This is a genomic window from Chitinophaga niastensis, assembly GCF_003014755.1.
Classification (GTDB): Bacteria; Bacteroidota; Bacteroidia; order Chitinophagales; family Chitinophagaceae; genus Chitinophaga; species Chitinophaga niastensis.
The window spans coordinates 57,672-115,342 of record NZ_PYAW01000006.1; the positions used below are offsets into that span (position 1 = coordinate 57,672).

Consider the following 57,671-nt stretch of genomic DNA (forward strand, 5'->3'; position numbering starts at 1 on the left):
GAACAGGAAATGCTCACCGGTAGTAGCGGGTTGCTTCCTATACAGCAGTGGTATTTTGAAACAGGTGCATTAATCGACACACCATTTAACCAGAGTGTATTATTATCTGTTAATAAAAGCGTACAGCCGGAAGCGTTAGTGAATGCCATTACGCAGCTAACGCGTTATCACGATGCTTTACGCTTCGAATATGCTTATGCGTCTGTGGAGCACAGCTGGGAGCAATCTTATGGCGGGTATGAAGGAGCGTTGGAAACGGTGGACCTTACCACCGTTTCGCCGGATATGTTGGGAGATGCGCTTAATACCTATGGGGATTATTATCAGCATAGCCTTCATATAACAAAAGGTATACTGGTCCGTGCAGTTTTGTTGCTAACACCAGCAGATGATGCATATAACAGATTATTGCTGGTAATCCATCATCTGGCAATAGATGGTGTATCATGGCGCATACTGTTAGACGATCTGCAGCAGCTATTGCAGCATGGAAATAATTTATCTGTTGGTAAAGGTACTTCTTACCGGCAGTGGTATGATGTATTGGCTGCCTATAGTCAACGCCGGCGCCTTTTGGCTCAGCAGCCGTACTGGCAGCGGATAATTGATAATTATGTTCCACTGAGGGCAGATACTCCTTTTGAAGGCGCCCTTATCATGTCAGAAAAAAAACATGTTGAAGTACGACTGGATGCTGCACTAACCCGTAGCCTTTTACAGGAAGCTCCGGTGGCCTATCATACAGAGATCAATGATCTGTTGTTATGTGCGTTGCTGCTAACGTTGGCTGACTGGAACCAGACTTCCGGCATTGTAATCGGCCTGGAGGGACATGGACGTGAAGATCTTGCACCTGGTATAGATACAAGCCATACAGTAGGCTGGTTTACCAGTATTTTTCCTGTATGGCTGCAATTGCCTGCTGGCAAAGACTTAGGAGAAATACTTATTTCGGTGAAAGAACAACTGCGTCAAGTGCCGGATAAAGGCATAGGCTTTGGTGTGCTTAAATATATAAACAAAGCAGCGCAGTTACAGGGCAAAATGCCCTGGGATATCGTCTTTAATTATCTGGGACAATCTGATCATATTGTCAGTGAAGAGGGGCTTTTCCATTTTGCAGTGGAATCCGCCGGAAATCCTGTGGGGGAAGGATTTCCGCTTAGCGATAAATTGTCTGTCAGCAGTATCGTACAGCATAGTGAGCTGGTAATGCGATGGGACTACAGCAGCAGGCATTACCAGGCAGAAAGTATTGCAACATTGGCAGCTGCTTATTTTTCACATTTACAGGCGCTCATAATACATTGTGTTACGCAGCAGGCACCCTTATTTACGCCATCCGATTATCGTATAGGCGATGAAGTTAGTACAGCAGAATTGCACGCCTTTTTTGCTGTGGAGGAAAATGGTATTAAGAGAAGTGCAGCAATTGAAGATTTGTATCCATTGAGTGGCTTGCAGGCAGGGATGCTGTTTCACGGGCTATATGAAACACAGCAGGGCCTTTATATGGAGCAGTTTTGTTGCGAACTTAAAAATGTGATCGCGCCTGCGTTGGAAGAGAGCTGGAATGAGTTGTTACGGCGGCATAGTATTTTGCGTAGTGCTTTTTATAATGATGCCTTCAGCATTCCGGTACAATGTGTGTATCGGGAAGCCCGGATACCTTTTATGGTACTGGATTACCGGCATCTCTCTGAAGAAGAACAGGTTGTTGCCTGGCAGGAATATGAACAGGCCGACCGGAAAAAGGGCTGCTGTTTTACAGCGCCCTGCCTGATGCGTATCACGCTGGTACAGTTGTCTGATGAGCGTTACAGGATGCTGTGGAGCTTTCATCATATTCTTTTTGACGGATGGTCAGTAGCGGTGCTGGAAGAAGAGCTGATGTTGGTATATGAAGCCATTGTATTGCGACAACCGCTGCCGGTGGTGGGGGAAGATCGGTATGGAGATTATATCCGCTATCAGCATCTCCGGGATAAAGAAGCGGAAGAAGACTATTGGCGCGGTTATCTGGGAAATATGGAGGAAGGAAGTTTACTACCTTTTATCCCTGTTGGGAGTGAGCGGAATAAAGGTATCGGTGTTTACCAAAATCAGTTATTGCACCTGGATACAGCCACTTCCCAACAGATAATACTGTTGGCGCAGCGGCATCATATTACGCTGAATACGTTGATGCAGGGAGTATGGGCTTACCTGCTGTCCTGTTATACCGGCCGAAGTGAAGTAACTTACGGGGTTACAGTATCCGGCCGGCCGGAAGAACTTACCGGCATTGAACAGCGGGTGGGATTATTCATTAATACCATCCCACTACACACAAAAGTGGATAGTGCTAACCTTATATCCGACTGGCTGCATCAGCTGCAGGAAAATCAGTTGCAGAGCCGGGAGTATCAATACACTTCTCTGGCTGCTATTCAGCGGTGGAGCGGGGTTTCGGAAGAACTGTTTGATAGTCTGCTGGTGTTTGAAAACTATCCCGCAAGTAAAATAGATGCTTCACAGTCATGGCAACTGCAGATAGAAAAAGTAGTGGTGCGTGAACAAACCAACTACCCTTTAACAATCATTATAGCCGCAAGAGAAGATATTTATATTGACTTTGCTTATAACAGCGATCTGTTACCTGCTGCTGTAGTACCTGCTATTGCTGGTCATTTTGAACAGGTATTGCATCAGCTGGTAACACATGAATACGGAAAGCTGGAAGATATTACCTGTATAACACCGGAAGAACAACAGCTGTTAACCACAGTATTTAATAACACTGCTGTAAATTATCCTGGTGATAAAACACTGACCGGGCTGTTTGCAACGCAGGTATTGCGCACGCCAAATGCACCGGCACTGGTATTTGAAGGAAAGGTCCTTACCTATGATGCACTGGACAAGCGTTCCAGTCAACTGGCCAATTATCTGCGTCATAAAGGAGTAACCACTGAAACGCTGGTGCCGGTATGCATAGCGCGTTCGTTGGATATGATAGTGGCTATGCTGGCCATTCTGAAGGCCGGTGGCGCTTACGTTCCTATTGATCCGGAATATCCTTCCAGCCGCATCAGCTATATACTTTCAGATACCCGCGCTACCCTGGTCATAAGCAGTAATGCATGCATGGCTAAATTACTAGCAGCAACTGCGATTGATATTATTGCGCTGGATGACGATGCTGATATTATCCGGACTTACCCATCTGCCATTCCCGTATTTGTACAGACTGCCAGTCAGCTGGCATATGTGATCTATACCTCCGGCTCTACCGGATTGCCTAAGGGAGTAATGATTGAACATAAAGGAATATCGAACCTGGTCAACTGGCATATAGCTGCCTATGAAGTGAATAGTGCCAGCAAAGCTACGTCTATGGCAGGTATGGGTTTTGATGCTTTTGGATGGGAGATATGGCCTTATCTCTGTGCCGGTGCCGTTGTTAATATACTCAGTGATGACCAGCGTCTTTCGCCTGCGGCTATTGTCGATGTGTATTTCCGCGAAGCGATAACACATGGATTTTTATCTACTGCACTGATACATGAATTCATCCGGGAAGCGGGCCATCAGCTTACTACATTAAAATATTTGCTTACCGGTGGTGATAAATTAGGTGCTACAGCTGTTAGCGGGCTTTCTTATAAAGTGATCAATAATTACGGACCTACGGAAAACAGTGTGGTTACTACCTGGTATCCATTATCAGAGAAAGACAGTCACGCTGCACCATTGATTGGTGCACCTGTCAGCAATACCTGCGTTTATGTATTGGATAAGCATCTACAGCTATGTCCGGTGGGCGTGCCGGGAGAAATCTGCATCGCCGGTACAGGTTTATCCCGTGGCTATCTGCATCAGCCTGCATTAACAACAGAAAAATTCATCACACATCCTTTGAGTGAAAGGCTTTACAGAACAGGAGATTTGGGCAGATGGCAGCCGGATGGAACATTAGCATATATCGGGCGAATAGATGACCAGGTAAAGATCCGGGGCTACAGGATTGAGTTAGGAGAGATTGAAAGTGTATTGCAGCAATGTGAGGCAGTAAGCCAGGCGGTGGTGTTGGCGAAAGCAGATCAGCAGGGGCATAAGCGGTTGATAGGTTATGTGGTGCCGCATGAAAATTTTAAGAAAGAAGCAATACTTGCTTATCTGAAGAACAGATTACCGGAATACATGGTGCCGGCGCTGCTGGTGGAATTAGCACAGCTGCCCTTAACCAGCAATGGTAAGATTGACCGTAAATCGCTGCCGGATATTGATACGGATGTATTACTCACCAATGCGTATATCCCTGCCCGTAATCAAACGGAACAGGACCTCGTCAATATCTGGCAGGACCTGTTGGGTATATCACGTATAGGCATACACGATAATTTCTTTGAGTTGGGTGGTGATTCAATTGTCACTATTCAGGCGGTAAGCAGGGCTAAACGTAGCGGATATGAGCTGCAGCCCCGTGACCTCTTTACCTGTCAGACGATTGAGCGGTTAGCAGCCCTGCTGGAGGCAAAACGTGGGCACGCCATATCCGGGGAACAGGAATTACTCAGCGGCAAGAGTGGGCTGTTACCTATTCAACAGGCATATTTTGAGGGCGGTGGTTCTGCAGCGAACTTTTTTAATCAGAGCATTTTATTGACTGTAAATAAAAATATTACTGCATCAGCATTAAGTGAAGCGATTACTCAGTTGCTCCGTTATCATGATGCCTTACGTTTTGTATATACCGGGGTTGATAATGCCTGGGAACAAGCTTATGGTGCTTATGAAGGGAAGCTGGATATAGTGGACCTGCAGTCTGTTGCCTCGTACAAATTAGCTGATCAGATTACAGCAGCTGCCAACAGTTATCAGGAGAGTTTGGACATAGTAGCTGGTATCCTGATGCGCGCAGTTTTGATGTTAACGCCTGCTGCTGAAACACATAACAGGCTATTGCTGGTGATTCATCACCTGGCGGTAGATGGTGTGTCCTGGCGTATCCTGTTGGATGATTTGCAACTGTTATTAAATGGCGGTCATTTATCTGTGCAAAAAGGTACCTCTTACCGGCAATGGTATGAAGTGCTGTCGGCTTATAGTCTTCGTCAAAGGTTGTTAAAGCAGGCGCCTTATTGGCAACAGCTTAGTGCCCGCTATATTCCTCTGCGGACAGATACAGCTTATGAAGGTGCCATTACTGCTTCTGATATGAGATCTTATGAAGTACACCTGAATACCCTGCTAACAAAGCAATTACTACAGGATACTGCTGCCGCCTATCACACCGGCATCAATGATCTTTTACTTTGTGCATTGGCGTTGACATTATCTGCCTGGAATCATACACCGGATATAGTGATAGGATTGGAAGGACACGGGCGGGAAGAGTTAACACCGGGCATTGATCTTAGTCGTACTGTTGGCTGGTTTACCAGCCTCTATCCGGTGTTACTGCATGTTGCTGCAAGTAGCAGCATCGGTGATCAGCTGGTAGAAGTAAAAGAGCAACTGCGGCGGGTGCCGGATAAAGGTATTGGTTATGGTGTGCTTAGATACATTAACAAAACAGCTGCTTTACAAGGTAAAGTTCCATGGGATATTGTATTCAATTATCTGGGACAGTTGGATCATGTAGTGAATGACGATGCGCATTTCCATTTTGCTACTGAATCTTCGGGAGCTGGTACCGGCACTGATTTTCCTGTAAGGGACCGGCTGGTAGTGAATGGTATTGTTCAGGATGGGGAACTGGTGCTGGGATGGACGTATAGCAGCCGGCATTATCAGCCGGAGCGTATAGTCCGGCTGGCAACAGATTATCTTTCACATTTGGAGGAACTCATCACACACTGCGTTTCGCAAACGATGGAAGTGCATACGCCATCTGATTATGGGGTAGGAGAAGAAATAAGTATGTCAGAGCTGAACACGTTCTTATCAGTTACAGATAAGCATGGCCTACGCGCAGCGCAGATAGCTGGTTTGTATCGTTTGAGCGGTTTACAGGCAGGCATGTTGTTTCATGGATTATATGCAACGGAGTCAGGTGTTTACATGGAGCAGCTTACCTGCGAACTTAAAAATGTTTCTGTAGCTGCTTTCCGCGACAGCTGGAGCCGGTTATTGAATCAGCACAGCATATTGCGCAGCGCATTTTACCATGATGCATTCAGTATCCCGGTGCAATGTGTATACAAAGAAGTTACGCTGCCTTTCACTATCCTGGACTATCGTCATCTGAATGCGGAAGAACAAACAACCGCTTTAGCGGCATTTGAACTGGCTGATCGCCGGCAGGGATTTGATTTTACATCACCATGTCTTATGCGGGTTAGTTTGTTACAGCTGGAGGATGATCGTTATCAGCTGCTGTGGAGCTTCCATCATATTTTGTTTGATGGCTGGTCAATGCCGGTCCTGATGGAAGAATTACTGGGTATCTATGAAAAAATTGTGCAGGGGCAGCCACTGCCGCCAGTAGCAGCGGATCATTATGAAGATTATATCCGTTATCTTGAACAGCAGGATAAGGAGGCTGCAACCCTTTACTGGCAGCGCTATCTGGCAGATGTGACGGCAGGAAGCCTCTTGCCTTTTGTTGTCACTTCCGATGATCGGAATAAAGGCATCGGGGTGTATTATACATTATCCATTTATCTCTCTTCAGACATATCTCAACAGCTGACGCAGTATGCGCAACGTCACCGCATCACATTAAATACGGTGATGCAGGGCGCGTGGGCTTACCTGTTATCATGTTATACCGGCCGGGAAGATGTTACCTATGGTACTATTGTTTCCGGTAGGCCGGACGATCTGCCCGGCATTGAAAAACGTGTAGGATTATATATCAATACACTGCCGCTGCATACCAGGGTAACAGCAGAAAGCCGTATAGGGGAATGGTTAGAGCAATTACAAACAGAACAGCTGCAAAGCAGGGAATACCAATATACACCACTGGCGGCTATCCGTCGCTGGAGCAGTGTAACAGAAGAGCTGTTCGACAGTTTGCTGATGTTTGAAAATTATCCGGTGAGCAAAGTACTTGCCTCGCAATCATGGCAACTGCAGGTAGATAAAGTGGTGACGCATGAACAGGCCAATTATCCGCTGACCATCCTCATTGTGGAAGGAGAGGAGATAAATATCCGTTTTGATTACAACAGCGGACTATTGCCTGTTACGACTGTGCAGGCCATTGCTGCACATTTTGAGCAGGTGTTATTACAGTTGTTGACACACGAATCCGGATGTTTGGCCGACCTTTCTGTTTTAACGATAGCAGAGCGGCATCAGTTGCTCCATTCTTTTAATGATACTGAAAGCGACTATCCGGCAGATAAAACGATCATAGATCTTTTTAAAGCACAAGTACTTCGTACACCCGATACCGTAGCTGTGGTATACGAAGACCAGTCTTTAACCTATAAGGAACTGGATGAGCGTTCCTCACAGCTGGCGCACTACCTGCGTAGCCAGGGAGTTCATACTGAAACACTGGTACCCGTTTGTCTGGAACGTTCACTGGAAATGATGACCGGTATTCTTGGCATCCTGAAAGCAGGAGGTGCCTATGTTCCCATAGATCCGGAATATCCGGCAGATCGTATCAGCTATATCCTGGCAGACATTGGTGCGGATATTATGCTCGCCGGTGCCGGTTGCCCGCCGCTGTCGGATCAGTATAATATTATCAGGTTAGAGGAGGATCAGCATATCATCACAACATACCCGGTAACATCTCCTGACATTGATCTTTGTGCATCACAGCTGGCATATGTTATTTATACCTCCGGCTCTACAGGTAAGCCTAAAGGCGTGATGAATGAACATGGCGGGGTGGTGAACCGTTTGCTGTGGGCGCAGGATTATTTTCAGCTCAATGCAGCTGATGCTGTGTTACAGAAGACTACCTTCTGCTTCGATGTGTCGGTATGGGAATTGTTTTGGCCGCTGATAGCAGGTGCGCGCGTGGTATTTGCAGCTCCCGGTGGGCAGAAAGATGCTGATTACCTCAAACGGATGATTGCTGCCCATGGCATTACCACTATTCATTTTGTACCATCTATGTTATCTGCTTTTCTGGAAGAAGTGTTAACAGGAGATGCGGCCCCGTTAAAGCGGCTGCTCTGCAGCGGAGAGGCATTGAAGTTGCAGCAGGTAAAAGATGTAAAAGAAAAATTGCCACATGTAACATTATTTAATCTCTATGGCCCAACGGAAGCTGCTGTGGATGTTACCTGCTGGCAGGCGCCGGCAGATATAAGCGGGCTTCATACGGTGCCTATTGGTACGCCGGTTGCCAATACACAGTTGTATATATTGGATAAACGAGGTAACCCTGTACCGGTGGGAGTTACAGGAGAATTGTATATAGGAGGTATTCAGGTGGCACGTGGATATCTGAATCGTTCCGAATTAACGGCAGAAAAATTTGTACATCATTCCTTTGATAATAAAACAACAAGACTTTATCGGACAGGAGATCTGGCCCGCTGGTTACCCGATGGAACAATTATTTATCTGGGCAGGATAGATGACCAGGTAAAGATCCGTGGTTACCGGATAGAGCTGGGAGAAATAGAACATAGCCTGCAACAAAGCGAATATGTGAGTCAGGCAGTGGTGGTAGCACAGGCAGACCATCAGGGGCAACAGCGCCTGATAGGATATATGGTGCCGCGTGGGAATTTTGATAAGCAGGAAATACTGGCATATCTGAAAACTATTTTGCCGGAATATATGGTGCCGGGCATATTAATAGCGCTGGCAGAAATTCCGTTAACCATCAATGGTAAAGTTGACCGGAAATCTTTACCAGATCCGGACGCAGCGAGCCTGCTTTCAAATACGTATATGCCTCCCCGTAATGAAACCGAAAAAGCATTGGTTAGCATATGGCAGGAGTTGTTAGGTTTACCACGGGTAGGGATACACGATAATTTCTTCGAGCTGGGTGGAGATTCTATTATCACCATTCAGGCGGTAAGCCGGGCTAAACGTAGCGGATACGAATTGCAGCCACGCGATCTCTTTACACATCAAACCATTGCCGGTTTAGCAGCCATACTGGATTTGAAAAAGGTACAAGCCATATCGGGAGAGCAACATTTGCTTACAGGCAAGAGCGGGCTACTGCCTTTACAGCAGTCTTTTTTTGAAACAAGTACAGCAGCAATCAATCATTTTAATCAGGGTATTTTAATGGTGGTTGATAAAAACGTAGATGCGTTAGCGTTATCAGCTGCTGTAACGCAGTTGATGCAATATCATGACGCTTTACGTTTTATATATACCCGGGTAGACAATGCCTGGGAACAAGCCTATGGTACTTATGAAGGGAAGCTGGAGACAGTGGATCTACAGGCTGTTGCTTCATACGAATTAGCAGATCAGATCACAGCCGCTGCCAGCCGCTATCAGGAGAGCCTGGACATAGAATCCGGTATCCTGCTGCGTGCCGCGCTGATGTTGACACCTGCTGCTGAAACGCATAACAGGCTGTTGCTGGTGATTCATCACCTGGCGGTAGATGGTGTGTCCTGGCGCATCCTGCTGGATGATCTGCAACTATTACTGGATGGCGCTAATTTATCTGCACGGAAAGGAACATCTTATCGCCAATGGTATGAAGTGCTGCTGACTTATAGTCTTCGTCAACGGTTGTTAAGCCAGGAACCTTACTGGAAGCGGGTAGTGGATCACTATATTCCTTTGCGCACAGACATCGTTTATGAAGATACCGTTACCGCAGCAGACATGCAATATTATGCAGTAAGACTGAATGCGTTTCAGACAAAACAACTACTTCAGGATACATCTGCTGCTTATCATACCGGCATAAACGATCTTTTGTTGTGTGCTTTGGCGCTGACATTATCTGCCTGGAATAATGTTTCAGCTGTAGTGATCGGAGTGGAAGGACATGGCCGGGAAGATATGGGCTCCGGTATAGATCTCACCCGCACCGTTGGATGGTTTACCAGTCTTTACCCAGTGTTGTTGCAGCTTCCTGCAGGTAGTAGCATCAGTGATTTGCTGGTGACTGTGAAAGAGCAACTGCGGCAGGTGCCGGATAAAGGTATTGGCTATGGGGTGCTTAAATATATTAACAAGTCGGCCGCCTTATCGGGCAAAGCTCCATGGGATATTCTTTTCAATTATCTGGGTCAGCTGGATCATATGGTCAGTGACGACGGGCATTTCCATTTTGCAACAGAATCTTCCGGAGCAACAGCTGGTGCTGACTTTCCTGTCAAGGACCTGATTTCAGTCAATACTATTATCCGGGATGGGGAGTTGGTAGTGGGATGGACCTACAGCAGCCGGCATTATCAACCGGAAAGCATTGTTACAATGGCTACGGATTATCTCTCTCATTTGCAGGAGCTGATCACACATTGTATTTCGCAGTCTGCGTCTTTGTTTACACCTGCCGACTATGGGGTGGGAAAAGAAATAAGTATGCAGGAGCTTAACACATTCCTGTCTGTTGCAGATGAGCGGGGTGTGCGGGCAGACCAGGTAACAGGTTTATACCGGTTAAGCGGTTTGCAGGAAGGCATGTTATTCCATGGATTATATGCAGAACAATCCGGTGTTTACATGGAGCAGATTGTTTGTGAACTTAAAAATTTATCAGTAGCTGTTTTCCGCGATAGCTGGAATGAGTTAGTACGGAGACATAGTATTTTACGTACTGCATTTTATGCCAATGTATTCAGTATCCCGGTACAATGCGTATATAAAGAAGTAACGCTCCCTTTTACTGTATTGGATTACCGGCATATGAGCGAAGCCGAGCAGACAGCTGTCCTGCATGCTTTTGAATTGGCAGACCGCCGCCAGGGCTTTGATTTCACAGCTTCCTGTCTTATGCGCATCAGCCTTTTACAACTCAGCGATGATCGGTATCAGTTGTTATGGAGCTTCCATCATATATTGTTTGATGGCTGGTCGATGCCTGTTCTGATGGGAGCGTTGCTGGGTATTTATGAAGTATTAATGCTTGGTTTGCCTTTAACGTCAGTGAAAGAGGATTGTTATGAAGATTATATACGTTGCCTGGAACGTCAGGACAAAGAGGCTGCAACGCTTTACTGGCAGCGTTATCTGGCGGATGTAACGCAAGGAAGCCTCTTGCCTTTTATTACGGCAGATAACGAACGCAACAAAGGTATTGGCCGTTTTCAACATGAATTATTACATCTGAATGCAGCTGTGTCGGAACAGTTGACACAATATGCACAACGCCAGCGCATCACTTTGAATACAATAATGCAGGGAGCCTGGGCTTATCTATTATCGCATTATACGGCCAGGGAGGAAGTTACGTACGGTGTGATTGTTTCCGGCCGCCCGGATGATCTGGCGAATGTAGAGCAGCGGGTAGGTTTATACATCAATACATTGCCTTTACATACCAGGGTAACCCGCGAAACCCTTATTGTGGAATGGTTACAACAGCTGCAAACAGCGCAGTTGCAGAGCCGGGAATACCAATATACTCAGCTGGCCACCATACGTCAATGGAGCGGTGTAACGGAAGAATTATTCGACAGCCTGCTGGTATTTGAAAATTATCCGGTGAGTAAAGTGCTTGCTTCAAAAGTATGGCAGTTGCAGGTAGATAAAATGGTGACACATGAACAAACCAATTATCCGCTGACAATTGTAGTAGTAGATGGGCAGGAGGTCTATATCCGTTTTGATTATAACAGTACTTTATTATCTGCCACCGCAGTACAGGCTATTGCAGGGCATTTTGAACAGGTATTGTTGCAGCTGATGGCGCACGGCCGGCTGGCTGATATTTCGTTTTTAACAGCTGCTGAGCGGCATCAACTAATCAATACTTTCAATGATACAACAAAAGCATATCCCGAAAATAAAACAGTGATATCGCTGTTTGCGGAACAGGTATTTCGTATACCCGGCACCGTGGCAGTTGTAAGTAGCACATTATCGCTATCTTATCAGGAGCTGGATGCCCGGTCCAATCAAATGGCACAGTACCTGCGTAGCAAAGGGGTGACTACGGGTGCGCTGGTACCTGTCTGTATAGAGCGTTCCCCGGAGATGATGATAGGCATTTTAGGCATCCTGAAGGCAGGAGCTGCCTATATTCCCATAGATCCGGAATATCCTGCAGAAAGGATCAGTTTTATGCTGAAGGATACCGCAGCGAAGATCATCGTTAGCAGCCGTGGCTGCCAGTCAGTATTACCCGCTGCTGTTGCCGTACATATTGTATTGGTTGATACAGCGGAGATGAGTGGCTGTGCTGAATTACCATTACCGGCTGTCGCTTCACCAGGTGATCCTGCCTATATTATCTATACTTCCGGTAGCACCGGCAAGCCTAAAGGAGTAATAATTTCGCACGGTAGCCTGGTTAATTATCTGTTGAACAGCAAAGCGGAATATATAACTGAAACGGATACACGATCCGGCAGTTTTATGCATTTCTCCTATTCCTTCGATGCTTCCCTTACAGCGATGTTCATGCCGTTGTTGAACGGCAGGTCTGTTGTGATCTCCGGCGGACAACAGGCAGCTATTTTTGACGATCCTTTACTGTGGAAATATGCTCCTTATGATTTTATCAAACTAACACCCGCCCACCTGCCGTTACTGGAGGAAGCAATGCGTAAAGTACCCGGAGGATACCTGACTAAGAAGCTGGTATTGGGAGGTGAAGCATTGCGCGTCAGTCATATACAGTTTTTATATGACCAGGGTATTGAGATGGATATTATAAACGAATATGGCCCTACAGAAGCCACTGTTGGCTGCAGCACCTGGTGGTTCAATACCAGGGAGCCTGCACCTCCGTCAGGAAAAAGTATTCCGGTTGGCAGGCCCCTATCAAATGTGCAAATGTATATCATAGATGTTGATGGTCATCCCGCACCTGTTGGGGTGATGGGAGAAATATGCATAGCGGGAGCGGGGCTGGCCCTGGGTTATCTGAACCGTTATGAGCTGACAGCGGAAAAATTCATTGCCAATCTTTTCAGTGGGGAGGCAGGGGCCCGCATGTACCGGACCGGAGACCTTGGCAGATGGTTGCCGGATGGAGTTATTGAATATGCAGGCAGGATAGATGATCAGGTAAAGATCCGGGGTTACCGGATAGAGCTGGGAGAGATAGAAAATGTTTTACAGGAGTGTGAAGGAGTAAGTCAGGGTGTGGTGCTGGCTCCTGTTGGTCCGCTGGGAGATAAGCGGCTGGTGGCATATGTGGTACCTGATGGTCATTTCGATAGTGCGAATATTCAAATGTATCTTAAAGAGCGATTACCGGAATATATGGTGCCTTCCTTACTGGTGGCGTTGGAACAATTGCCCTTGACCACCAATGGTAAAGTTGACCGGAAATCCTTGCTGGAGATGGATAACAGTATGTTTGAAAGAACGGCGTATATCCCTCCCCGTAATGAAACAGAAGAAATGTTGGCAGAGATCTGGCAGGAATTACTGGAGGTAGATCGTGTAGGCGTACACGATAGCTTTTTTGAATTAGGAGGCCATTCCCTGCTGGCAATGCGGTTGATTTCATTGTTGCGTAAGCGTTTGCACAAAGAGGTTTCATTAGACGCTATATTTGTTCACGTCAGGCTTGCTGATCTGGCATTATATATACGGCAGGAGGCTCCGGCTGTATCATTGCCGGCAATAACAGCAGGGGTGCGTCCACCGCGTATTCCGCTTTCGTATAGCCAGGAACGTTTGTGGTTTATAGATCAGCTGGGAGGCAGTGTGGCGTATCATATACCGGCGATATTAAAGTTAAAGGGTGAACTTAACGTGGCCGCTTTAATATATGCGTTCAAAAATATAGTAGCCCGTCATGAAGTGTTGCGTACGGTTATCGTGCAGGAAGATGGTATTGCTTACCAGCAGGTGAAGGATGGAGAACAATGGATATTGAACGAGGTAGCAGCTGCCGACTGGAAAGATGATGCAGCTGCATTACGATCACAAATCCAGTTATTGATCGACGCCCCGTTTGATTTATCAGCAGATATGCTGCTACGCGCGCATCTGATCAGGCTTGAAGATACAGCACATATACTGTTGGTAAACATGCACCATATTGTATCCGACGGCTGGTCCACAGGTATTATTGTGCGGGAGTTTTTCGAATTGTATAACAGCTATATGGCTGGTGGGGAGCCACAGCTACCGGTTTTACCCATCCAATATGCGGATTATGCCATCTGGCAGCGGTCTTATTTATCAGGCAAAGTACTGTCTGCTCATCTGGATTACTGGTCAGATAAATTATCGGGCGTAGGTGCGTTACAGTTACCTGTGGATGATCCCCGGCCTGCAGTGCAAAGTGTACATGGTGCTGCCTGTCATTTTCAGATAAAAAAGGAGCTGTATACAGGCTTACAGGAGCTGAGCCAGCAGCAGGGCGCTACCTTGTTTATGACTTTACTGGCGGTATTCAAGGTGCTGTTATACCGCTATAGCGGTCAGGAAGATATCTGTGTAGGAAGCCCGTTGGCAGGGCGTATGCACCAGGAAACAGAAGGACTTATCGGTTTCTTTATCAATACGGTCGCCTTACGTAGTGATCTGCGTAATAATCCCACTTTTACTGTTTTGCTGGCGCAGGTAAAAGACACTACATTAAGTGCATGGGAACATCAGGGAGTGTCTTTTGAAAAAGTAGTGGATGCGGTAGTAAAAGAACGTGACATGAGCCGGCATCCATTGTTTCAGGTAATGTTTGATTTACAGCAGACGCTGAAGATGGAAGCACAGGAACTGAAGGGACTGGAGCTGCATCCCGAAGCGCCGGAATTATCCCACGCTAAATTTGATTTAACATTTTCCATACAGGAACAAAGGGAGGGCCTGGCAGTAAGTGTGGTATACTGTACCGATCTTTATCAGGAAACTACCATTGCACGTATGTTCAGTAATTACGAACAATTGCTGGCAGCAGTAGTAAAAAATCCTGCTGAGCAGATCCGTTCATTGCAACTGCTTGATAAAACAGCGGAAGAACAGTTGCTGACCACGTTTAATGATACTGTTGCTGCTTATCCAAAAGATAAAACGATTATCGCGCTGTTTGCAGAACAGGTATTTCGTACCCCCGATGCCGCAGCCCTGGTGTCAGAAGGACAATCATTAACTTACCGGGAGCTGGATGCCCGTTCCGGCCAATTGGCACATTATCTGCGCAGCAAGGGTATTGCGGGGGAAATATTGGTGCCTGTTTTTATGGAGCGTTCCATTGAAATGATGCTGGCTATATTGGGTATCCTGAAAGCTGGTGGTGCCTATGTACCTGTTGATCCCGGGTATCCTGCGGAACGTATCAGCTTTATGCTGTCTGACTGTAACAGCCCGTTGGTAATTACTACTGCGATGTATGCAGATCAACTATCGGCAGCCGGGTCGCAGGTAAAGTTGATCTGCCTGGATGATCTTCCTGTTTTATTGTCCGAACTGCCTGTAACGCCACTGGACAATGCATTGTCAACGGATAACCTGGCATATGTGATGTATACTTCCGGCTCTACGGGGCAGCCAAAAGGAGTGATGGTCACACATGGAAATGTGGTGAGCCTGGTGCGGGGCGTGCATTATGTTGCTTTCAGTGAAACAGATATTTTGTTGTCTACGGGTTCTCCTTCTTTTGACGCCACTACTTTTGAATATTGGGGAATGTTGCTGAATGGCGGGCAGCTGATACTATGTGAAGAACATAATTTGTTGGACCCTGTTTTCCTGAAAAAAGAAATACAGGAACGGCGTGTAAATAAGATGTGGTTTACGGCAGGATGGTTCAATCAGCTGGTAGATACTGATATCACTGTTTTTGAAAGCTTGTCAACAATACTGACAGGAGGGGAGAAATTGTCGGAAGGACATGTTCTTAAATTACGGCAGCAATATCCATCTATTGTAATTATTAACGGATACGGGCCTACGGAGAATACTACCTTTTCGTTGACTTACCAGATTCCGGCGAAATATTTTAATGATAATATCCCGATTGGCTGTCCTTTAAGTAACCGTTATGCTTATATATTGGATGAGCAGCAGCAATTAGTGCCGGTAGGAGTAGCAGGAGAAATTTATGTTGGTGGCGCTGGCCTGTCACGTGGTTATCTGAACCGACCGGAATTAACAGCAGAAAAATTTGTAGCACATCCTTTTAGTTCCCAGCCGTATGAAAGGCTTTACAGGACAGGTGATCTGGGTAAATGGCTGCCTGATGGAACGATTGCATATATAGGAAGGGAAGATGATCAGGTAAAGATCCGGGGACACCGCATAGAACCAGGGGAAATAGAAAGTGTGTTGCGGCAATATGATGCAGTGAGCCAGGCAGTGGTATTGGTGTCTGAAGTGCATAAAGGGGAAAAACGATTGATAGCTTATGTAGTACCCGGTATGCATTTTAACAGAACGGAACTGATAGCTCATCTGCAGCAACAGCTACCAGAGTATATGATACCCGCTCTGTTGGTAGAATTAGCGCAGTTGCCATTAACCGCTAATGGTAAAATTGACAGAAAATCTTTGCCCGATCCTGATGCAGGTACCGCTTTCATAAATACGTATATGCCTCCCCGTAATGAAGTTGAGCAGGTATTAGCCAGCTTGTGGCAAGAAATGCTGGAGGTAGAGCGGGTGGGTATTCATGATAATTTCTTTTCTCTGGGAGGGCATTCCTTAAAAGCTATAGCGGTGATGGCAAAAATCAATCAACTGCTTCATGTAAAGATCACTGTACTTGATTTGTTCAGACATCCGGTGTTGGCAGATCTGGCTGCACTATTGCAGGCATCCAACCTGGACTTGCAGCACCAGCATTTTGACTTGCTGAATGGAGAAAAAGATAAAAATATAATCCTATTTCCTCCCGGAACAGGACAGGGACTGGTGTACAGGCCGTTGGCAGCAATGATTTCATCACATGCCATGTACAGCTTTAATTATATTGAAACGGATGACAGGTTGGATACTTATATAGCATTGATAGAAAAAGTGCAGCAGGAGGGTCCTTATATTCTTTTTGGGTATTCTTCCGGTGGTAATCTGGCATTTGAAGTGGCGAAGGCATTGATTGGTAAAGGACACCAGGTATCTGATATCATCATGCTCGATGCAAAGAGAAAAGCAGCTAAGCTGGATGTGAAGGGAAGTGATAAAGGAGAACTTAGATGGGGCATTGAAAATCTGTTGTTGAATCAGTATGAAGCCACAGCGGTGAATGAAGCATTGATTGATAAACTGGCAGATGATGCAGCTGCCTATTTTAAATACTATGCAGCAACAATTAACGATGGTACTATATCCGCTAATATCCATGTAATCAAAAATGGGGAGGATAACACCTTACATGACTGGGAGCATTCCACTACAGGAAGCTGTATAACGTATAATGGTAAAGGGCCTCATATTGATATGCTTTTACCAGGTGAAAACCTGACGTATAATGCGGCTATTATTATGAAAATACTGGAAGATATATCCGATTAATAATACCTGTCAACGTAAAGAGAACAGGTAGTACTTTCTGTACCACAGGGATCACATCAAAGAAACAAGCACTTTAAAGCCGCATAGATCGTACGATCTATGCGGCTTTAAAGTGCTTGTGGCATTAAGTCAGATCAACTTAAACCAAATATCTAGTTGAATTTAAAGACCGCTAAAATAATAATCACAAAGAATATCCCCATCTGCACCAGGTAAAATGTTTTAAGATGCAGTATTGTTCCCTTTATTTGTTCATGAAGATTTGAGCTGTTTCCATCAATGTTCTTTTTTAGTTTTGATTCCTGTCTGCCCTTTACTAAAAAACCATTCAGAATAAGCATAAGAATGAGCATCAGTTTAATTTTGAACCAAATTTGGTGGGCAAAAACGCCCCCGGTACTGAACATTAAACCTATTCCTGAAACGATCAGGAGTGCCGCGCCGATACCTAAAAGAACGGAGAGTTTTGTCATTAGATCCAATAAGTTCAACGATCCTTCTTTTTCCTGTTCAAACCGTTTTGAAAAAGTTTTGAAGGTAATATAATCTGCAACTGTAGTCCCTGCCATTAAAGTTAATCCTGTCAGGTGTAGGATCAGAAAAATTTGGAATAAAATCAATGTGCTCATATTCAAAGTAGGTTTAATGGTTAATTCCTGAAAAGTAAAAAGCTGGTTATCATCATGTATACCGCGGTTAAGCCGTGGATCAGCAGGTGCTGTATATCTAAAGGGCCATTTGTTGCAAAAACGATCAGGCAATCGGTAGCCGGTATAATGATGGCAGCGGTGAATACCCAGGCAGCAGCTCTCCGCATCTTTAATATTAAAAGCGGTAAAAGTACCAGTCCCGAGAAGATGTCACGTATTCCTTTTATCCTGCCAAAAGCGATATCATTGGTATTGGAGAAGGGGATGCCAAAATCGGTCGCGCCCAAATTGGGGCTGATGAGGAATTTGGCGCCTACAAAAATAATTCCCAGGGCAATCAGCATGGTCATCCAGAAGGATACAGACCGGACACCCCATTGGTTAATCTCTTTAGTTGTTTTCATGTGCTGTTATATTTTAACAGCACAAAAATCTATAATAAATATTTTCTGTTCATGCACCCAGGTTAATAAATGCTTTGATTAAAATAAAAAGGACAAAACGGGTTTATCCCTGTTTTGTCCTTTTTATTTTAATCAAAGCATTTATATATTGATAGCCTTGCCCGCTTGCGATCAGGTAAGCATCCTTTAGCGTCTCCGAATAGGTTGGGTGATGCATACCGGCCCCATCAATCCTGCGGAAAAGGAATGCCGGCTATTTTTTTGTTGGCTGGTAGCAGCGCAGCATCGCCCCTAAGTCGGGCGTTTGGGTTTTAACAAGCTTAAACCCTTTGGTGTGCATTCCCAGCGGTTAACAGGAGCATTGAAGGGAACTATTTTAAAAAATTGCACCTATAAAGCCTTTGTTCTATTGCAATTGTTCAAAATTATCAGCTAAATTTAACCTTTAACATCATTTTAATCTAAATGCTGGATTTTACGGGGTTATTAATTAATCGGTGTGAATAATTAAAATACCACTAAAATACCACTAATTCTGAAAGGAAAATGCGTACGGCTCATCTGATTCTAACTTACACGGACCCTAAACTAACTGAAAGGATGATCAAAAGGTTATCCCACAAAAATTTTGACTTTTATATACATGTAGATAAGAAATGCGATATTGAACCACATTTGTTTTTAAAAGCATTACCCAATGTTTATTTCATCAAAAAGAGGATGGATGTTAAATGGGCCGGATTCAGCACCGTACTTACAACTTTTGAATGCATTAAAGAGATCGTAGCTACCGGAATTCAGTACGACTTTATCAACTTCCTGAGCGGGCAAGATTATCCGATCAAATCAGCTACCTTTATTAATGATTTCCTTTCTATGAATATCGGGAGAGAGTTTTTGAGCTATCGTGATATAAAAAACGATTGGACAGAGGACTTGATAAGAATGGAGAAATATTACTTTTCAGATTATAATTTCATTGGAAAATATTGGCTGCAACACCTGGTCAATAAAATTTTTCCAAAGAGAAACATGCCTTATGGGTTACATCCTTATGGTAAATCAATGTTCTGGATGTTAAGTCCTGAAGCTGCTTTGTACGTAGTTAACAAAGTGAGTCATGACAAAAAACTAAGGCGTTTCTTTTCTTTATGCTGGGCGAGTGACGAATTCGTTTTTCAAACCATTCTGCTAAATTCGGATTATAAAGATAAAGTCATTAATAATAATTACCGCTATATTGATTGGTCGGCGGGTGGGGCTAACCCGAAAGTATTGAATGAGAGCGATGCTGAAAATATTGTAAACTCCAATATGCTTTTTGCAAGAAAATTTGATATGATTAATAGCCCCGGAATACTTGATTTAATTGATGAATACTTACTTGTAAATGGCGAATTTAATCAGCATACAGACGTTTAAAGACACTAGGGGAACACTAACGGTGTTGGATCACGTAGTACCCTTTGAAATCAAAAGGGTATTTTATATCTATTCAGTGGATAATACAGATCGCGGCGGCCACAGGCACCATGAAACCCGTCAGGCTGCTATTTGTATTAAAGGCTCTTGTAAAATAACCAACAACAACAGCAAAGTAACAGAGGTGTTTGATTTAGACAGCCCTGAAAAATGCTTGTTGTTAATGCCTGAGGACTGGCATGTGATGCATGACTTCTCAACGGATGCAATTCTTTTGGTACTGGCGTCTACCGAATTCGATCCCAAAGATTATATATACGAGCCATATGATACCATATGAGAATCTGAAAACACTTAATCATCCTTTTGAAGAACAATTAAAAAATAAGTTTGCCCTTTTCCTGGATAAAGGCTGGTATATCCTGGGAGCAGAGGTTGCTTTATTTGAACGGGAATTTGCGGACTATCACCAGGAGAAATATGTTGTTGGTGTTGCCAACGGCCTTGATGCCCTTATCCTTTCTCTGCAGTGTTGTGGTTTTAAAAGAGGAGACGAGGTGATTGTACCTTCCAATACCTATATCGCAACGATTCTTTCCATTATACACTGTGGTTTGGTGCCTGTTTTGGTTGAACCGGACAGCAGCACCTATAATATAGATCCTAAGGCTATACTACAGTCGCTTACCGAAAAAACGGTGGCCATCATGGTTGTTCATTTATACGGACAATGTTGCGAAATGGATCCTATAATGGAAATCGCCGTTCATCACCAGCTTAAAGTAATTGAAGATTGTGCCCAGGCACATGGCGCAAAATATAAAAACAAACTGGCCGGAACATTTGGTGATTTTGGTGCCTTTAGTTTCTATCCAACAAAAAACCTGGGTGCACTTGGTGATGCCGGCGCAATTATCTGTAAATCAGAAACAGATTATTTGAAGCTGAAACAATTAAGAAATTATGGTTCGGAAAAAAAATATCATAATGGCGTGATCGGGTATAATTCCAGGCTGGATGAGTTACAGGCATCTTTTTTAAGAATTAAGCTGCCTCACCTTGATGAGATCAATCGGCATAAAAGAAAGCTGGCGTCTGTTTATAATGCTTATTTAAACGATTCCTTCATAAAGCCCAGGGAGGACACTGATTTTTATAGTGTTTACCATATTTATAATATCCTGCATCCGGAAAGAGATAAATTGAAACATTATTTATTAGAAAACAATATTGTTACTGAAATTCATTACCCGGTAGCACCACAAGATCAACCGGCACTAAAAGGCTATTTAACCGGCTATGATTATCCAATTTCCGCAAAAATTCATCAGCGCACATTAAGTCTGCCTTGTTCTTTTATTCATACAGAAGATGAAATTTTTCATGTCATAGAGATTTTGAATAAGTTCTGATTATAAAAATCCAATGAATTATGGCAACCGTAGCACTCCGGAGTACCGAAGGCAGATGGATTATAGTTACCGCCATACTGGCTTCTGCTATGGCTTTTATAGATGCTACGGCACTTAATGTTGTATTGCCCTCCCTGCAACGGAATTTAAAAGCCTCGGGGGCGGACCTTTTCTGGGTATTGAATGCCTATTTGCTGATGCTGGCTTCACTCATATTGATAGGGGGTTCCCTTGGCGACAAACTGGGTCGTAAAAAAGTGTTTATGATCGGCATCTTTATTTTTATCCTGGGTTCTGCCACCTGTGGTCTTGCCAGCAGCGCAACACTGCTGATTACCTTCAGGATGATACAGGGAATTGGGGGCGCCTTGATGATACCGGGCAGTCTGTCATTAATTTCTTCTTCAATAAACGAAAATGAAAGAGGTAAGGCCATCGGTACCTGGTCTTCCATTACTACTTTAGTCACCATGGGAGGTCCGGTGCTTGGCGGCGCCCTGGCTGATGCAGGTTTGTGGCGTTATATCTTTTTCATTAATGTGCCTATAGGCATGATTGCACTGTTTTTTTTGTGGCGGAAAGTAGCTGAAAGCCGGGATAAGGATAGTCAAAAAGGCCTGGACTTTCCAGGGGCAATTCTTATTGCAGTTGGGTTGGCTATGCTGACCTTTGGTTTCCTGCGAATGCCATCTTTGGGCTTTAGCGACCCGGAGGTGTACGGTTCAATTACTGCCGGCCTGCTGCTGCTCATTGTCTTTATTGTTGTAGAAAGTAAAAGCAGCCATCCCATGCTGCCTTTAAGTTTATTTGCTAATCTAACCTTTAGCGGTACCAACTTGCTTACGTTTTTTTTATATGCCGGTCTTGGTGCGGGAATGCTGTTCCTTTCGCTGAACATGGTGCAGGTACAGGGTTACAGCCAACTTCAATCCGGGCTTACCTTTCTGCCCTTTACGGTTTTAATGATCACCATTGCACGGTTTGCGGGTAGCCTTGCCGATAAATATGGACCAAGGTTATTCCTGATAGTAGGTCCGTGTTTAGCCGGTACCGGTTTGCTCATGTTGTCTTTTGTAAAACAAACACAGGGGCCTGCTGAATACTGGACTACTTTTTTCCCGGGTTTTTTGGTGTTGGGATTAGGCATGTCTTTCACCGTAGCACCGCTTACAGCCGCAGTAATGGGTGCAGTAAGTGATCATCTGTCCGGTACTGCATCAGGAATCAATAATGCCACTACCCGTATTGCCGGTGTTTTTGCAAATGCAGTCTTTGGATCTTTAGCGGTGCTGTTTTTTTCAGCAGCCGTACAAAAAGAGATTAAGACGTTACCGCTTGATCCGCAACAAAAGCAAGCAGTAATTGCGCAGACGATCAATCTTGGAAATGCGATGGTGCCGGAAAGCATTGATATCATTAATAAAAAAGCCGTCGTAAAGATGTATCACGAAGGCTTTATTGATGCTTACGGAAAAATAATGCGTATGTCGGCAGGCCTCGGCTTCTTAGGAGGACTGATGGCATTGATATTTATTAAATCCAGATCTCCCCAAAAGAAAATTGCATAATCCAACAGACAGACATCTTATTGATTAAGATACAGCACGCGCTGCTTCATCAATTAATGTTACAATTTCTCCGGCATGAGAAGCCATAGAGGCGTGACTGGCATTTAATGTAATTGTTTTTTCAGGGTTCATTCGTGTTGCAAACCATTGTTCTGTTTCCGGTGGTATCATGTGGTCATTAGCAGATATTTGATACCAGCTTGGTTTTATTTTCCATGCCGGAGCGCCGGATTTATCATCGAAACAACGCGCTGCAATAGGTTTTTGTGTTAATGCCATTACCAATGCTTCTTCTTTGCCCAGATCCTGGCAAAAGCTCTGATGAAATTCTTCCCGGGCAATCCAGAGAAAACCATTACTATCAGGGCGAATGCTTGCTGCGCCTGACGGAGGGTCTCTCCGTGCGAAAAGTTGTGCAGGTGTTTCTCCTTCATCCGGAGCGAACGCAGCAACGTACACTAAGCCAACAACATTGGGTTCATGACCGGCACCTGTAATCACCATTCCGCCGTAAGAATGGCCTACTAACAATGTTGGACCATTTTGGGCCGCTACCAGTTTTTTTGTGCGATCGATGTCATCCGGCAATGACGTGAGCGGATTCTGTACAGCGGTTACCCGATAACCCTTCGCATCCAGTTGCGGAATAACATGGCGCCAGTGCGAACCATCACCCCAGGCTCCATGCACCAGCACAATATTCAGTTTCGTTCCCATAGTATTGAATTTAAGAATTGAGAAGTTGTATTTAGGCTTAACGTCCAGTCATACTAAGTAACGTCTTATATGTGATTTTGTTTGCTCCTGCTGTGATATGATGCTGCTTTGTAATAGCCGTCAATTATTTTCTGTTAGGTTTATATATATGGACTTAGAATAGTTACTTTTTTTTAGTAATATTTGTGTTGAAGCCAAAGGCGAATCAGGTGATTGGCCATACCACGGACATTGCTGATTTTGCTGGCAGAAGCAGGCATAACAAAGTAACAATATAATCCGATTGATAATCCGTAACTGATCTACCCGTATGAATAACAAATTTTACTGCCTGTTAGCCCTGCTGTTGGGGAATGTTGCTATCGCGTGGGCGCAAATCATTCCATCTCCCAAAGAGCATTTCGGTTTTAATATAGGAGATGATTATAAACTGGCCAACTATACACAAACGGAAGCTTACTTTAAAAAGCTGGCGGCTTCTGACCGCACACAACTGGTGGATATTGGCATGACGGAAGAAGGGCGGCATCAATATATGCTCATCATTTCTTCTCCTGAAAATATAAAAAATTTAAAACGTTATAAAGAGATTGCTCAGCAACTGGCCCATGCAGAAGGCCTGACAGACCAACAGGCCCGCAGTCTGGCTGCTGAAGGCAAATCGGTGATATGGATCGATGGCGGCCTGCATGCTACAGAAGTAGTAGGTACACACCAACTCATTGAAACCATGTGGCAACTGGTAAGCCGCACCGATCCCGAAACAATGGAGATCCTGCAAAATGATATTATCCTGTTAGCACATGCTAATCCTGACGGACAAGAACTGGTATCTGACTGGTACATGCGGGAGCCAGACCCCAAAAAACGCGCTACCAATATACCACGGCTATACGAAAAATATGTAGGGCATGATAATAACCGTGATTTCTACATGATGAATATGAAAGAGAGTCAGAACATCAGCCGGCAGCTGTTTGTAGAATGGATCCCGCAGATCATGTATAACCATCACCAGCGCGGACCTGCAGGTTCTGTACTGGCGGGTCCTCCGTACCGCGATCCGTTCAATTATGTGTATGATCCGCTGATAGTAACCAGTATTGATGCGGTAGGTGCTGCTATGAACAATCGCCTGAATGCGGAAGGCAAGCCGGGGTATACCCAGCGTACCGGTTCTCAGTACTCTACCTGGTGGAACGGCGGCTTGCGTACTACGCCTTACTTTCATAATATGATAGGACTCCTGACTGAAATAATTGGAGGGCCTGCACCGGAAAAGATACCGCTGGTACCGGAGCGCCTGATTCCTAACGGCGCTACACCTAATCCCGTAGCACCACAGCTGTGGCATTTCCGGCAGTCTGTTGATTATTCTGTTTCACTGAATTACGCGGTGTTGGATTATGCCGCACGTTACCGCAGTGAGTTATTGTTTAATATCTACCGCATGGGTAGTAATGCTATCGCGCGTGCCAGCAAGGATAACTGGACATTCTATCCGCGGTATATTGATACGATAAAAGCAACCCAAAAAAGCGAGCGAAAAGAAGAACCAGGTGCGGAAGGTGAGGGTGGTGGTGAGTTTTCGTTTGGGAAAGAAGATACGATCTCCGTTAAATATTATGATGCAGTATTAAAAGATCCTGCACTGCGGGATGCCCGTGGTTATATTCTCCCGGCAGATCAGGCAGATTTTCCTACGGCAGTGAAATTTATCAATGCGCTGATACAGTCTGGTGTGGCAGTACAAAAAGCTACAGCAGATTTTATGGTAGCAGGGAAAAAATATCCGGCAGGATCTTATATCGTTAAAACAACACAGGCTTTTCGCCCGCATGTAATGGATATGTTTGAACCACAGGATCACCCCAACGATTTTCAATACGAAGGAGGTCCGCCTATCCGTCCTTACGACGCAGCCGGCTGGACATTGGCTTTCCAGATGGGCGTGCAGTTTGATCGTATCCTGGATAACTTCGACGGACCCTTTCAAAAGGTGCCGTACGGTGTGTTGCAGTCGCCACCGGCTAAAAGTATAGCAGCTGCCAAAACGGGCTACCTCATTGATCCGCGGATCAACAATGCTTTTATTGTTGTAAACGATCTGTTGAAAGCAGGCGCAAAAGTGTTCCGTTTACCGGCCGGTGTAAAAGATGCCGGCGCTTTCTATATTCCTGCATCTGCCAAAGCAAAGGCGATACTGGAAAAAGGCGCCGCAGAATCTGGTATAGCCGTTGCCGTTAGTGAGCAGCGTCCGCCAGGCATGAAGGCAGTTACCCCGATGCGCATTGCCATCTGGAATAGCTATGGTGGCTCTATTCCAGCCGGCTGGATAAGCTGGTTAATGGAACAATATCATTTCAACTACGAATTCATTTATACGAAGGCGATTGATGCGGGCGCGTTGCGTAAAAAATACGATATGATCATCTTTGCCACCGGTGCTATTCCTGATACAGGAAAACCTAAAAAGCCACGGAACGATGCTGAAAGCAAACCACCTAAACCGGAAGAGCTGCCGGCACAGTACCGTTCCTGGCTGGGCAAGATCACAGCAGATACTTCTATTCCGCAACTGAAGCAGTTCCTGGAAGATGGCGGACAGATCGTGACTATTGGCAGCAGTACCAACCTGGCATATCACCTCAAACTACCGGTGCAAAATGCATTGATGGAAAAGAACAGCAAGGGTGAATGGAAACCATTGGCCGGTACTAAATATTATATTCCCGGCAGCCTGTTGATGGCGGATCTGGATACTACTGCTGCTGAGAACAGCGGCATGCCTGCAAAAAATGATGTATATTTTGAGCGTAGCCCGGTCTTTAAATTCACAGCAGATACCACCGGCTCGCATATTAAAAAGTTGATGTGGTTTTCTACAGATAAACCTTTGCATAGTGGTTGGGCATGGGGACAAAAATACCTGAAGGATGGTATTGCTGCATTTGTTGCGCCGGTTGGTGCGGGCAAACTGTATGCCTTTGGGCCTGAGATCACGTTCAGAGGGCAGTCGCACAGCACATTCAAGTTGTTGTTTAATCAATTGTATAAATAAACAGTTCCAAACTTTTATAACTTAAGCCCTGCCCATCGGGCAGGGCTTATATTTTCCAGAAATTAAATCTTTATTTTGTAATTCAAAATGCAATCATCCATGAAAATAGACATCAGAAAAGCCACTGAAAGTGATTTCGCCCAAATCTATAAGCTCATTAAAGAATTTGCGATTTTCATAAAAACACCTGAAAAGGTGACTATCACCTTACCCCAAATGATACAGGACAAGGATTATTTTCAATGTCTTGTTGCGGTAGATAATGGCATAATCATTGGCTTTGCTACCTATTTTATGAGCTATTACTCATGGACAGGTAAATCGCTTTACCTCGACGACTTATATGTAATTGAAGAGTATCGCGGACAACAAACCGGCACAAAGCTAATGGATGCCGTATTTGAAATTGCTAAGAAAGAGAACTGTAAAAAAGTCCGCTGGCAAGTCTCCAACTGGAACAAAAAAGCTATTGAGTTTTATAAAAAACGGGGTGCAAATATAGATGAAGTGGAGATAAATTGTGACCTGGTATTTTGACCAAAAAACTTATTGCACGGAACCTTTTATCAGTGAGGATTTTCTCTTTTGTTTAGTATATTTATAGCAACTGATATTAATATAATTACTAAACGCCCTATATGAATAGTGTTCCGAAGCAAAGACTTTTTGATGCAGTTGCCTGTCAGTTAGCCCAATTTCCGAAGCCGGATATGCTGGCAGCTAAGGTGAATGGATCCTGGAAAACCTATAGTACTGCCAATGTCAGCGAAATTGTGAACCGTTTTAGTGCGGGCTTATTGCAACTGGGGGTAGGAGGCAACGACTTTACGCCGGAAGGAGCAGATAAAATTGCTATTATCAGCAATAACCGTCCTGAGTGGATTTTTACAGATCTTGCTGTACAGCAAACCGGCGCTATATTGATACCTGTATATCCCACTACCAATCCTGCTGAGCTACAGTTTATTCTCAAGGATTCGGCTGTGAAATATATCTTCGTCAGCAATAAGGAGCTACTGGATAAAGTGTTGAGCATACAGGAAGGCGTACCTTCTTTGCAGCACGTTTACACCTTTGATGAAATACCCGGTGCTACGCATTGGTCCACTGTAACGGATCTCGCCACCAACGAGTTACTGGCGCATGTGGAAACGTTAAAAGCAAGCATTGATCGTCATCACGTGGCAACTATTATTTATACTTCCGGTACTACCGGCACGCCTAAAGGGGTAATGCTCACGCATAACAACATTGTCACCAACGTTCTTTTTTCCAAAGAAAGTTTTCCTTTTAATGACGCTCCGCAATCCAGGGTACTTAGCTTTTTACCATTGAATCACATTTTTGAAAAATGTGTTACCTATATATACCTGTTCAGCGGCATAGGTATTTATTATGCGGAAAGTATAGATACCATCAGCGCTAACCTGAAAGAGATTAATCCGGACGGATTTACAACTGTACCGCGTTTGCTGGAAAAAGTATTTGAAAAGATTATGGCAACCGGCAACGGGTTAACAGGCGTTAAACGTAAACTATTTTTCTGGGCAGTATCGCTGGCAGCAAAGTATGATAACAATATCAGCGGAGGAAGCTGGTACAACCTGCAACTGTCCATCGCCAATAAGCTGGTATTCAGCAAATGGAGACAGGCCCTGGGCAACAATATCCAATATATTGTAACAGGTGGTGCTGCCTGCCAGGAAAAATTGCTGCGTATTTTTAATGCAGCGCGCATCCCGGTATATGAAGGATACGGCCCCACTGAAAATAGCCCGGTGATTTGTGTGAACCGCAGAACCGCAGGGGGTATGAAGTTTGGCACAGTAGGACCGCCTATTAACGGACTTGAAGTGAGACTGGAAGCAGATGGAGAAATCTCTGTAAAAGGGCCATCAGTGATGAAAGGATATTACAAACGTCCCGACCTTACTGCTGAAACTGTGATTGATGGCTGGTTACACACCGGAGATATAGGAGTATGGGTAGATGATAAATTTTTAAAAATAACTGATCGTAAGAAAGAACTGTTTAAAACCAGCGGTGGAAAATACGTGGCTCCACAGCCCATTGAAAATAAGTTTAAGGAAAGCCCTTTTATTGAACAGCTGATGGTAGTGGGCGCCGGAGAAAAATTTGTAGGCGCTTTAATAGTGCCTGCTTTTACTTACCTGCGATACTGGATGAACCGGCAAAATATTCCTTATACTACTAATGAAGCTGCCATTACAGCACCCAGGGTACTGGAAATGTATCAGCAAGTGGTAAACAGCTATAACCAGTATTTTAATCATGTTGAACAGATCAAAAAATTTGAACTACTGACGGAGGAATGGAGTATTGTAGGTGGGGAAATGACACCCAAGCTTAGCCTGAAACGCAAGGTGGTAATGGAAAAATACAAACATGCAATAGCGGAAATATATAGTTAACTGATGTCTGAATTCGCCACGCTGATCATCTATCTGCATAGCAGCATTTTTTGTGAGATGATTTTTTTATCTGTAGAAGCGTTGGTCAGCGTGAGTGCTTTTTCAAAACAGGATAGGGCCCTGGGGTTGTCAATACCGGTGTATAGTTCGCCCAAAAGTACGTGGTACAGATGGTGATTAGCCAGATTTAGTTTTTGGGCTTCTATGATGGCTTCCCTTTTTCCATTTGCTTTAGAAAGGGCGTATGTTCTGTTTAGTGCGGCAATAGGCGAATATTCCACTTGTAGTAAGTGGTTATATAACTGCAGAATATTCTCCCATTTTTCCTTTGTATCGGCTTTAATGGTATGCCAGTATGCAATGCCGGCTTCCAGATGGTACTTTGAGATGTCATTACCTTGCGAGGCAACATTTAAAAAATATTCACCCTGGGTTATCAGTTCTCCATTCCACAGATTCGTATCCTGATCATCGTACAAAACAGTTTCGCCTTGCTGGTTCATTCTTGCTTCAAACCTTGATGACTGGAAGCTCATTAATGAAAGCAATGCATTTACGGCGGGTATGTTTGTTGCTTCATTTTCAATAAGCAGATAAGTTAATCTCATTGCTTCAAAGCAAAGATCTTTACGAAGAGAGCTATTGTGGCTGGCGGAGTAATAGCCTTCATTAAAGAGCAGATACAGTGTTCTGAGCACAGTTTCCAGGCGTTTGTCTATTTCTATTTCGCCGGGAAATTCTATTTTTATCTGTGCTGCTCTTAGTTTATCTCTGGCCCGCTGTAATCGTTTACTAATCGTTTCTTTATTGGTTAAAAAGGCGTCAGCAATTTCGTTGATGCCAAAGCCACAAAGTATACGAAGTGCTAATCCGATTTGCGCTTCCGCTAAAATGGCAGGATGACAGATAGCAAATATCATTTGTAACTGACTGTCCTTAATATTTTTTACTGACAGATCAATTTCCGGGATTGCTGTATCAGTTGCTGAACGGCTTAATTGCGAGGCAATTTTTTTATTAAAAATGGCCTCGTGCTTCAGGTGATTTTTAGCCTTGTTTTTTGCAACAGTGTAAAGCCATGCCACAGGGTTTTCGGGCAGGCCTTTCAGTCCCCATATTTCAGAGGCCGATAGGAAGGTATCGCTTGCTATATCTTCCGCGATTTCAATATGCTCAAATCCAAAAAGCTTGCATAATACAGCGGTTATCTTGCTGTATTCAGTCCTGAATAAATGCGGTAGCAGTTCATTTTTCTCCATGAGATAAAAGCCTTTGTAATACATGTAATATTACAAAGGCTTTATAGATTTTTAATTAAAAAGAAGTTTTACAATACGCTTATTTCTCTGATTTCCACATTGCCGCCAGTGGCCAGGATAGGGCATCCTTTAGCTAATTCGATCGCCTCTTCCATAGAAGCAGCTTTTACAATTGAATAACCACCGAGCGACTCTTTGATTTCTGTATAAGGCCCATCAGTAATTACATTATTTGCTTTTAGTACTTTGCCGGATGATTCCAGCCGGTTGCCACGATCAGACAATTTGTTCTGGGCTGCTATGCTGCCTATCCAATCCATCCATTTTTTTGTGTTGGCTTGCATTTCTTCAGGTGAACCTTTAGGCACTGCACCGTAATCTGTTCTGTATGCAAATAAGAAATCTTTCATTGGTTTAAATTTTTAATTGTTTTAAAGCCTTATAACAACTCAATATTTGGTCAATGGACAATATTGATGAATCTTTTAATTCATGCTATATAATCATCTTGTAAACCAATGTTTTGTAATTTTATAAGCGTAAATATATCGGCACTGTATGCTTAAAGTATTAAGGTAGTAAATAGTTTGAATTTCCTGGCAGTAGGATGAGGGAAAAGAAAAGATGGCACGATTCAGGGCTATTTCAAAGTATGTTTTAACATCTGGGTACGCAATCGTACCCAGATGTAATGTTTTAGTCCGGGTGTTAATATTAATTAACCCTTATACGGGAGATTTTTCCATCCAGTCCATTGTTGCGGATGAACGTCACCCTTACAAATTCATCTTCGTAAGTTCTTTCGAACGTACCAATGACGTACTCTGGTATTGGTCTTTTCACGTTAACAATACAAAAGTCATCATTCGTAGCGCCATCAGGAGAATCATACACCCTTATTTCGCAACCAGGTCTGACATCATAAATTTTTGCAGATCTGATTTCATCATTTTGAACAGGGCGAAAATCCTGACCAGGATAATCTTCAACAGTTTGAACAATGTTCTGAGTGGCGTTGTTGCCTTCATAAAATGCAATGATACCCATGATAATGTGATTTTGAGGTGAAAAATGAAAGATTTAATAACAAGTTTTATTGTTAAGTGCGTGCAGTTGATGGGGAAATAAAGTGTAAAAACTATCGGAGCAGCTTTTGCTCTTTGATGATTAAAAATTTACCAGAAGAATAGTTTAAAAGGGTTTCAAAATTGAATTACTAGGACAATCTTAGTATCTACATCTTGAGGTTTAGCTTTTCATTAGGATATCGCGATTATTTCGAGTACTGCAGTTATGTAGCAGTTTGTTATGTGAATATAAATAACTTTCAATAAATAACAAAAAACTTTCTGACCATTAAAAAAAGCGGCTTCTCTTTTAAAGAAGCCGCTCTCCGCCATTAGATTGGTGTTGAATTATTTGGTTCTATAACGGATAGTGTGGGTAGTTAAAATTTATCTTACCAGCGATGAAGTAAATCATGTTGATAAAATTCTCCTTTTAATTTGATTAAAAAAGTACATTTACTTTTAAAAACAAATTATTGCCATGAAAAAAGTAACAGGTGTTGGTGGTATTTTTTTTAAAAGTAAGTATCCTGATCAACTGAAAGAATGGTACGCCAAAAACCTCGGCTTTCAAACGGATGCCTATGGTACCATGTTTGAGTGGAGGAAAAGCGACGACCCTGATCAAAAAGGTCTCACCGTTTGGAACCCGTTTCCTGATGATACCACCTACTTCGCGCCTTCAAAGAAGGAGTTTATGGTGAATTACATCGTGGAAAATCTGGAGGAACTGGTGCTGCAACTCAAACAGGATGGCGTTACGATACTTGACGAGATTGCCGTGTCCGACTACGGCAAGTTTGTACACATCCTTGATCCGGAAGGGAACAGCATTGAACTATGGGAACCACCCGTTAACCCGGCGGCAAACGAGTAAAATTATAAAAAAAGATGTCATTCCGATGAGGTACGGGGAGGAATCTTCAGCGTTGAATTGCAGTTCACAAGGGTGAAGAGATTTTTGTTTTACAGATGAATCACGATCAATAACATACTTTGTGTGCTGTTGGCTTCCTGTTATTTTTTATATGCTTCTTTCAGTTTACTGATATCAAGTTTCTTCATTTTAAATACAGCCTGCATAACATTATTTGTTTTTGCAGGTTCCGGATCTCCCAGCATATCACTCAGGATTGTTGGAACAATTTGCCATGATACACCGAATTTATCTTTGAGCCAGCCGCACATCTGTGCTTTTTCATCTCCGCCAGCGGTAAGCTTATCCCAGTAGTAGTCTACCTCTTGCTGGGTTTCGCAATTCACAATAAATGAAATGGCTTCATTAAACTGGAAATGCGGACCACCATTCAGGGCTACAAATTCCTGTCCTTCAATCAAAAATTTTATGGCGAGGACTGTCCCCTCCGGCATTCCATGAATTTCATAACCTTCTTTACCATAATGGGTAACGCTTCCTTTCTGTGCATGATGGAAAACAGTCAGGTAAAAGTTCACAGCTTCTTCGGCCTGCGTGTTAAACCAAAGATTAGCGCTGATTTTCTGATTTGAAATGCTCGTTTTCATTTTGATTCATTTAGGCGTATAGAAAATAATTTGCGTTGTTGATATCAACACAAAAATAGCCTTCCTGATTTAGTTGAAGGCGGTGTGACCCGGACTTTCATAAGGGGTGTTTGCGACATGCACTAAAATTGAATAACAGTGCATCTTTGTGAAGGTTAAGGCTTTCCTGTATATATGATCTGCCAAAAGGGAATATCTCTTCTCTTTGTAAATCCTAACAACTCATAAAGGCCAACAGCTCTTTTATTCGTATTTAAAACATGTAAAATGGGTATGGTACCTTGCGCATGAATGTTTTTACACAAATGTAAAACCAATTGCTGCGCAAACCCTTTACCGGTAAAGTCCGGATGAGTACACACTGCACTGATCTCTGTGAACCCCTGCATACCAAGTCTTTGTCCTGCCATTGCAATAAGCTTTCCCTGCACTTTAATGCCGTAGTAGTTACCCAGCAATGGTGTGCCTCTTTTAAAGAAACCCGGCTGTACAAGATTGATTAATGCAAACATTTCTTCATTATCTTCCTGGGATAATGATAAAATCTCCATCGTGTTTTTTACCGGAGCAGTAGGTAGCTCCGGGCAGATCATCTGTGCACAGTCGAGGTTGGCCAATACAGACCACGAAACGGGAAGGGCCGGCAAATCTCCTACAATAAACACTTTTTCATTCGCAGTTATCCAGGGCAGTATATCATTCAAAGGATTGACAGCAGATTTTTCATATCCTATAAAAGGTAAAATGTGCGCCGGATATCGTTGGATGACAGGTGTTCCAATAGCAAACTTCTGATGGGTCGTTTGCAGTGCATGCCAGACGGGATTGTCCAGCAGGGCTAAGTTGTACTGCATCATATTACGCTTCTTTTTTTAGCTATTCAATCTTTTATTGTTTCCGGTTTATCCATGATATACCCGGGAAGCAACAATGTATCCATCCTGTATTTCCAGTACTTCTGCTACCAGCATATCGGGTTCCGCAGCTACCTGGCGGATGTATTCCATAAATACGCGCTGGTCATTTGCAGTAAGCGTAGTAGCCTTGTAATGTAAGGTGGGCAATCGTTCAAAGGCATCCTGCCACCAACTCCGCAATGCTTGTTTACCGCTAACCATGCCATTGGTTTCCGGCTGCCGGATTTTTAATTTCGGGCTGTAATGCGCTGCCTGATCATGATACAAGGATAATAATTTTTCAAGATCACGTTCATTAAAAGCATTCAGCCATTTTTGTGCAATAAGTGTAAGATCTCCTGATGCGGGCATATTATAGTATTTAAAGCATAAGCAAGTGGTAAAAATAAGAAAAGATCACCTGATGAAAACAATAGCAAAATAAATTGTCAGGTATGCCGATTTTTATAGCATAAGAATCAATTTGAATATGTAGCTTTGGATATAACCAAAATTAAATAAAGTAATCAAATGCGGAACTTACTGACAGTTTTATTCATTGCATTTTATTTACCGTTATCAGCGCAAACTCCCGCTGCCAATCAGGGTTTAGCATTGATAGGCGCCAAGATCTACCTGGGACCATCCGCCCCTCCCTTAGCGACGGGAGCTGTGCTCATAGAGCATGGTGAAATTACGGCTGTAGGAGATGTGAAGGCTATTAAAGTACCCAGGGGTATGAAAGTGATTGATTGTAAAGGGATGGTGATAATGGCCGGATTTTGGAACTGCCATGTGCACTTTATTGAACCTAAATGGGAACATGCCGATAGTCTTCCGGCGTCTCAGCTAAGTAATCAGCTGAAGGATATGGTTAATAGCCGCGGCTTCACCCATGTGTTTGACCTGGCCGCTTTTGATTTAGCCAACCTATTGGCGCTTCGCGCCAGAATTGAATCCGGAGAAGTGGAGGGCCCTGCTATCCTTACTGCTGGTGTGCCTTTTGCACCTCCGGATGGAAGCCCTTTTTATATTAAGCCCCTTAAACTTCACGAGATAGGTACGGCAGCAGAGGCGTCAGCATATGTATCTAAACAGATCCAATCAGGTGCTGATGCTATCAAGCTCTGGTCTGCTTCTCCCAATGGTGAGCGGGTAGTGCCTATGCCTTTGGAAGTGATCAAAGCAGCGGTTAATACCGCGCATAAATTGGGCAAACTGGTTTTTGCCCATCCTACTTCAGATACCGGTGTTAATATAGCCATCGAAAGCGGCGTTGATATACTGGCGCATGTTGCACCAGACGATCGCAAACTTTGGAATACAGCAACTATCAATAACCTGTTACAACATAAGGTAGCCCTGATCCCAACGTTAAAACTTTTTAAATGGGAACTTGAAAGAAATGGTTTTCCAACAGCCAATAGCTCGCTGATTAATACCGGGCTACAGCAGGTAGGAGCATATGCGAAAGCCGGCGGGGAGATTTTATTTGGTACAGATGTAGGGTATGTGGCAGATTATACCACAACGGATGAATTTGAGTTTATGTCCAAAGCGGGAATGAGCTTTGAACAGATCCTGACATCCTTAACCACTGCCCCGGCCAAAAGATTTGGGATGGCTGATAAAACCGGTCGTATCCTTGCAGGAATGGATGCTGACATAGTTGTGCTGACCGCGGACCCAAAAGAGAACAGCAAATTTTTCTCGAATGTTGCCTACACCATCAGCAAAGGGAAAATAATTTTTAGCAGCAAAAATGCAGCAGGGAATTAAGGAAGATAAATGCCTGTATTTACTTTTGCAGTTATATTGACTAGTAAAAAAGATTTCCGGCATTATACCAGCGGTACCAGGCAAAGCATGTCCTTGTCGTTGTTCAGGAACATTTCCAGACAATAACCATTCCTGTTTAAATCTGGATGGGATAACAGCTTTTGAAATGTTTGTCCCACCATCATTTCATCGGTGCGCCAGTCCTTTAAACGTTCACTCATAAAGTCGCCTTTCTTAATGAGGAAGGTTTCGCAGCCGTATTTTTCTCCTTCACCAGGGAAAGATTCTGCTGCCGCTGCTTTATAGATAATTTCTCCTTTTGGGTTAGGATAGGAGATACCAAAAAATTCCCTTCCGTTAGTGGTTGGCAGCAATGAATGCAGTTGTTGAAACGCGGCAGGAATACCTTCCGGAAAAGAGGTGGCTGTTACGTAGAATACTTTTATATCCTTATCTAAGCTATATTTTTCCATGATCTGAAAGATTGATGCAGTACGAATTTACTATTGATAGTTGTAATTGCTGCGGTGCAGAAAAGACATTTTAGGGGGTAGATCGTGACATTTTTAAATGGATTTGAAGTGCTTCCCCATTATCTTCGGTATTGTATATTAATTTTATTGTGATTATCTTGGATAATTGTAACAAAATACTTTTCTCAAGCCATGGTGAAGCCGGCAGATGAAGGGCAAAACGCCGCCACGTTGTATCAGCAAGACTTACCAGCTCTTGAGCAGTTGTTCAAAGAGTGTTATGCCATGCTCCTGGCTTATGCGGGTAAGTTTGTAGTGCGTGAAACTGCTGAAGACATTGTGCAGGATGTTTTTGTACAGCTACATAAAAAAAGTGCTTCCCTGCACATCGCTACCAATATCAAAAGTTACCTGTTTCGTTGTATCCATAACAGTTGTCTGGATTATATCAGGCACCAGGCAGTGCATCAGCGTTATGTAAATGCGGCCTTACCAGACCTTACACTGGGAGAACTCGATTATTATAACCCGGATGGCCCACACCAGAGCTTACTCCAGCAAAACGACCTGGAGTCGAGTGTATGGCAGGCCATAGAGGCCTTGCCGCCTAAATGCAGGGAGGTAGTGAAGCTCCGCTACCGGCAAGGGCTTAAAACCACGGAGATCTCTGAAGTAATGGGTATATCTTCCCGCACGGTAGAAACGCAACTATATAAAGCTATTAAGCAACTTCGTGGGATTGTACGGAGAGTTAATTACCTGCTTTGTAGTATATTATAATACATATACAGGACCGGGATCTCTTCCGGCATTGCCGCATCTATAAAAAAATAAAAAAAATTCCTGATTGCTGTACGTAGTAATGTTACCCTTATCGTCTAAATAAACGACATGTCACCTCATCATAATAATAACGGATTGGATTATACGATTGTAATAAAGTTTATTGACGGGCAGACAACCCCTGCAGAGTCTGCACAGGTATTGGAATGGATACAGGCTTCTCCTGACAACAGGGAGCAGTACTATCAAATAAAAGATATCCTGGACCAGCAACTGGCGGCGCAGATAACAGCAGCTGATGGGGAAGCGCGCTGGCAGCAGGTAATGGCACGATTGTCAACAGGCAACGCACCTGCTGCCACAAAATTACAACGGGTTGGCAGCGCTGGCTGGCTAAAGTATGCGGCTGTGATCCTGCTGCTGGTATTGGCAGGAGGAATCACTACATACTTACTCACAGCCCGCAAGGCAACACCGCAAATGGTACTGGTTGCCCCGAAACCCGGGGTGCAGATTGTGTTGTTGCCGGATAGTACCCGGATATGGATAAAACCGGGAGGATCGCTGCAATACCAGGATGTAAAGGACGGTGGGCGTGAAGTATGGCTACAGGGAAGCGCTTATTTTGAAGTGGTTAAAAAGGCAGGAGAACATGGTACCCACCAACCGTTTACCGTACATGCCCCGGAAATGACGGTCACCGTACTGGGTACTTCTTTCACCGTAAATGATGATAAGGATTATTCAACAGTAGTGGTAAATACAGGAATGGTAAAAACCAATGCCTTTAACAGCGAATTACTCCTGCATCCGGGAGAACGTGCAGTGATAGCGGAACATCACATGAATATGGATCATGTAAATCCGCAACTATATGCCGCCTGGAAAGACGGAGATTATAAATTTGAGAACACCACCATTGATGAAATAAAAGAATTGGTGCGGATCAATTATGGATATGAAGTAGAAATACTGCAACCGCAAAAATTCCGGGATACAAATATCAATGGACGCGTGCTCATAGAAACCAAAGCAGCATTGTGTGATGTATTGGCGGCCATGTTGGAAGCCAATGTCAAAAAAGATGGTAATAAGATTATCATCCAACCAAAATAAACCGCGATTTTTAAAATGTATCGTTAACAGCTAAAAAAATTAATCGTCTAATCTGAATTTTCCTGTTATGAAAATCCTGCGTGCCGGGCTTTGTAATACAGGCATGGCAATGCTATGCGCTGTAATGTAATCAGCCATATCGTTAAACAACAGTGAACAATGAAAAACAGTCAGCTGGAGTTGCTGCGTCTGTATCATTAACATTTTAATTATGTAGTCTTTTTAACCTAAATTTTTCCGTTATGAAATTTGGATCTCTACGGCATTGCCTGAAGGGAGTGGCCGGCCTGTGCCTGATACTGAATATAACTGCTTCCGCCCTGCATGCGCAAGATGCTATTGCAGGCATTCAGGAACAATCACATCAGGAACGTGGTAAAAGCCGTTCCACCAATACAGCTGCAGCCCGGCAAATGATACCGCTGAAGGATGCGTTGGAAAAAATTTACGGCAGGTATCAGCTCAGAATTTTGCTGAATGAAAAATATGGGAAAGATGTTTTTTTACCTGACGATGTAGAGAAAATGGATGTTGAAAAGATCTTACCATTTCTACAGAAAGTATTACAGGGACATGGCCTTGTATTAAACCGGATGGGCGCCTCCCAATATATTGTGGCACCGGCGGAAAAACATCCTGCGCCTAAAGAACAAAAGCCTGCTGCCAAAGTGAGGGTGGCAGGCACGGTAAGAGATAAGCTGGGCGCCGCGCTCGTAGGCGTAACAGTAAAAATCCCCGGTACACCTGTAGGTACTACCACCAACGATAAAGGCTACTATTCACTGGAAGTAGAACCTACCGATACGCTTGAATTTTCTTACATAGGTTATCAAACGCAACAGATCAGCGTCAGAAATAAAATTGATATCGATGTAGAGATGCTGGCAAAGGAAGGCGGACTGAATGAAGTAGTAGTGGTTGGTTTTGGCGCACAGAAAAAGATCAGTCTCGTTGGCGCACAGTCTACTATCAAACCGGAAGAGCTGAAGATACCTGTCAGAAGCCTCACCAACGCATTGGGTGGCCGTTTGGCGGGTATTGTTGCAGTACAGCGCAGCGGAGAGCCGGGATACGATGGCTCCGATATCTGGATACGCGGGATCTCTACTTTTGGTTCCAGTCCGCGTGGCCCGCTTATCATCGTTGATGGTGTGCCGGATCGCAGCATCAATGATCTTGATCCGGAAGATATCGAAAGTTTTACCGTATTGAAAGATGCATCTGCTACTGCTGTATACGGTACCAGGGGCGCTAATGGCGTGATACTGGTGAATACTAAAACGGGCCGTCCGGGAAAGCCGCAGATCAATATAGAATTGAATCAGGCCATTACAAAATTTACACAGCTGCCGAAATTTGTAGATGCGCCCACCTTTATGAGATTGTATAACGAAGGCCTGCAGATGAGAGGCAGAACACCGCTCTATACGGAAGACCGCATACAGAAACATATCTCCGGTGAAGATCCTGATCTCTATCCTAATGTCGATTGGTTTAAAGTACTGTTCAATAAATGGGGACAAAGCAGAAGGGCTAATCTGAATGTGCGCGGAGGATCGGACTTTGCTACCTATTACATCTCTGCAGGTTATTATTCTGAAGTGGGTTTGCTGAAAAGAGATAATGTACAATCCTATAATTCTGATATTAAACTGGATCGATATAATTTTACTACCAACGTAGATGCCAACATCACCAAGACAACCAAGCTGGAATTGGGTGTGAACGGCTTTATTATTAACAGCAATTATCCTGGTATTGGTACCGGCTCATTGTTTGATCTTGCTACCAATGTGCCGCCACACCTGATACCACCACAGTATTCCAACGGGCAGTGGCCTAAAATTCCAGGTGGGAGTTATCCAAGTCCTTACCGTAATCTTACACAGTCTGGTTACGCAACGGAGTACCGCAATACTATCCGCTCCAATATAAGGCTGCGGCAAAACCTTGATTTTGCACTAAAAGGATTATCATTCACAAGCATGTTTGCTTTTGATGCTTACGGCTGGAATAATCTTAACAGGAAGAGAGAAGTACAAACATATTATGCTACCGGAAGAGATTCATCAGGAAATTTGCTTACTAAAATAGTAGATCCGGGTTCAAATGTACTGGGCTTTGATGTGGCAAGAGGTGGTAACCGCAGATTTTATACAGAAACAGCACTGAACTACAACCGTAAATTTGGTGATCACGATGTGTCCGGGTTATTGCTGTATAATCAGTCTGATTTTATTGATGCGGATGCGGGGGATCTTATCTCTTCCATTCCTTTCCGGATAAGAGGTATAAGCGGAAGAGGTACTTATGGCTATAAGAACCGCTACTTTGCAGAAGCTAACTTCGGCTATAATGGTTCTGAAAATTTTACGCCCAATAAAAGATATGGGCTGTTTCCTTCTTTCGGGGCTGGCTGGGTAGTATCCAATGAAAAGTTTTTTGCCGGTTTTGCAAATGTGCTCAGTTATTTTAAACTTCGTTATACTTATGGCTTGTCTGGTAACAGTAATACAGGATCACGTTTTCTTTTCCTTACCAGGATAAAAAATAGTGGTGACCTGGGTTATACTTTTGGTGTACCGGGCAATACCACTTCCTACAACGGAATGCAGGAAGACCAGATCGGCTCAGACGTAAGCTGGGAAACGGGTAAACGTCAGAACCTGGGGATTGAGCTCAAAGCATTTCATGATGATCTGTCGCTGATCGTGGAATTATTCCAGGAACGCAGAACCGGTATACTGTTGCGGCAATATGATATTCCTTACGCTTCCGGCTACACGTCAGATAATATCCCTTACAGGAATATCGGTATTACAGAGAACAAAGGAATAGATGTAACCCTTGATTATAACAAAACATTTTCTCCGGGTTTCTGGGTAGGGTTCAGGGGTAACTTCAACTTTAATATCAATAAGGATGTGTATGATGGTTTACCACCTTGGCAGTATCCCTGGTTGAACCGTACAGGACATACTATTGATCAGCGTTTCGGGTATGTAGCCATTGGCCTGTTTAAAGATTCTGCTGATATTATGAAATCCCCCAAGCAGGCAGGAGATGTACGTCCGGGTGATATAAAATATAAAGACCTGAATGGTGATGGTATCATTAACAGCTTTGATCAGCAAGCCATTGGTTATGGTTCTGTTCCCCGCATTGTATACGGACTGAACTTCAGCGTTGGTGTCAAAAAATTTGATCTGACCCTGTTCTTCCAGGGCGTAGCCATGGTAGATTTTATGTACAGCGGGGGACATGCCACGAATCCTTTTTATGAAGGACCTACTATCGGTAATCTGTACACTGCTGCTACTGACCGATGGACGCCTGATAACCCCAATGACCGGCCTTTCTATCCGCGTATGTCTACCCGTCAGGATATTACTACCAACTATTACGAAAGTACCTGGTGGCTTAAAAGAGCCGATTACATCCGCCTGAAGAGTGCAGAGCTGGGCTATACTTTCGGTATGGGAAAATTGCAGAAATATGGTTTCAAGAGCCTGCGCACTTATGTAAATGGTACTAACCTGTTTACCATTTCTCCCTGGAAGATATGGGACCCCGAACTGGGCGATGGCAGAGGCACTGCCTATCCCAATACCACTACATACAACTTTGGTATCCGTGCTAATTTCAAATAAAAACTGAATCACCATGATGCATCATTCTTTCAAAAAAAATATTTCCTTATTGCTGCTTGTCCTGCTGCTGACAGCCGGTTGCAAGAAAGGATTTCTCAATACAGTACCGGATAATATCACCACCCTGAAAGATGTATTTACCAACAGATCAATGACGGAACAATGGCTGGCGCGACTATACAATCCCATGCCGGATATGTGGAACCAGCCATATAGCGTGCCATGGACAGGGCAGTGTGATGAAGTGGATTATGCCTGGGTACAACCGGGTATTAACTCCGGTGCCATTACACCGGATAATGCGAGTCCGGGTTACTGGAATGGTTATTATCAGACCATCCGGGAAGCAGCGATCTTCTTAAAAAATGTAGATCAGAATAAAGAGATCCTGGCGCAGCCCGGAGGGGATCAGTTGATGAAACAATATAAAGGAGAGGCCCGCTTTCTGAGAGCTTATTACTATTGGTTGCTGATGCGACAATATGGACCGGTAGTATTAATGGGAGAGGACCCTAAAGCGCCGGAAGCTGATTTTCAGATACCACGGAGTTCATGGGACGAATGTGTGAACTATGTATTGGGAGAAATGGATAAAGCTATGCAGGATGTACCGGCAGAACATGTAAACCCTGTTGATCCAACGCAGCTGGATGTAACACAAACCGGCAGGATCACAAAGTCTATTGTGATGGCGGTGAAGTCGCAGGTATTGTTATACAGCGCCAGTCCGCTCTACAATGGTAATGTAGAGATGAGCAACTTTAAGAACCTGGATGGTGCCGCCTTGTTTAATCCGTCGTTTGATAAAGAAAAGTGGAAGAAAGCGGCAGATGCGGCCAAAGCGGTGATAGATCTGAATAAATGGGATTTGTATACGGTATCAGATGCGGACCCTTTCCGTGCTGCCTATCTTTCGTGTAGGAACCTTTTCTTTGATGGCTGGCAGAAAGAAGCGATCTGGATACGCACTAACTCCTCTCATTTTGGTAACTGGGAGCGGCATTGTTCTCCCCGGTGCTCCAATGGCGCCGGCTGGAACGGTATTGCTGTTACGCAGGAAATGGTGGATATATTCCGTATGGCGGATGGTAAAATGATTACGGATAACAGCAGCGCCTATACGGAAACAGGGTTTACACATACCGCCACACCTTATTATGTGGATGGTACCTTCAACATGTATACCGGCAGGGAGCCGCGGTTTTATGCAGATGTTACTTTTAACGGCGCAGACATTCCGGTAGTGCCGGAACCGGGTCAAACACGGGTAGAGTTTTTCTTTACCGGCAATTCCGGTAAAAACGGTGCGCCAAGAGATTGGCCCAGCACGGGTTATACTGCCCGCAAAAATCTTCATCCCAACAGTGATTTCAGAAGCGGTAAAAGTTTTGCGCGTCCGGCGATGATGATCCGGTTAGGTGAAATTTACCTGAACTATGCTGAGGCGCTGAATGAATATGATCCGGGTAATCCCGACATCTTAAAATACCTGAACAAGATCCGCAACAGGGGCGGTCTCCCCAATATAGTAGCAGGGCCCGGCCAGGAGGAAATGCGTACACAGATCCGCCTGGAACGCCAGATAGAACTGATGTTTGAAGGACACCGTTACTGGGATGTGCGTCGCTGGAAAACAGCTAACACACCTGCTATGCACCAGGGCGGCCAGTTCCATGGCATGAACATTGAAAAAGGAACTTTCTTATCTGATCCTGAATTTCATAAAAGAATCGTAGCCTTTACCAGGGCGGAATGGCAGAATAAATTTTATTTCTATCCTGTGCCACAAAGTGAGATTGACCGCAATAAAAAGCTGGTGCAATTTCCAGGGTATTAAAATCCTGTATATGGAGTGCCGGGGCTGACCAAAAGCAAAAAGGGCTTTTAGGTCAGCCCCTTTTTTGTGGGTATTTTTCAGGGTATGGAAGGATTATTTTGTACACTTTCGGTCAATAAACAATAAATTGCTTTTTTAAAGCAACCAACATAAAAACGTTCCGTTAAGCATGAAAAATATACTCCTGTTCCTTTCCGCCTTATTTTTAATATCCTGTGGTGCTAATAAGCCTATGAAAACTGAAAAAGAAAAACTGAATATCCTGGCTGAAAAATATGTACGCCTTGGATTAACAATCGGCGTGTATGATGGCGATTTTGTGGATGCTTATTATGGCCCGGATTCATTAAAGCCGGTGATCAACAAAGGGAATAGTTTTCCGAAAGACAGTCTGTTGGCAGCTGTTAACGATTTGAAGAAAGCGCTTGGCCAAATAGCAGATGGTGCAACCAATGACACTATCCACACAAGAGCAAACTGGATAGTACAGCAATTAAATGCATTTGGGAGACGAATAAAAATATTCTCAGGTGAATACGCCTCTTTTGATGAAGAATCAAAAGAGTTATTTGGTGCGGTGGCACCTGTATATCCTGAATCTTATTATCAGTCGCTCGTAGCTGAACTGGATAGTTTGCTGCCAGGAAAAGGTAGTGTACAGGACAGGTTCCAGCAGTTAGCCAATAAATTTATTATCCCTGCAAATAAGCTGGATACTGTTTTTAAGACGGCTATTGCAGAAGCCCGCAGACGAACATTATTGCATTATGATTTACCGGGAAATGAAAATTTCACGATGGAGTATGTAGCGGGTAAATCATGGTCGGGTTACAACTGGTATAAAGGTCATTTTAATAGTTTGATACAGATAAGCAGCGACATGCCGATCTTCATAGAAAGAGCCATAGACCTGGGATGTCATGAAGGTTACCCTGGTCATCACGTGTATAATACTATGCTCGAAAAGAACCTGTATCGTGATAAAGGCTGGGTAGAAGTTTCATTGTATCCTTTGTTTAGTCCGCAATCGCTGATCGCTGAAGGAAGCGCTAATTATGGTATTGACCTGGCATTTCCCGGAGAAGAGAAAAATGTGTTTACTAAAGAAGTGTTATTGCCGCTGGCTGGTTTAGCACCCACCGGAATAGATTTATACTACAAAGCCTTGTCTATAAAAGGGCGGCTCAATTATACACGCAATGAAATCGGAAGAGGGTTGCTTAATGGATCAATGAGTGATACAGCAGCCATGCGCTGGCTTTTGAACTATGCCTTATTAAATAAAGAAGCCGCCATTAAAGGTCTGGCCTTTATTAAAAAGAACCGGAGCTATGTGATTAACTATAACTACGGACAAGACCTGGTTAAAAATTACATCGCCTCAAATGACGGAACAGACACGCTGCCGGGCAAACGTTGGATTGCTTTTGGTAAATTATTAAGCAATGAGGTTACGCCGGGAGATTTATTAAAAGCACAAACCAGGAAACAGTAATTATGCTGCTTACCAGGAATGGTTGAAGAGGCCGGCCGCTTGAAAATGGCAGGGGCTTTTGGAAAGATATAATTTTATTCAGCAAGATAAAACAGCCTCCTTCAAAAGGATTTTCCGCTCGCCAGGGTTTGAAAACAAAGGCGGATGACTGCAAAACATATTTGAGTTTATGATGTTACCAAAATTTGCGTACAAGAATAAAGGTATTCTCATTCCGGTTTATTTGTTTACATGCGTAGTTGTGTCGGCAATAATAAACCGGTTTTTAATGGAGCAGTTTGGCGGACCATTTCTTATAATAGATACCTATGCTGGTATGGGATGTGCATGCCTGCTGACGGCATTATGGGTTATACTTACCTGTGATGATTATTATAAAGATAAAGAAGGAAATAAGGTAAAGGTGGATATACGCAATGAATTCTTTTTTATAAAGATGAAATACTGGTCTTATATATTTGTTGTTCTCGGATTAGTGCTGATAGGAAACATCGTGTTTCATTATTTTCCGCTCGCCTGATTTTTAAAAAAAATATTATAAATGCGCTGAGCTAAGGCCAATAGAAATCTTCGGATGTCTATTGGCCTTAGCTGCTTAATTGACCTTTAGATAATTTCAGTTTACCTTTTTATCAACGCTGCATACATCTTCTCGGCCCCATACACAGAAGGCTTTTCACCTAGTTTAATGACCGATGCAAATCCCGCACTTTGAAACAACTCCCGCAATAAATCAAATTTTATCGGGTAGGGGACCCATGGATTAGCTTTTGTTGTTTCATATTCCACTATTAAAAAAATACCATTATCTTTAATACAGCTGCTTAGTTTATTAATAAGCTGTTTTTTATTTGCCACGTAATGAAGGGAATTGGCCATTAGTACGCCATCCAGGTTAACGAAATCGATTTCGCTCTTCTCAAAATCTGTTTGCTGTTGATGTATCGTGATATGATGCGGGTTGGACTGCTCAGATAAAACAATGTTGTTTTTATCGAGCGCGTAGATAGTACTGCCAGGCTGCAACAGGTTAGCCAACGCAAAAGTGAATAAACCCGAGCCGCATCCCAGATCGGCCCAAACGGTTTCCTGTGGCCGCGTCAGACTACTATGTTCTATTAGTGCAATAGCATCATTCAAATTCATGTTGTAACGATATTAAAATTAGATAGTAAGACCTTATTGCTTGTTTGCGTAACATACGTTTAATCTCTTGTTAATAATCTGATAATATCAACCACTATTAAATGACCACGTTGATGCCTAGGTTTGCTGTCCGAAACTTAATAACAAATCTGTAAGCTTATAGAGAAGACTTTCTTGTCAACATGCAAATGTAATTGTCAATAAATTGATCCAAACGTAAATTTAATTCAACACTATGAACAGAAAATATGTCAGCATTTATTTGCTGCGATGCCCTGTTAAACTATTAATTGTTTTTCAGTTATGGTTATGCTTTGTTCCTATGGCATTGCGGGCACAGGAAAAATATGATGTGCACGGAAAAGTAACGGATGAAAAAAATACCCCGCTTCCAGGCGTAAGTGTATCGGAGCAGGGCAGCAAAACCGGTGTGGTAACGGATGGAGAAGGCGTATACCGGATCAATGTATCCGGAAAGGGCGCACAGGTACGGGTGTCTTTCATGGGCTATAACACAAAGGTGTTGAGTATTAACGGTGAGCATGTATTGAATGTATCACTGCAGCCGCAATCGAAACAATTGAATGATGTGGTGATCACCGGTTATGGCAAAACAAGCAAAAAAAATATTGTTGGTGCCATCAGCTCTGTTAATGCCGGTGAATTTACGCAGGGTGTAATCGGAAGCCCTTCTATGTTGCTGCAGGGCAAGGTTCCGGGGCTTACCATTACTAAAAGTGGCAATCCAAATCAAGCGCCTTCCGTTATACTAAGAGGACCTTCCACCTTACGCAGTGGTGCACAGGAGCCTTTTTACGTAATAGACGGTGTACCGGGTGTATCTATCGACCTCGTGGCGCCGGATGATATTGCTTCCATCGATGTGCTGAAAGATGGCGCCTCTACGGCTATTTATGGCGCAAGAGCGGCTAACGGGGTGATCATGGTAACCACCCGTCGTCCTAAAACAGATCAGCTGTACCTGTCGTATAATGCGTATGTAGGCGCGGAACAGGTGTCTAAACGTCTGGGTATGCTCACAGGTGATGAGTTGAGAAAATACCTGGCAGATAATGGTCAGGTGCTTGCACCTGCCAACGATCAAAAGATCCCCGGCACACAGCAACCTGTTAATACGGATTGGCAGAAAGAAGTACAGCGCACCGCTATATCTCAGAACCATAATATTTCCCTGATGGGAAATTCGAAAGGTACTACCTATGGTTTCAGCGTTAACTACCTGGATAACCCGGGCATTATCAAAGGGTCTTCCATGAACAGACTGGGGTTACGGGCCAATGTGGGTCAGCGCGTTTTTGATGATAGGTTACGACTGGATTTCTCTGTGTTCAATACTACTACCACACAAAATAATGTGCCCACTGATGTACTGTATAATATGCTGAACTATTTACCTACAGTGTCTGTAACGCAACCCGATGGCAGCTTTACAGAAGATTATGCAGGTAATATCCGTGGCGGCAGCAACCCTGTAGCATTGATTGCCAACAACACTGACAAAACAAAAATAAACAGGATGCTGGCTAACGGTCTGGCTGAAGTAACCATTCTTCCGGGTCTTACTTATACACTCAGCCTGGCTACCCAACGGGAACAATACAACCAGGATATCTATTATAACAGCTTATCGGTACTGGCAAAAGGAAACAACGGGCGGGCTACACGTAAAGCCTATACGAATGCCAGAAATATTATCGAATCATATTTTAATTATAGCAAAACATTCGGGAAGCATAACATAAAACTGTTAGGCGGTTATTCCTGGCAGGAAGATCACAACGGTGATGGCTTTGGTGTTACCACACAGGGTTTCGTAAGCGATGCCTTGTCGTATAATAACCTGTCGCTGAGTAATCCTCCTTTTGGTACTGTAGTATTTGACAACAGCGCGCAAACAACGCTGACTACCCTGCGATTAATTTCTTACTACGCGAGGGTAAATTATCAGTATGCAGATAAATATTATTTCCAGGCGTCGCTGCGTAATGATGGCTCTTCTGCTTTTGGTAAAAATTCACGCTGGGGCTATTTTCCTGCAGCATCTATCGGATGGCGGATGACACAGGAGAATTTTATGAAAAGCGCACGTTTCCTGGACGACCTGAAGCTGAGGGTAAGTTATGGTGTATCCGGTAACTCATTTGGCTTTGATCCGCTTACGGCACAGCTGCAATACGGCCCTGTGGGCAGGTATTATGATAACGGCGTGTTGTTGAATTCCATTGCGCCGGTACAGAACCCTAATCCCAATCTGAAATGGGAGCGTACAGGAATGTTTAACGGCGGACTGGATTTCGCCATATTAAAAGGGCGCATCAGCGGATCGGTAGATTATTACGATAAACAAACTTCCGATCTTATCTGGCAGTACCCGGTATCAACTACACAGTTTATTGCTACCACGCTGATAGCGAATGTGGGAAAGATCAGCAACAAAGGAATAGAAGCGGTTATTAATGCAGAGCCATTCTCCGGAAAAAATTTTACCTGGAGAACATCCGTGAATGTTGCACATAATACCAATAAGGTAAGCTCACTTGCCAATGATCAGTTTACACTGAAAGATATACCGGTAGCTATTCTCGGAGGAAAGGGCCAATCGGGTAACTGGAGCCAGAAAGTGATAGAAGGACAACCTGTTGGTACTTTTACTTTATGGCATTACCTGGGTAAAGATAAAGATGGTATTTCCACTTATCAGAAAGCAGATGGCACCACCACTACTTCTCCCAGCTCAGCAGATTTTATGATAGCTGGTAATGCACAACCTAAAATAACTTATGGCTGGAACAATACATTTATCTGGAAAGGATTTGACCTTACATTATTTCTCCGTGGTGTATCCGGTAACAAGATCCTGAATGCAACGCTGGCAGCTGTAAATACACCTACGGATGCAAAAGTGACGAATGTATCGAAGTTTACTTTACAGGAATCTTATAATGATAAAAATTCTTACCTGGTATCAGACAGGTTCCTGGAAAATGGTTCCTACCTGCGGTTAGAGAACCTGGCGCTGGGATATACTATTAAAACAGGCAATGCACGCATCAGTAAACTAAGGGTATACGGTAATGTGAATAACGTATTCACTATTACGAAGTATACCGGTATAGATCCTGAGATAGACCTTGGTGGCCTTACCCCCGGTATTGATGTACGGAACTATTATCCCAAAACAAGATCTTTTATCCTGGGACTGAATGCCAGTTTTTAACTTTTAAATAATGATGATATGGTACGTAATACATTTCTTTATATACTCTTTGCCGCTGTATTAGCAATGGCAGGATGCACGAAGCTGGATGTGAATGTGGAATCAAAATATACACCATCCAACTATCCTACTAATGCGGCTTCCTATGCTGCGGTAGTAGGTGCTGCCTATTCACAGCTGGCTAATACAAGGTCGGGCGATGCTACTTATTTAATGAATGGAGGCACTGGTTTCAGCTATGGGGTTGATTACTGGATGATACAGGAATTGTCTACAGATGAAGCGATCATTCCTGCGAGAGATGGTAACTGGGATGATGGTGGTAAATACCGTTTTCTTCATCTGCATACCTGGAGTAGTAGTTTGCCTTTTGTAATCAGCAACTGGCAGTGGGGATTTGGCGGTATTAATATTGCTAATAATGCCATCAATCTGCTGAATGCAGCACCTGCTAACATTAATAAAGCACGCGCTATTGCAGAATTGAAAACCATGCGTTCCCTGTTCTCCTTTTTTATGATGGATCTGTATGGTAATATTCCGGTGATAGATACTTTCCCGGTAACAGCTTTGCCGGCTACCGTTCAACGTAAAGAAGTATTTGCTGCTATTGAAAAAACGCTGAAAGCTGCCATCCCGGATCTTCCTGCTAATGTAGATGGTACTACTTACGGAAAGGCTACCAAATGGATGGCGTTTGCTTTACTGGAAAAAATGTATCTCAATGCACAGTATTACACGGGTACGCCCAGGTATACAGATGCCGTAGCAATGGCCGATAGTATTCTTATGAATGCCCCTTACACACTGGATGCAGATTATAGTTCCATTTTTAAACCTGATAACGGGCCGCAGATACAGGAAACCATCTTTGCTATTCCTTATGATGCTAACCTGATACCCGGTTGTCATTTTACCCGGTTTGGTCTGCACCCATTCCTGAAGGCCAAGTTTGACCTGCCGGAAGCTTTTGGGCCCAGCGTGGCACTCAGTACTATTCCTGATTTTTATGCTTATTTTAACCTGCCTGGTGATGTCAGGAATAATACCTGGCTGGCAGGAAAACAAACCAATAAAGATGGTACCCCGATGATAGTGCAAACAACCACTAAAACACTGGATGCCTCTTCTACAGGGCCTGATGTGCCCATTACCTGGAACGTAACCATCACCCCTGAGCTGCCTTTGAAAAAAGGTGGGGAAGGTAAGCTGGATGTAGGCAATGATTTGCTTGCACAGTTAAAAGGTGCGCGCTCAATTAAATTCTATCCCGACAAAAATATAAATACCGCCACACGCTTTCAGAATAATGATATTCCTGTATTCCGGTTGGCAGATGTATTATTGATGAAAGCCGAAGCTATTTTAAGAGGTGCAGCACCCACTGTAGTGAAAGGAGAATTACAAACGGCTGATGTATTGGTAAACAAGATCCGTTCCCGTGCAAAAACAACACCTGTTGCCGGTATTACTTTAGATGAGTTACTCAACGAGCGTGCCCGTGAAATGGCATGGGAAGGATGGAGAAGAAATGACCTGATACGCTTTGGCAAATTTGAAGGCAAATGGGGCTTCAAAGATAATGCAGAAACATTCAGACAACTTTTCCCTGTACCTGCGATAGAATTATCACTGAATCCTAAGCTGGTGCAGAATCCTGGCTACAACTAAGTGAGAAGTACATAAATTTATAAACAAAGGCGCTGATGAAAGTCAGCGCCTTTGTTTATAAATTTATAGACTAGTATCAGGCTGGTGGCAAATTTTTGCACGAAAAAGGAATCAGTGAACAACATGGGCATTCTGTTGTTTATGGTCATGTAAAGACGTAGCGGACTAATATCTTTCAAAAAATGCGCTTCTTTGCCAGATAGCAGGAGGGCGCCATAACCAGTTCCCACAAATATGAATTACTTTAATTATAGGTCACGATGACAATCAGAAAAGTAGCAGCCGGAGAAGATATTCCTTATGACCTGTTATTGCTGGCAGATCCTTCCAGGGAGTTAATTAATACCTACATCAACGTTGGTGAAGTATACGTAATGGAACTGGAAAACAACATCATTGCTGCCTATGTGTTGGTGAGGAATGATACTACTGTTGAAATAAAGAATATTGCGGTCCGCGTAGATTACCAGGGGCAGGGGATAGGGAAGCTCCTGTTAAATGATGCCGTTCAACGCGCAACAGCCATGGGATGTAAAAGCATATGTATTGGTACTGGTAATTCCAGTATAGCACAATTGTATTTATATCAGCGGCAGGGATTTGAAATCACCGGAATAAGGAAAGATTTCTTTACAACAAACTATAAAGATCCCATTTATGAAAATGATATTTTATGTAAACACATGATAATGCTGGAAAGGAAATTAGGAGAGATATGATATTTTTTTTATGGCCTGAAAGTTTTTCCTTAATTTCCATGTTAATGACCATCGTCTAAGGATCAATAATTTACGAAGTATAGCATAGCACCTCAAGCGTACCGAAATTCCCCTGGTTGTCGTAAAGTGAATGTATAGGTAGGATTTTATAACCATATCACCATCATCCAACCATTAAGAAAGATGCGTCGACCTCTTCTATTGTTCATTGCATGTTTGCTGGGAGCATTTACTTTGCTGGCTTTTTTAATTTTCTCTGGCTATAATGTACACCGGCAAAGCGTTCATAAGCTGTTGCAGGCAACAGATACCTTATCGCAGGATAACCCCGGTATGCAGTTGATGGACTCCGCCCTGCTTACACTGAATGATGCAGAAAATAACTTCAGACTTTATACGGTATTGTATAAAAAGCATTATTTACAGTCGTTTTCTACGGAATTAGGACAGGTATTGTCGCTGGTAGATACTATCAGCGGATCATTGAGCGGCTTAAACAGGAACAAACAGTTTAATGAGCTGATCCACAAAAAGGAAGCAATCGCCGGCAGGATCGCGCAGCTGAAAAAGTCCACTGACTCTATGCTGACACATTCCCTCGACGACGGGTTGATTGATAAACTGTTGAATGGTATTCCCGCTTATAAGGTTAAGCAGATTAAGAAAGATAACGTAACCATGGATACGATGAGCAATGTACAGCAAGCACCTGTCGCCAAAAAAGGCTTTTTCAAAAGACTGGGGAATGCCATTTCCAATTCGGGTAAAAAAGACACGGTGAAGGCGCAGATGAACATCCTGGTCAAAACCAAAAGCGGGAAAGTGATTGACAAGCAGGCCTACGATGCGCAGCGGCTAAAGGGTATCATAACCGATGTAAACGGTTATTATAAAAACATCCTTCGAAAACAACTGACCAACCGCTTGAAAATAAATACGACAGAAACTTCGCTCGGTGGTACCAATGTAGCCATGCTGGAGGAACTGAGGGCCCTGATATTGTCACTTAAAAATAAGGCAGCAACAGCTATCGCCCTGCAAAAAAAGGAGGCAAAAAATATTGTTACTACCAGTGTAGGCGAGGTGAAGGATAAAGCAAACAGTGCCCTTATTGCATTGCTGGTATCTATCATAATTATTGCAGCAGGTGCCTGGGTGATGCACAAAAAGAATCTCCTGCTAAAAGAGGGTAAACGTGCCGCAGAGGAACACACCCGTGTACGCACCGATTTCCTGAATAATATGAGCCACGAAATCCGCACGCCGCTCAATTCCATTGTGGGTTTCAGTGAGCAATTGTCATTTACACAATTGGGAAAAGAGCAACGGGACCTGTTGCGCTCAATAGAAGGCGCCAGTGATATGCTGTTGAAAGTGGTAAATGATGTATTGGATTTCTCCAAACTGGAAAATGAATATATCTCTATACAACGTCATCCCTTTGTATTGTATCATGTGTTTAATGATGTGATCAGCATCATACGCATACAGGCTAACCAGAAAAAACTGGCTTTTAATGTAACGTTTGATGGCAGCCAGCAGGAGCAGGTAAGCGGTGATGTATTCCGTTTAAAACAAATTTTATTAAACCTGATCAGCAACGCCATCAAATACACAGATAAGGGAAGTATAACGGTTGCGGCTACACTGGAATCATTAGCTGATCATAAAACGTTGTTCAGTTTTACGGTAGCAGACACCGGTGAAGGTATCAGCCCGGAAGCACAAAAACACGTGTTTGAAAGATTTTACCAGGTCACTTCATCCCGCAGCAGTGCTAAAGGTACAGGCCTCGGATTGGCTATTACTAAACGATTGATAGAATTACACGGGGGAGATATTCACCTTGCCAGCGAAGTAAATAAAGGAACAACGTTTACCTGTCATATTCCTTATGAGGTGGTATCGGCCCCGCTGATGATGGTGATCACCCAAAAAGATATACAGGAAATGACAGGGGCTTTCATGGAAGGCCGCTACGTGCTTATTGCCGACGATCAGGAAATGAACCTGTTACTGCTGAAACTGATGCTCACCCGTTGGAAATGCCGCTTTGATATGGCTACAGACGGTGCAATGGCAATGGAACTGTTTGAGCAAAATCATTACGACCTGGCATTGCTGGATGTGCACATGCCTAAAATGACTGGTATTGAGGTGATGGAACGAATAAGGAAAGATAAAGATCCCCTGAAAGCTAACCTGGTAGTATTGGCGCTCACCGCCAATATCACACAGGAAGATATGGAAGAATTCAGGAGGGTAGGCTTCAACGACTGGCTGGTGAAGCCTTTCCGGGAAAAAGACATATACGGTATTATCCGGAAAAATCTTCCTTTGGAAGAAGATGATAAAATAGAAGACGATAAACAGGAAGAAGCATAGATAGAACGCTTGCTATTCCTCACAATACACTCAAAAACAGCCGGCACCTGATTGGTGTCGGCTGTTTTTGAGTGCTTATATTAAATAGATAATTTATTAGCTTGCATAAGTGTATTCTCTAAAAGCACACCTTTGTTATGCTGAAATACCTGATCGCCTGCACCGTATTCTTTGGTTTCCCGACCATCCTGTTTACTGCCTGCAGTAAAAGTGATACTACCACTGTTATAAACGGATCGCAGAACTATAGCGATATTGATAAAGTGCTGAATGACTCTGTACCGGCGAAGTTTGGCGGTAGATGTTATGCTGTTATTAACGTAAACGGGCAAACGGTTTATAAAAAAGGATTCGGTGGATACGACGGGAGTACTAAATTATTAATTGCTTCCTGCTCAAAGTGGTTGTCAGCGGCAGTACTCATGAGCCTTGTAGATGAAGGAAAAATAAAACTGACAGATACGGTTGGTCAATATCTCCCGATATTTACCAGCTATCATAAAGGAAGTATTACTATCGCACAATTATTTTCCCATACCTCCGGGTTTCCGGGTAATTCTTCACAGGGGTATGAATCAGATGTACTGCTAACGTTATCACAAGCGGCTGATCTTATTGCAAAAAATGTTGCGTTGATCAATCTTCCCGGAACTACTTTCTACTATGGCGGCGTAAGTATGCAGGTAGCAGGTCGTATATGCGAGGTAGCTTCCGGTAAGAGCTGGAAAGTGCTGGCAGCAGAGAAAGTGTTTACACCCAGTGGCATGAACAACACGGATTATGGTTTAACTGCCAACCCCGGTATTGCAGGTGGCGCGCGGAGTACGCCAGACGATTACATCGGGTTCCTGGATATGATCATGCATAAAGGAGTGGCAGATAATGGTACAAGAATACTCAGCGAGGCAGCAGTTGCCGCTATGGAGCAAAGCCAGACGGGTAATGTGGTAGTAGCTTATTCTCCTTATCCGGTTGCCCTGATCAATACAATAAATATTTACGGCATTGGCAACTGGAGAGATGTTACAGGACCTGGTGATGTGCTGATAGAAAACAGCAGTCCCGGTTTATTTGGCAGTCATCCCTGGGTGAACAGGGGGAAGCAGTTAACCGGCTTTCTCTTCACTTTTATACCGGTGAATGGTTATCAGATTACTATGCCAACGGCTTTAAAAATCAGAAGCCTGGCAAGGAGTAAGTAAGGATTTACTTATTTTTTTCTTCCCGTTGATATACCCTTACATAATCAATAATAAATTGCTGTGGTAGTATTTTATCGTCGATAGGACCGGGCCAGGCGGCGCCCATGGCCAGGTTCAGTAATATGTAAAATGGTTTTTGAAAAGGGTTGTATTGTCCTGTGTTAGCTGCGTCAATGTTAAAGCTGTGATACAGGGAATCATCAAAGAAGATATCAATCTTTTTGTCATCCCATTCTATCGCATATACGTGAAAATCTTTGTGCAGATCCGGTACTGAAATGTGTTTACCGCTGGAGGTATGTCCGGTACCACCTGTGGTAGCATAATGGATGGTGCCATAAATATCGTTGGGGTGGTTGCCAATAAATTCCATCACATCTATTTCACCAATCATCGGCCAGCCGCCATGGCTGCAATCAGCGCCCAGCATCCAGATAGCGGGCCATATGCCTCCGCCGGCCGGCAGCTTTGCCCTCACCTCCATACGACCGTAATTAAAAGTGAATTTGTTCTGGGTATTGATACTGGCACTGGTATAATGCGCCAGGCTATCCTTGCGACTCCATTGGGTAGAACCAGCCTGCCAGGCGGCATTGGGGTATTCTTCCCTGATGCCTTTGATGGTTAAAAAACCATCTGCCACCTGTATGTTTTCTTTTCGTGCATTGGTGTAATATTGTTGTTCGTTGTTACGAACATACCCTGCTTCATATCCCCATTTACTGGTATCCGGTAAGCCTGTATAATTGAACTCATCCTGCCAGATCAGCTTCCAGCCCTTTTTTTGCTGGGCATTAACAGTGCCGCATATACAAAAGTATAGTGCAGATAAGACAAGTGTGTTTTTTATAGAGCGTAGATGTGGCATATGCAGCGACTGGATTTATGTTGATAAGATACAAAAGTATGATTTCTGATAAAAGAATTATATTTTAACAACCTGCAAAATGGAAGCAACGATGTTGCCACTGGATAAATACAAAATAAGATGATTAAAAAGAAGTCAGTATTACTGTTGCTGAGTGTAGTCATTACCGTTACTATAAAGGCACAAACGCCCTTACAATCCGAAAGTTTCATTACACGTTATGGTAACTTAGATAACGTGCTGTATCATATTAAAGCTGATAAAAAGGCCACTATCACGTTTTTGGGCGGATCTATCACTAATATGGAAGGCTGGCGCGACCAGGTATGTAAGTACCTGGCAGCAACTTATCCCGCCACTACTTTCAATTTTATCAATGCAGGTATTCCGTCATTAGGCAGTTTGCCACATGCTTTCCGGCTGGAGCAGGATGTGCTGAGCAAAGGAAAGACAGATCTCCTGTTTGTGGAAGCGGCCGTAAACGACAAGGTAAACGGCACCAATGAGGTGACGCAACGCCGCGCCATAGAAGGCATTATAAGACATGCCCTCACCGAAAATCCGGAAACCAATATAGTGTTGATGGCCTTTGCAGATGAAGATAAAATGGCCGGTTACCGCGCGGGCAAAGTGCCGGTAGAAATACAGGTGCATGCGGATATCGCAAAAAAATATCATCTTCCTTTTATCAACCTGGCAAAAGAAGTAACCAACAGAATTGATGCGGGAGAGTTTACCTGGAAAGATGATTTTAAAAATCTGCATCCTTCGCCATTTGGACAGGAACTGTATTTTAAAACGATCAGGCAGTTACTCGACAGTGCATTTAATAATGAAACGCCGAAACGACTGATAGCCGCAAAGTTGCCACGGGCCAACGATTCATTCAATTATGGGGAAGGTAAATACCTGGACATACACAAGGCTGTTAATAAAAACGGATTCCGGATCGTGGAGTCATGGAAACCATCAGACAATGTACATACGAGAGCAGGATTTGTGAATGTGCCGGTGCTGGTATCTGAGGAAAAGAATGCCGCACTGGAATTGCCATTTACCGGTCGCACTATTGGTATCGGCATTGTGTCCGGCCCTGATGCCGGTTTCATCAACTATAGTGTTGACGGAGGTCCGCGGCAAACAATAGACTTGTATACAGAATGGAGTAAAGGCCTTTATTTGCCCTGGTATTTGATTTTGGGAGATGGCTTAACAACGGGGAAACATGTACTGAGATTACAAACAGGAGAGCCGCATACCGCAGCAACTAATGCGAACGTATGCAGGATCGTATATTTTTTAGTGAACGGATAATTTGGGCAGGGTGTTTTCTGCTGTTGGCCATCGTATAGGAATGGCCAACAGCAAGACTTTGATCAATGATGCCCTGCA

Annotated in this window: 36 protein-coding genes (2 of these 36 cut by a window edge); 22 read left to right on the forward strand and 14 right to left on the reverse strand. The window is 43.6% G+C overall.

Features of this window, described 5'->3' with window-relative positions:
- Positions 1-17,505 carry the 3' portion of a non-ribosomal peptide synthetase gene (locus CLV51_RS23080; RefSeq protein WP_106530467.1) on the forward strand. The gene continues 6,564 nt to the left of window position 1, outside the view, so 17,505 of the gene's 24,069 nt are visible here — the last part of the coding sequence; its start codon lies beyond the left edge, outside the window; the stop codon is at positions 17,503-17,505.
- A 152-nt stretch (positions 17,506-17,657) separates the two neighbouring features.
- Here the strand turns inward: CLV51_RS23080 and CLV51_RS23085 are convergent, their stop codons facing one another.
- Both CLV51_RS23085 and CLV51_RS23090 read right to left on the reverse strand, forming a co-directional pair.
- On the reverse strand, positions 17,658-18,134 hold the full coding sequence (locus CLV51_RS23085) for a DUF2214 family protein (protein WP_106530468.1): 477 nt from the start codon (positions 18,132-18,134) through the stop codon (positions 17,658-17,660).
- A gap of 20 nt (positions 18,135-18,154) precedes the next feature.
- Positions 18,155-18,559 (reverse strand): DUF4267 domain-containing protein, encoded by a 405-nt coding sequence (locus tag CLV51_RS23090; RefSeq protein ID WP_106530469.1) that lies wholly within the window; start codon positions 18,557-18,559, stop codon positions 18,155-18,157.
- Positions 18,560-19,105: 546 nt separating this feature from the next.
- Between CLV51_RS23090 and CLV51_RS23095 the strand changes: the two genes are divergently transcribed.
- From CLV51_RS23095 to CLV51_RS23110, 4 genes are read left to right on the forward strand one after another with little or no spacing between them, the layout of a single operon-like run.
- On the forward strand, positions 19,106-19,981 hold the full coding sequence (locus CLV51_RS23095) for a beta-1,6-N-acetylglucosaminyltransferase (protein WP_106530470.1): 876 nt from the start codon (positions 19,106-19,108) through the stop codon (positions 19,979-19,981).
- Complete coding sequence (locus CLV51_RS23100; RefSeq protein ID WP_106530471.1) at positions 19,950-20,321, forward strand: sugar 3,4-ketoisomerase; 372 nt, start codon at positions 19,950-19,952, stop codon at positions 20,319-20,321. The genes CLV51_RS23095 and CLV51_RS23100 overlap by 32 nt, the downstream gene beginning before the upstream one ends.
- A complete protein-coding gene (locus CLV51_RS23105) occupies positions 20,308-21,393 on the forward strand; it encodes a DegT/DnrJ/EryC1/StrS family aminotransferase (protein ID WP_106530472.1) in 1,086 nt (361 codons plus the stop codon). Before CLV51_RS23100 ends, CLV51_RS23105 begins: the two co-directional genes overlap by 14 nt.
- Positions 21,394-21,413: 20 nt before the next feature.
- Positions 21,414-22,961: an MFS transporter gene (locus CLV51_RS23110; RefSeq protein WP_106530473.1), complete on the forward strand. Its 1,548-nt coding sequence runs from the start codon at positions 21,414-21,416 to the stop codon at positions 22,959-22,961.
- Between the two features lie 24 nt (positions 22,962-22,985).
- On the opposite strand, the gene CLV51_RS23115 is transcribed toward CLV51_RS23110, so the two are convergent.
- Entirely contained in the window at positions 22,986-23,678 is a 693-nt protein-coding gene (locus tag CLV51_RS23115; protein WP_106530474.1) for an alpha/beta hydrolase, read from the reverse strand.
- Between the two features lie 310 nt (positions 23,679-23,988).
- Here CLV51_RS23115 and CLV51_RS23120 point away from each other — a divergent pair, with 310 nt between their 5' ends.
- From CLV51_RS23120 to CLV51_RS23130, 3 genes are all read left to right on the forward strand, one after another.
- Complete coding sequence (locus CLV51_RS23120; RefSeq protein WP_106530475.1) at positions 23,989-26,739, forward strand: M14 family metallopeptidase; 2,751 nt, start codon at positions 23,989-23,991, stop codon at positions 26,737-26,739.
- A gap of 99 nt (positions 26,740-26,838) precedes the next feature.
- A complete protein-coding gene (locus CLV51_RS23125) occupies positions 26,839-27,276 on the forward strand; it encodes a GNAT family N-acetyltransferase (protein ID WP_106530476.1) in 438 nt (145 codons plus the stop codon).
- 101 nt (positions 27,277-27,377) lie between these two features.
- On the forward strand, positions 27,378-29,171 hold the full coding sequence (locus tag CLV51_RS23130; protein ID WP_106530477.1) for an AMP-dependent synthetase/ligase: 1,794 nt from the start codon (positions 27,378-27,380) through the stop codon (positions 29,169-29,171).
- 29 nt (positions 29,172-29,200) lie between these two features.
- On the opposite strand, the gene CLV51_RS23135 is transcribed toward CLV51_RS23130, so the two are convergent.
- The 3 genes from CLV51_RS23135 to CLV51_RS23145 form a co-directional block, all read right to left on the reverse strand.
- On the reverse strand, positions 29,201-30,454 hold the full coding sequence (locus tag CLV51_RS23135; protein WP_245898917.1) for an RNA polymerase sigma factor: 1,254 nt from the start codon (positions 30,452-30,454) through the stop codon (positions 29,201-29,203).
- A gap of 44 nt (positions 30,455-30,498) precedes the next feature.
- Positions 30,499-30,840 (reverse strand): YciI family protein, encoded by a 342-nt coding sequence (locus tag CLV51_RS23140; RefSeq protein ID WP_106530478.1) that lies wholly within the window; start codon positions 30,838-30,840, stop codon positions 30,499-30,501.
- A gap of 304 nt (positions 30,841-31,144) precedes the next feature.
- On the reverse strand, positions 31,145-31,477 hold the full coding sequence (locus CLV51_RS23145) for a hypothetical protein (RefSeq protein ID WP_106530479.1): 333 nt from the start codon (positions 31,475-31,477) through the stop codon (positions 31,145-31,147).
- A gap of 501 nt (positions 31,478-31,978) precedes the next feature.
- On the opposite strand from CLV51_RS23145, the gene CLV51_RS29660 reads away from it, so the two are divergent.
- Complete coding sequence (locus CLV51_RS29660) at positions 31,979-32,374, forward strand: VOC family protein (RefSeq protein ID WP_106530480.1); 396 nt, start codon at positions 31,979-31,981, stop codon at positions 32,372-32,374.
- Positions 32,375-32,514: 140 nt separating this feature from the next.
- Here CLV51_RS29660 and CLV51_RS23155 read toward each other — a convergent pair whose 3' ends face one another.
- The 3 genes from CLV51_RS23155 to CLV51_RS23165 form a co-directional block, all read right to left on the reverse strand.
- Positions 32,515-33,021 carry a VOC family protein gene (locus CLV51_RS23155; protein WP_106530481.1) on the reverse strand — a complete coding sequence of 169 codons (507 nt, stop codon included), beginning with the start codon at positions 33,019-33,021 and terminating at the stop codon, positions 32,515-32,517.
- Between the two features lie 155 nt (positions 33,022-33,176).
- Entirely contained in the window at positions 33,177-33,878 is a 702-nt protein-coding gene (locus CLV51_RS23160; protein ID WP_106530482.1) for a GNAT family N-acetyltransferase, read from the reverse strand.
- 45 nt (positions 33,879-33,923) lie between these two features.
- Complete coding sequence (locus CLV51_RS23165) at positions 33,924-34,289, reverse strand: nuclear transport factor 2 family protein (RefSeq protein WP_106530483.1); 366 nt, start codon at positions 34,287-34,289, stop codon at positions 33,924-33,926.
- Positions 34,290-34,448: 159 nt separating this feature from the next.
- Between CLV51_RS23165 and CLV51_RS23170 the strand changes: the two genes are divergently transcribed.
- Complete coding sequence (locus tag CLV51_RS23170; RefSeq protein WP_106530484.1) at positions 34,449-35,696, forward strand: amidohydrolase family protein; 1,248 nt, start codon at positions 34,449-34,451, stop codon at positions 35,694-35,696.
- A gap of 62 nt (positions 35,697-35,758) precedes the next feature.
- On the opposite strand, the gene CLV51_RS23175 is transcribed toward CLV51_RS23170, so the two are convergent.
- Positions 35,759-36,169: a transcriptional regulator gene (locus CLV51_RS23175; protein ID WP_106530485.1), complete on the reverse strand. Its 411-nt coding sequence runs from the start codon at positions 36,167-36,169 to the stop codon at positions 35,759-35,761.
- Positions 36,170-36,361: 192 nt separating this feature from the next.
- Here CLV51_RS23175 and CLV51_RS23180 point away from each other — a divergent pair, with 192 nt between their 5' ends.
- Both CLV51_RS23180 and CLV51_RS23185 read left to right on the forward strand, forming a co-directional pair.
- On the forward strand, positions 36,362-36,949 hold the full coding sequence (locus tag CLV51_RS23180; RefSeq protein WP_106530486.1) for an RNA polymerase sigma-70 factor: 588 nt from the start codon (positions 36,362-36,364) through the stop codon (positions 36,947-36,949).
- A gap of 111 nt (positions 36,950-37,060) precedes the next feature.
- A complete protein-coding gene (locus tag CLV51_RS23185) occupies positions 37,061-38,068 on the forward strand; it encodes a FecR family protein (protein WP_106530487.1) in 1,008 nt (335 codons plus the stop codon).
- A 39-nt stretch (positions 38,069-38,107) separates the two neighbouring features.
- Here CLV51_RS23185 and CLV51_RS29240 read toward each other — a convergent pair whose 3' ends face one another.
- Positions 38,108-38,266, reverse strand: a complete 159-nt coding sequence (locus CLV51_RS29240) for a hypothetical protein (RefSeq protein ID WP_158267126.1) — start codon at positions 38,264-38,266, stop codon at positions 38,108-38,110.
- Positions 38,267-38,310: 44 nt separating this feature from the next.
- Between CLV51_RS29240 and CLV51_RS23190 the strand changes: the two genes are divergently transcribed.
- The 4 genes from CLV51_RS23190 (at position 38,311) to CLV51_RS23205 (ending at position 45,570) form a co-directional block, all read left to right on the forward strand.
- Positions 38,311-41,718, forward strand: a complete 3,408-nt coding sequence (locus tag CLV51_RS23190) for a SusC/RagA family TonB-linked outer membrane protein (RefSeq protein WP_106530488.1) — start codon at positions 38,311-38,313, stop codon at positions 41,716-41,718.
- A gap of 13 nt (positions 41,719-41,731) precedes the next feature.
- Positions 41,732-43,555 carry a RagB/SusD family nutrient uptake outer membrane protein gene (locus CLV51_RS23195; protein WP_106530489.1) on the forward strand — a complete coding sequence of 608 codons (1,824 nt, stop codon included), beginning with the start codon at positions 41,732-41,734 and terminating at the stop codon, positions 43,553-43,555.
- 169 nt (positions 43,556-43,724) lie between these two features.
- Entirely contained in the window at positions 43,725-45,050 is a 1,326-nt protein-coding gene (locus CLV51_RS23200) for a hypothetical protein (RefSeq protein ID WP_106530490.1), read from the forward strand.
- A 268-nt stretch (positions 45,051-45,318) separates the two neighbouring features.
- Complete coding sequence (locus tag CLV51_RS23205) at positions 45,319-45,570, forward strand: hypothetical protein (protein ID WP_146151361.1); 252 nt, start codon at positions 45,319-45,321, stop codon at positions 45,568-45,570.
- Between the two features lie 101 nt (positions 45,571-45,671).
- Here the strand turns inward: CLV51_RS23205 and CLV51_RS23210 are convergent, their stop codons facing one another.
- Entirely contained in the window at positions 45,672-46,196 is a 525-nt protein-coding gene (locus CLV51_RS23210; RefSeq protein WP_106530492.1) for a class I SAM-dependent methyltransferase, read from the reverse strand.
- A 235-nt stretch (positions 46,197-46,431) separates the two neighbouring features.
- Between CLV51_RS23210 and CLV51_RS23215 the strand changes: the two genes are divergently transcribed.
- The 5 genes from CLV51_RS23215 (at position 46,432) to CLV51_RS23235 (ending at position 55,411) form a co-directional block, all read left to right on the forward strand.
- Positions 46,432-49,434 (forward strand): SusC/RagA family TonB-linked outer membrane protein, encoded by a 3,003-nt coding sequence (locus CLV51_RS23215; RefSeq protein WP_106530493.1) that lies wholly within the window; start codon positions 46,432-46,434, stop codon positions 49,432-49,434.
- Between the two features lie 18 nt (positions 49,435-49,452).
- Positions 49,453-51,105 carry a RagB/SusD family nutrient uptake outer membrane protein gene (locus tag CLV51_RS23220; RefSeq protein WP_106530494.1) on the forward strand — a complete coding sequence of 551 codons (1,653 nt, stop codon included), beginning with the start codon at positions 49,453-49,455 and terminating at the stop codon, positions 51,103-51,105.
- Positions 51,106-51,365: 260 nt separating this feature from the next.
- Positions 51,366-51,824, forward strand: a complete 459-nt coding sequence (locus tag CLV51_RS23225) for a GNAT family N-acetyltransferase (RefSeq protein ID WP_106530495.1) — start codon at positions 51,366-51,368, stop codon at positions 51,822-51,824.
- Positions 51,825-52,007: 183 nt separating this feature from the next.
- Positions 52,008-54,209: an ATP-binding response regulator gene (locus tag CLV51_RS23230; RefSeq protein ID WP_106530496.1), complete on the forward strand. Its 2,202-nt coding sequence runs from the start codon at positions 52,008-52,010 to the stop codon at positions 54,207-54,209.
- Between the two features lie 137 nt (positions 54,210-54,346).
- Positions 54,347-55,411 (forward strand): serine hydrolase domain-containing protein, encoded by a 1,065-nt coding sequence (locus CLV51_RS23235; protein WP_106530497.1) that lies wholly within the window; start codon positions 54,347-54,349, stop codon positions 55,409-55,411.
- A 4-nt stretch (positions 55,412-55,415) separates the two neighbouring features.
- On the opposite strand, the gene CLV51_RS23240 is transcribed toward CLV51_RS23235, so the two are convergent.
- On the reverse strand, positions 55,416-56,279 hold the full coding sequence (locus CLV51_RS23240; RefSeq protein ID WP_106530498.1) for a glycoside hydrolase family 16 protein: 864 nt from the start codon (positions 56,277-56,279) through the stop codon (positions 55,416-55,418).
- A gap of 120 nt (positions 56,280-56,399) precedes the next feature.
- On the opposite strand from CLV51_RS23240, the gene CLV51_RS23245 reads away from it, so the two are divergent.
- Positions 56,400-57,593 (forward strand): SGNH/GDSL hydrolase family protein, encoded by a 1,194-nt coding sequence (locus tag CLV51_RS23245; RefSeq protein ID WP_106530499.1) that lies wholly within the window; start codon positions 56,400-56,402, stop codon positions 57,591-57,593.
- Positions 57,594-57,655: 62 nt separating this feature from the next.
- On the opposite strand, the gene CLV51_RS23250 is transcribed toward CLV51_RS23245, so the two are convergent.
- On the reverse strand, positions 57,656-57,671 hold the end of the coding sequence (locus CLV51_RS23250; RefSeq protein ID WP_211302093.1) for a DUF2625 domain-containing protein. It continues 737 nt past the right edge of the window; 16 of the gene's 753 nt are visible here — the last part of the coding sequence; its start codon lies off the right edge, out of view — the gene reads right to left on this strand; the stop codon is at positions 57,656-57,658.

Coding starts and splice junctions, on each gene's coding strand:
- CLV51_RS23230 (WP_106530496.1), top strand. CDS start 52,008: ATGCGTCGACCTCTTCTATTGTTCATTGCATGTTTGCTGGGAGCATTT.
- CLV51_RS23090 (WP_106530469.1), bottom strand. CDS start 18,559: ATGAAAACAACTAAAGAGATTAACCAATGGGGTGTCCGGTCTGTATCC.
- CLV51_RS23240 (WP_106530498.1), bottom strand. CDS start 56,279: ATGCCACATCTACGCTCTATAAAAAACACACTTGTCTTATCTGCACTA.
- CLV51_RS23205 (WP_146151361.1), top strand. CDS start 45,319: ATGGAGCAGTTTGGCGGACCATTTCTTATAATAGATACCTATGCTGGT.
- CLV51_RS23200 (WP_106530490.1), top strand. CDS start 43,725: ATGAAAAATATACTCCTGTTCCTTTCCGCCTTATTTTTAATATCCTGT.
- CLV51_RS23185 (WP_106530487.1), top strand. CDS start 37,061: ATGTCACCTCATCATAATAATAACGGATTGGATTATACGATTGTAATA.
- CLV51_RS23120 (WP_106530475.1), top strand. CDS start 23,989: ATGAATAACAAATTTTACTGCCTGTTAGCCCTGCTGTTGGGGAATGTT.
- CLV51_RS29240 (WP_158267126.1), bottom strand. CDS start 38,266: ATGATACAGACGCAGCAACTCCAGCTGACTGTTTTTCATTGTTCACTG.
- CLV51_RS23155 (WP_106530481.1), bottom strand. CDS start 33,021: ATGAAAACGAGCATTTCAAATCAGAAAATCAGCGCTAATCTTTGGTTT.
- CLV51_RS23095 (WP_106530470.1), top strand. CDS start 19,106: ATGCGTACGGCTCATCTGATTCTAACTTACACGGACCCTAAACTAACT.
- CLV51_RS23135 (WP_245898917.1), bottom strand. CDS start 30,454: ATGTATTACAAAGGCTTTTATCTCATGGAGAAAAATGAACTGCTACCG.
- CLV51_RS23100 (WP_106530471.1), top strand. CDS start 19,950: ATGGCGAATTTAATCAGCATACAGACGTTTAAAGACACTAGGGGAACA.
- CLV51_RS23225 (WP_106530495.1), top strand. CDS start 51,366: ATGACAATCAGAAAAGTAGCAGCCGGAGAAGATATTCCTTATGACCTG.
- CLV51_RS23180 (WP_106530486.1), top strand. CDS start 36,362: ATGGTGAAGCCGGCAGATGAAGGGCAAAACGCCGCCACGTTGTATCAG.
- CLV51_RS23110 (WP_106530473.1), top strand. CDS start 21,414: ATGGCAACCGTAGCACTCCGGAGTACCGAAGGCAGATGGATTATAGTT.
- CLV51_RS23210 (WP_106530492.1), bottom strand. CDS start 46,196: ATGAATTTGAATGATGCTATTGCACTAATAGAACATAGTAGTCTGACG.
- CLV51_RS23245 (WP_106530499.1), top strand. CDS start 56,400: ATGATTAAAAAGAAGTCAGTATTACTGTTGCTGAGTGTAGTCATTACC.
- CLV51_RS23190 (WP_106530488.1), top strand. CDS start 38,311: ATGAAATTTGGATCTCTACGGCATTGCCTGAAGGGAGTGGCCGGCCTG.
- CLV51_RS23085 (WP_106530468.1), bottom strand. CDS start 18,134: ATGAGCACATTGATTTTATTCCAAATTTTTCTGATCCTACACCTGACA.
- CLV51_RS23130 (WP_106530477.1), top strand. CDS start 27,378: ATGAATAGTGTTCCGAAGCAAAGACTTTTTGATGCAGTTGCCTGTCAG.
- CLV51_RS23235 (WP_106530497.1), top strand. CDS start 54,347: ATGCTGAAATACCTGATCGCCTGCACCGTATTCTTTGGTTTCCCGACC.
- CLV51_RS23145 (WP_106530479.1), bottom strand. CDS start 31,477: ATGGGTATCATTGCATTTTATGAAGGCAACAACGCCACTCAGAACATT.
- CLV51_RS23165 (WP_106530483.1), bottom strand. CDS start 34,289: ATGCCCGCATCAGGAGATCTTACACTTATTGCACAAAAATGGCTGAAT.
- CLV51_RS23105 (WP_106530472.1), top strand. CDS start 20,308: ATGATACCATATGAGAATCTGAAAACACTTAATCATCCTTTTGAAGAA.
- CLV51_RS23170 (WP_106530484.1), top strand. CDS start 34,449: ATGCGGAACTTACTGACAGTTTTATTCATTGCATTTTATTTACCGTTA.
- CLV51_RS23125 (WP_106530476.1), top strand. CDS start 26,839: ATGAAAATAGACATCAGAAAAGCCACTGAAAGTGATTTCGCCCAAATC.
- CLV51_RS23215 (WP_106530493.1), top strand. CDS start 46,432: ATGAACAGAAAATATGTCAGCATTTATTTGCTGCGATGCCCTGTTAAA.
- CLV51_RS23175 (WP_106530485.1), bottom strand. CDS start 36,169: ATGGAAAAATATAGCTTAGATAAGGATATAAAAGTATTCTACGTAACA.
- CLV51_RS23140 (WP_106530478.1), bottom strand. CDS start 30,840: ATGAAAGATTTCTTATTTGCATACAGAACAGATTACGGTGCAGTGCCT.
- CLV51_RS29660 (WP_106530480.1), top strand. CDS start 31,979: ATGAAAAAAGTAACAGGTGTTGGTGGTATTTTTTTTAAAAGTAAGTAT.
- CLV51_RS23115 (WP_106530474.1), bottom strand. CDS start 23,678: ATGGGAACGAAACTGAATATTGTGCTGGTGCATGGAGCCTGGGGTGAT.
- CLV51_RS23160 (WP_106530482.1), bottom strand. CDS start 33,878: ATGATGCAGTACAACTTAGCCCTGCTGGACAATCCCGTCTGGCATGCA.
- CLV51_RS23220 (WP_106530494.1), top strand. CDS start 49,453: ATGGTACGTAATACATTTCTTTATATACTCTTTGCCGCTGTATTAGCA.
- CLV51_RS23195 (WP_106530489.1), top strand. CDS start 41,732: ATGATGCATCATTCTTTCAAAAAAAATATTTCCTTATTGCTGCTTGTC.